Here is a 57671-nt window from a genome sequence, read left to right on the forward strand (position 1 = left end):
GGAAGAAAACTACGGTAAGGACCGTCCAGTATTTGGTGGTCAGAAAATTGAATCGTTGGTACCAGAAGCAAGGAAAGACCAAGCGGCCAAGATCGCTCCTGTATTGAGGGGCTTGGCTTCAGGGTATAATAGAATGGTGGGCCATTTTACCGATGATGAGCGAGTGTTGCAGTTTGCCAACAGTCATGACCTGGAAAAGTTAGCTCCATTGGGAACCAGCTGCCCAGACCACTTCCTTAGAACAAAGATCAGACCTTTGGTATTGGATTTTCCAGCAGATGTTGATCTGAGCAATGCGGAGGAAATCAAAGCCAAACTGGATAAAGATTTTGAAGAGTATAGGGCTTACTATACCAAATATTACGAAGACCACAAGCGTGACAACAGTCCTGCTATCAGAGATGCCAATCCGGTAATTATTTTATGGCCAGGTGTGGGGATGTTCTCCTATGCGAAGAACAAACAGACTGCACGTGTGGCCAGTGAGTTTTATATCAACGCCATCAATGTGATGCGTGGTGCTGAGGCGGTATCTGAATACGTTTCTTTGCCTTTGCAGGAAGCTTTTGATATTGAATATTGGTTGTTGGAAGAGGCAAAGCTTCAAAGAATGCCCAAAGAGCAACCACTTTCCAGAAAGATTGCTTTGGTGACTGGCGGTGCGGGCGGTATCGGAAAGGCTATCGCCGACAAATTGGCCAGTGAAGGCGCCTGTGTATTTATCACCGATATCAATCAGGATCGTCTAGATGAAGCAGTAGCTACTTATTCTAATGATGTAGGAGCAGGAGCCATCATGGATGTGACCAAGGGTGATGATATTGTCAAGGCACTAAAAGCAGCAACGCTGAAGTTTGGCGGAGTGGATATCATTGTGAACTGTGCAGGATTGGCCATTTCCAAACCGATCGAACAGACCACAGAAAAAGACTGGGATTTGCTTCAGGATATTTTGGTGAAAGGCCAGTTTGCCGTTTCCAAAGCTGCCGTGGAAATTATGAGAGAGCAAAAACTGGGTGGAGATATTATCAATATTGCCAGTAAGAATGCCCTGGTGTCAGGCCCTAACAATGTAGGCTATGGAACAGCTAAAGCTGCCCAAGTCCACATGAGCAGGTTGTTGGCAGCGGAATTGGGCAAGGATAAAATCCGAGTAAATGTGGTGAATCCAGATGCGGTGATCGAAGGAAGCAAAATATGGGAAGGCGAATGGGCTGCAGGAAGAGCCAAAGCTTATGGAATCAAAGTAGAAGAATTACCAGCTTTCTATGCCAAGAGAACGATATTGAACGAGATCATTGGTGTGGACGATATTGCTAACGGTGTATTCGCCTTTGTAGGTGGTGACCTAAGCAAATCAACAGGTAACATTCTCAATGTGGACGGTGGTGTAGCTGCTGCCTTTGTAAGATAATTATGCGTTTAGATCAACAAAAAATAAATCAAGTGAATGACCAGACTCTCTCGGAACATCGGGAGAGTTTTGATCATTTGTCCAAAGTACTTGGCCGAAAAGACGTCGATGCGAATAGCATAATCGGTAAATTGAAAGAATTCCAAGTGGCCATTCCTAGCTGGGCCTTAGGGACTGGAGGAACCCGGTTTGGCCGTTTTTCTGGTGGAGGTGAGCCTGGTACCTTGGAGGACAAAATATCAGATGTAGGGTTGCTTCACCAGTTAAGTCAGTCTGCAGGGTCCATATCATTGCATATTCCTTGGGATATTCCAGAAGATGTGGAAGCTATTAAGCAACTGGCTGATAGTTATGGGTTGCTGTTTGATGCGGTTAACTCCAATACCTTTCAGGATCAGCCGGATCAAAAGCTATCCTATAAGTTTGGTTCGCTTTGCCATGTGGACAAAGCCGTTCGTCAACAGGCCATTGACCATAATTTGGAGGTGGTGAAATATGGAGAAGCTTTAGGTTCCAAATCACTGACCGTTTGGTTGGCGGATGGGTCTTCTTTTCCTGGACAGCTGAACTTTAAAAAGGCTTTCCAAAGAACTTTGGAGTCTTTGCAAGCCATCTATGCGGGCATGCCTTCCGATTGGAAAATGTTTGTAGAATACAAGCCTTACGAGCCAAATTTCTATTCTACGGTGATCCAGGATTGGGGATCTTCGCACATGTTGGCAGATAAGTTGGGCGAGAGGGCTTTTAGCTTGGTGGATTTAGGGCACCATTTGCCCAATACCAATATTGAACAGATTGTTGCTACCTTAATGATGGTCGGTAAGTTGGGCGGATTTCATTTCAATGACTCCAAGTATGGGGATGATGATGTGACGGTTGGCTCATTAAAGCCTTATCAGCTGTTTTTGATCTTTAATGAACTGGTGGATGGCATGGAAGACCCCACTTCTAATAATCCATACCCGGCTTGGATGATTGATGCTAGCCATAATTTGAAGGATCCATTGGAGGATTTACTACAATCTTTAGAGGCCATCAAAATTGCTTACGCACAAGCTATGTTGGTGGATCGAGCGGCTTTAGAGGAAGCAAGGGAAAATAATGATCCCACATTGGCACAGGAAATCCTTCAGGCTGCTTACAGAACGGATGTGCGTCCACTATTGGCTCAAGCAAGGTTGCAAGCTGGAGGGGCTTTGGATCCCATTGGAACTTTTAGAAGATTGAATGTCCGTAAGGAACTGATTGCAGCACGGGGTGCTAAAACCGTTTCAACAGGACTTTAAATTATTCTTGAAGGTAGGATTGCTGTACTACACGTCCATTTAAGAACCATTACAACTCAATTACATTTATTTTTGGTACGAAGTCCATTCTTTAGGGTTTAATAAGGAATGGACTTTAGTACTGAATGTTTGTTCTGTGTGGAAAGAACATAAATCCAATTGCCCATGATGCCATTACCGGTAATAGCCATATTTGATATAGGAAAAACAAATAAGAAATTCTTCTTGTTCGATGAAGAGATGAATGAGGTCAAGCAGGAATACTACAAAATTCCTTTGACCAAAGATGAAGATGGTTTCGAATGTGATGATTTGCCTGTATTGACCGAATGGATTAAAGCTACAGTAGATGGAATCTGCAAATCTTCAGCTTATGAACTAAAAGGAGTGAACTTCTCCACCTATGGGGCTTCTTTTGTTCATCTGGATGAAGATGGCCGGCCTTTGACGCCACTTTATAATTATTTGAAAGAAATACCTCAGGTAATTATTGATGAGTTTTACCAAAGTTATCCTGAAGAAACCAATAATCTGGAAACTGCTTCTCCATCCCTGGGAATGCTGAATTCGGGTTTGCAGCTATATTGGTTGAAAAAGACCCGGCCTGCTTTGTTTTCAAAGATCAAATTCTCCCTGCATTTTCCACAATACCTGAGTTACCTCTTTACTGGAATAGCAGTCAGTGAGCCGACATCTATAGGCTGCCATACGCGGCTGTGGAACTTTCGGAAAGGAGAATATCATGATTGGGTAAAGCAAGAAGGGATAGACAGGATCCTGCCTTCAATGGTACCTACAAGCCAGACTTACCCTAGTGAGCTTTGCGGCCATGAAGTTCAAGTTGGTGTAGGAATCCATGACAGCTCTTCTGCTTTGGCTTCTTATTTGGTAAGGATTAAAGAACCTTTTTTGTTGATTTCCACGGGTACATGGAGCATATCTTTGAATCCTTTTACTCAGGATCCATTGACCAAGGAGGAATTGGATAATGACTGCTTGAATTTTTTGAGTATTGATGGTGATCCGGTGAAAGCGTCCCGCTTCTTTATGGGTTATGAGTTTAATTACCAGATTGATAGAATCAACAAGCATTTTAATAAACCGGACAAATATTACAAGAATATCCGGGTGGACAGGTCCATTCTGCAGCCTATTAAAGATGGAGCCGTTATAAATACTTTTTGCCCGAAGCATATTGCAGAAACACCCTTAGTGAAATCACTCTTTGGAGGAAATGAATGGAAGCCTGAGGGGTTTGCCACCTTTGAGGAAGCGTATCACCACTTGATTTGGGGATTGACATTGCTGCAGGTGGCATCTTTGAAATTAGCCAAAGGAAGCTCTAAGATCCATAAAGTTTTTATAGATGGCGGTTTTGTCCACAACGAAGTTTTTATGGAATTGCTGAGGCACTACCTGCATGATTGTGAATTGGAATTCTCTGATTTTCCACTGGGTTCGGCTTATGGAGCAGCTCTGGTGTTGGAGCAGAAAAGTGGGGTTGGCGTTAAATGATAAGAGTTTAATAACTGAGTGAAAAAATCCTACTTTCCGTCAAGTAGTTTGAGACGGTTTTTCAAGTCTGAAGACTTGAAACAATATGAATCATAAGGTCAATAAAAAACCTCTATGCCTTTTATGGTTACAAAGAGGTCGAAGTTTTAAAACTTCGACCTCTTTTTGAATTTAACTTTTTGGTCGCTTTGCCTGCAGTTTGATATCCACCAGGTCCGCCACCCTGATAGGCTTATTGCTTTCAATACTTTTCCGGGCAGCAATGCCAATCAAGATGGACATGGCACCATCTCTGGTTCCAGCGGATTGACGGTAAGGGTCAGCCATATTGGGATCCTTGAAGAGCTTGTCTTTTAGTCTGGTATCACCTCCTCCATGTCCACCACCTGCGTGAGGGATAGTGATAATTTCAGTATCCGCAAAGTTTTTGGTTAAACGGATTTCATCAGCAGGTTTCTCTTCCCATGGTTGGCTTTCTTTGATCCATGCCTCTAGCCTACCTTTGGTACCATTGAAAGCGATTCGATAACCCTCATAGGGTGAATAAGAAGTTAAAGAATAGCTCACTTGTACGTCGTTCATATATTTGATCTGTACGGCCATTTTGTCGTAGATATCGATATCCTCTCGGTATACACAGCCATCTCTTAAATAACCATCGTATTGTTCATTGTCAGTATAGAGACCTGTCAAACGCTCACTTTTGGTGATGTCCCAATAAAAATCACATTTGTTTTTGTGGGGGCAAGGGCGGCAATTGGTATGGCGGAAAGGGCCATTCTTTCCATAGAATTCCAATTTGCCATAGGCGAAAACTTCCTGTGGGTCGGAATCCAGCCACCAGTTAAGCAGGTCAAAGTGGTGTGTAGCTTTGTGCACCAGCAAAGTGCCTCCTTTGTCACGGTAACCATGCCACCGTCTGAAATAGGAAGCCCCATGATCTGTGTTGAGGTACCAGTGAAAGTCCACAGAGGTTACGGTACCAATTTCTCCACTATGCAGTAATTCATAGATTTTTTGGCGGTGTGGGCTGTAGCGGTAGTTAAAGGTTACGATGACCTGTTTGCCAGTTTTCCTTTCTGCGTTTAGGATATTTTGACATTTGATTTCATCGGTGGTCATGGGCTTTTCAGTGATCACATTGGCTCCCGCTTCCAGTCCCTTAATGATAAATTGGTCATGGGTACTGTCCATCGTGGTGACGATCAATACATCTGGTTTAGTTTTGGCCATCATTTCATCGAAATCCACAAAGGTGGGGCAGTCTGCGCCAATGTATTTTTTTCCATACGCCAACCGGCCAGGGTTGATATCGGAAAGCCCTACAAATTCCACCTCATTAGAATAGTCTTCCATCACGCTTTTGCCAAACATGCTGGTGCCGCGAATTCCTGTGCCTACCAATGCTATCCGTAATTTTATGGCAGGATCATCCCTAAGGGATAGTGCTTTGGCGATAGGATGAATAAAAAATGAGCCTGCAGTCATTATGCCGGCCTTGTGCATAAAAGCTCTTCGTTTTTTGTTAATAGATTGATCTGACATTATGTTTTGGGTTATTGTTTTGTACCACATAATATAATTAAAATGAAGACTTTATCTGTACTGAGTTTGGTGAAAATACATAGGCGGTATGCTATTAATCCTAACATGTTTACTGTAATGATTACCTTAGCGGTTCGTTAACTATTAAAACCATCGATTTGGACCAAAATGAGAAAACTAATTTTGTTTGGATTATTGATTTTTATGGGAAAAATGACGTTGGCCCAGCGCATTGAACCAGCTAAGCTTAAAGGAGAGTGGAAGCTGGTTCAGGCGGATATGGTGGATCAAGTCAGGTCTTCCTTAGCCTATAGACAAGCTATGGGAGAACAGAGAGAGGCCATGGAATACAAAATAAAAAGGCTATTGGAAAATACCTTTTACCATTTTCAAGATGGGGACAGCCTTCACTATACAGACCTCAAGGAAGGAGCAATTGTACAACAGCATGCCAATTTTACATTGGATCAGGACACGCTCTTGATCAAGAAAAGCAGCAAGATAAAGAAAGCCAAGATAGTGGAGCTGACAGCAGCTAGGTTGGTGATTGTGCCGATTGTGGAGGGAAAAGAAACGATGGGCAAGATGGTTTTTGAAAAAGTGAGGCCATAAAAAAAGCCATCCGCCTAAGCGGACGGCCTTTCCACATCCAAAACAAACAATTAACCAATTAAATTTCCTTCATCATCCCACTGGGCCAAAGTGGCCCTAGTATCAGGGTTCATATAGATAGGAATATATTTTTCTTCTAACTTAAAGCCATGCTTGGCCATTACTTCATCAGGAATACCATCCCAAACATTTGGTCGATTTCCTTTGTAATCAAGGTCTTTGAAGCCTTCTTGTGAGGTAAAGAAACCGGTGGAAGTCAGGTCTCTCAAGGTATTGAAAAACTTCACACCACGGCTCATGGCTGGTTTGGCCTTGTCCGGGTAAGCGATGTCATCGATAATCTGAATACGCTCTTCTGTACTTGCCTCCATAAAGGTCTTGCCAAAGCGGTCATCAGCTTGATTGTCCAGCCACATTAAACCTCCTCTCATCGGAGTTTGGTAATGGGGCATATCCTTTACAATGAATTCAATGAAATCAGGTACGCCGGCATCAGTAGCACTTCCAGATACATCATCCTTAGGGATGATCACATCTACCAAGTAGTTGAGCTTTTCCATCTCACCTTCGGTGAAGAAAACATCCTCTTTCAAGGCGGCATTGTGAGCCATCTCTTCGGGTGTCCTGCCCCACTTGGTACCTTCACCAATTACCGGTGCATGTGCGATTTCTTTAGGGGCTTCAGGTCCACAACCAGTCATAAAAAGACCAGATGCCAATGAGCCTGTAAACAATAGTTTTAAATTCTCTCTTCTATTCATCGCCCTATTTTTAGATATTTTTCTTTTTCAATTCACTAACAATATGGTCGGAAGTTCTCCAAGCCAATGCCAAGATGGTCCAAGTAGGGTTTTTGTCTGCTTGGGATACAAATGAGCCTCCATCTACCACAAATAGGTTTTTGCACTCATGAGATTGGCAATTGCTGTTCAAAACTGAAGTTTTAGGGTCATTGCCCATACGAGTGGTTCCCACTTCGTGGATGATTCTACCAGGAGCATGAAGACCATATTTGCTTTCAGGTCCTGCTTTTTCTCCAAATAATACTGCTCCTGCATTGGTCAAAACTTCTTCAAAGGTGTCCTGCATGTGCTTGGCTTGGTTGATCTCCTGATCACTCCAGGTATAGTTGAATTTCAATACAGGGATACCGAATTTATCCACCGTGTTGTTATCGATCTCACAGTAATTGTCATACCTAGGGATACACTCTCCTCTACCGGACATGCCAACCATGGAGCCAAAGTAACGACGAATGTCTTTTTTCAAGCCTGCCCCATAGCCTCCAGCTGTACCTGGATTGCCGAATTCATCCTTGATATGCTTTCTGATGGTGTCCATGCCAAAGCCAAAGCCATAGCTTGGCATGCTCATCCCGCCCCAGTATTCTATATGGTAACCTCTGGCAAAATCCAACTTGCTGTTGTCCAACCACCATGGTGTGTACACGTGCATACCTCCAACACCGTCTTCATTGTACTTTTGTCTATCAACCAAATCTGGGATAAAGCCCATTCGGTCAGAGCCTGTGGAGTCATGGAGATACCTACCGATCATTCCGCTTCCATTTCCAAGTCCGTCAGGGTGAACCGAAGATTTGGAATTCAGCATGATTCTAGCAGACTCACAGGCTGAAGCTCCTAGAACTACCACCCTTGACTTTAATTTGTATTCCTTCATGTCCACCTTACTGATGTAGGAAACGCCGGTAGCAAGTCCTTTGGCATCAGTGGTTACTTTTCTAACCATAGCATAGGTGTAAAGGTCCACTTTGCCCTTTTTCATGGCTGGCTTGACTAGACAAGTACCTGCAGAGAAATCTGCATAAGCCTGACATGCACGGTTACATTGGTTACAGAAGAAACAAGCACCACGTTCGTTATTGATAGGCTTGGTTAAGATGGATAACCTGGATGGCATTACCGGAACGCTCATTTTGTCCGCTCCTTTTTTGATATAAAGCTCGTGCAAACGAGGCTTTGGAGGAGGAAGGAAAAAACCATCAGGTTCGTTATAGATGCCTTCTTTAGAGCCAAATACTCCAATCAATTTATCTACTTTATCATAATATGGTTTGAGGTCATCGTAGCCTATTGGCCAGTTGTCACCCATTCCATCAATGTCTTTTCTTTTGAAATCATTTGGGCCAAAGCGTAAGGAAATTCTTCCCCAGTGATTGGTACGTCCACCGACCATTCTTGAACGGAACCAATCGAATTCAGTTCCGTCTGCTTTGGTGTATGGTTCACCTTCAATGTCCCAGCCACCAATAGCGGCATCGAAGTCACCAAAAGGCCTTAGACGGGTACTGGCACCTCTGCGTGGGGATTCCCAAGGAAACCTTAGCTGTGTCCTGTCTTCTTCTTTGGCAGGGTCAAAATCTCCCCCGGCTTCCACAACAGCGACAGAAAATCCCGCTTCAGAGAGGATTTTGGATGCCATTCCCCCACCGGCACCTGAGCCCACAATGATTACGTCATAGGCTTCTCCCGGTGAATTGATTTGAAAACTCATGTTTAATTATTTTATAATTGTCTTTTAAGTTAATTCAAGATTTTAATAAACCAAAGAAGTAAGAATGGATTTTATAAATGCCCCGCTGGCTTATGTTTAGGCTTCTTGTGGAATTTTGAAGCATAAAAATCCAAATTATCTTGGGTCTTTTTTCAAATGGAAATATATAAAAAAATAATTAGCTAAAAGGATTTAGTTTTGCTTGGAGTTATGGATTTTAAGCAATGTTTTTGCTTTTTCAATAAAAAAAAATGATTTGATTATGAAAATGAGAACGAGGGAAATGATTTTTTAATAAAAATGTAAAAAGTATAATTGACTTTAAAAAATTAGCGGAATTTGACGAATGGTTTTTGTGCACTTTAGATGATGGATTCTATCACCAATCAAAGGATTGGTGATAGGTGTTTCCATACAGTTTCAGCAACGATTTTATGACCTTCTATGGTGGGGTGAATACCATCAGGTTGGTTCAGCTCTGGGTTTCCACCCACTCCTTCCAAGAGAAAAGGAATGAGTATCAAATCATTGTTTTGGGCTAGTTCAGGGTAGATTTTTTTAAATTCAGAAGTGTAGTCTTCTCCCATGTTTGGCGGGATTTGCATGCCTGCAAGCATTAGTTGAGTATTGGGGTATTTATTTTTGACCTTGTCCAAAATAGCTTGTAAGTTTTCCTTTGTGGCGCTGAGTTGTATTCCTCGAAGACCATCATTACCTCCCAATTCTAAAATGAAAATGGTCGGTTCGTCTTCCAGAAACCAATCGATCCTGCTCAATCCGCTGGCAGAGGTTTCTCCACTTAAGCCTCCATTGATTACTTTGTAGTCTAGTTCTAAACTGTCTATTTTATCCTGTATCAATGCTGGAAAGGCCTCTTCTTGATCTACACCATAGCCAGCGGACATGCTGTCTCCGAAGAAGAGTATGGTCTTTTCTGATTTTTTCTCATTAGATTGGGTTTCTTCTTTTTTTTGAACTACTTCTTCACGCCGAGAAGTAGCGTTGTTACAGGCAGAAAAGCTGATGATAAAGCCTAAAAACAATGATAATCGAGATATTACGTGTAATTTATACATAAAGTGAAACTTATTCTGGCAGATTTTCGATTTATATAGTTATTAATTAAATGAAGCCTAATCATCAAAAATGATTAATTTTCAGTGAAACCCGTATCTATTTTGAGCAATATTCCAGGACTTACTCAGATAAACCAAAAATAAGGCCTGAATTGTTTCATCTCCAACATAATATTTAGAATTAGCTTTATGACCATACTTTCCGTAGAAAATGTAAGTAAGATTTACCAAAGTGGAGCACGCAAGCTTACCGTTTTGGATGGAGTAAACTTGGCTGTGGAGGCTGGGGACAGCATAGCCATTGTGGGGCCTTCGGGAAGTGGAAAAACGACATTACTGGGCTTATGTGCTGGCTTGGACAGTGCTTCCTCAGGTAGTGTCAAGTTAAATGGCCATCATTTGGAATTATTGTCAGAGGATCAGCGGGCCGCAGTTCGAAGTCAGGAAATTGGATTTATTTTTCAAAATTTCCAATTGCTGCCGACCCTAACTGCTTTGGAAAATGTAATGGTTCCACTGGAGCTCAAAAAAAGAAAAGATGCCAAGGAGAAGGCCATGGAGCTTTTAGAGGAAGTAGGTTTAGGTGATCGATCTACTCACTATCCTACCCAGCTATCTGGTGGTGAGCAGCAGCGGGTTTCTATTGCCCGGGCCTTTGCTAACGAACCCAAAATCTTGTTTGCCGATGAACCTACAGGAAACCTTGATACCGAAACCGGTGAAATGATAGAAGACCTGATTTTTAATCTTAACAAGGCTTCAGGAACTACTCTCATTCTGGTTACCCATGATGCAGAATTGGCAGCCAAAACCAACAGGATCATTCATATTAAAGGAGGGAAAATTCAAGAAAATCAACATGCATAGAATTTCATGGATTTTAAAAATGGCCTTGAGGGATTTCCGGAAAAACAGGGTCAAATTATTATTGTTTGTATCCTCCATTGTGATTGGGATTGCAGCCTTAGTGGCGATCAATTCCTTTGGAGATAATTTGGAACATGATATCGATAGTCAGGCCAAGGAGCTTTTGGGAGCGGATCTGGTCTTGGAGAATAATCAGCCTATAGGTGATCAAGAGTTGGATAGCATGGCCCAGGAATTGGCCGAAGAAGTCAATTTTGCCAGTATGGTGGCTTTTCCGAAAAGTGGAGAAAGTAGATTGGTGCAGGTGAGAGCTTTGGAAGGTGATTATCCTTTTTATGGACAACTGGAGACTGTACCTGAAGCAGCAGCCATAGGATTTAAGGATGGGGCTAAGAAAGCTTTGGTAGAGAAGATCCTGATGGATCAATTTGATGCGAAGGTAGGAGATAGTGTAAGGGTTGGCAAGGTGTATTTTGAAATTGTGGGAGAGTTGCATGAAGCGCCCGGACAAACTGGAATAACGGCTACAGTGGCTCCTGTGGTTTATATACCAATGGCTTATGCGGATGCAACAGGCTTGATCCAATACGGCAGTCGAGTTAACTATCAGCGTTATTTCAAATTTACTGAAAATACCAATGTTGACGATTTGGTTAAGCCTTATCAAGATCAATGGGAAGAAGATCATATAGATGCAGATACTGTAGAAGATAGAAAAAGAAGGACAGGTAGGTCATTCGAAAACCTATCCGATTTTTTGAGCCTTGTGGCTTTTATAGCATTGCTCTTGGGCTGTGTGGGAGTGGCCAGTGCGGTGAATGTTTTTGTGAAGGAAAAGCTGCCCTCAGTAGCAGTGCTGAGGTGTTTGGGTGTATCATCAACGGATACTTTCTTGATTTATCTTACTCAGATAATGATCATGGGCTTAATTGGGTCGATTCTTGGTGCTTTTTTGGGAACCTTGATCCAATATGTCCTGCCTCAAGTATTTAGTGATTTTTTACCCGTTGAAGTGACGGTTCAGATTTCTTGGGCTTCGGTGGGCTTTGGGGTGTTGACAGGTTTGTTCATTTCTTTGCTTTTTGCCCTTTTGCCATTGCTTAAAATCCGTAAGGTTCCTCCCATGATGACCCTTAGGACAGATGCAGAAGTGGCGAAGTTTGTACGGGATCCATGGAGATGGTTGGTGATGATCGGAATAGCTGTTTTCATCTTCGGGTTTAGTCTAATGTTGCTGGATGGCTGGGAACAAGCTTTGGGCTTTACAGTTTTTGTGACTTTTGCATTTGGAGTACTTTGGTTGGTGGGGACGGCCATAATGTGGGCGATTAGAAAGTTTTTGCCTTTGTCCCTTAGTTATCCTATTAGGCAGTCTTTAGCCAACTTGTATAGACCCAATAATCAAACTATCTCATTAATAGCGACGATCGGTTTGGGGACGGCCATGATTTCTACCTTATTCTTTATCCAAAACCAGTTGTTGGATCAGGTGCAGTTTGCGGACAAAGAAGATCAGCCTAATATGCTTTTTTTCGATATACAGACCAATCAGGTAGATAAAGTCAAAGCAGCCGTGAAGAAAGAAGGCTTACCTGTTATGCAGGAAGTGCCGATTGTAACCATGCGCTTGGATGAGATCAATGGCATGGATAAGTCAGAAAACAATGAGCTGCCTGATGATGACCAAAGATCCAGAGGGCTTTATAATAGGGAATTTAGGGTGACCTATAGAGATACTTTGGTGGAGTCAGAGAAATTAGCAGAAGGTAAATTGTATAAGGTGGAAAGTGAAGGAGACAGCATCTTTGTGTCTTTTGATAAAGGTTATGCTGAACGCACTGGGGTGAAGCTTGGTGATGAGCTGGTCTTTAATGTACAAGGCCGGCCAATGACCACTTATGTGGGGTCTTTCAGAGAAGTGAATTTCCGACAGGTTTCTACCAATTTCTTGGTATTGTTTCCTGCCAATGTATTGGAGAAGGCACCAAAATTCCATGTGGTCATTACCAAATCCAAGACGGACGCACAAGCAGCAAAAGTACAAAATGAAATTGTCCGGGCCTTTCCGAATATTTCAGTGATCAATTTGGGAACCATCGTCGATACATTAGAGGAAATACTCAGTAAGATCAGCTTTGTGATTCAGTTTATGGCGCTTTTTAGCATTGTCACCGGTATTTTGGTGCTGATCAGTTCGTTGATAATAAGCAAATACCAGCGGATGAGAGAGAGTATTTTGCTGCGAACTTTAGGGGCAAGCTCCCCTGTGGTAAGAACCATTAATACATTGGAGTATTTCTTTTTAGGAAGTTTGGCATCCTTAAGTGGGATTTTGTTGTCCTTTATGGCCACGGCTTTGCTTAGCATTTTTGTTTTCGATTTTCCGGTTCGCTGGGCATGGGCTGAGGCAGCAGTGATTTATGTGATCATTACAGCAATTACCGTGATTTTGGGATGGCTGAATGGAAGAAATATTATCAACAAACCTCCCATGGAAATATTAAGAGGGTAAATTTTTAAAATTTTTCTTGCTTAGTGAAACCTTTTAGTGTAAATAGATGTATATACATTAAATACAAAGGCAAGTTATAAAATGAAGATAGAGGAAGCCATTAAACAGAAGACCTTTAAGAGTCCATATAACAAAGCAGTGGTGAACTTATTGTACACGCAGAGTTATTTGGTGACCCATCAGAGTAAGCTTTTTAAGCCTTATGAGCTTTCTCCTGAGCAATATAATGTGCTTCGGATTTTACGTGGTCACTATCCTGATCCAATCACAGTTTCTTCTATTCAGGATAGAATGCTTAATAAAATGTCCAACGCTTCTCGTTTAGTAGAAAAACTTAAACTAAAGGGATTTGCGGAAAGAAAAGAGTGTCCAACTGATAGGAGGCAAGTAGACATCACTATTACGCAGAAGGGCTTAGCGCTTTTGGAGCTTTTGGATGAAGAAATTAAAAACTTTAACGATAGAGTAATCAACCTCAGTGAAGAAGAAGTAAATCAGTTAAATGATCTATTGGATAAACTAAGAGGATAAAAAATTTCGTTATATACGTGTATATACATTTATTGTTAAAACTTAAATTATAAAACTATAAAAATCAAATTGTTATGAGTACTACAAAATGGACTATCGACCCAACACACTCTGAAATTAATTTCAAAGCCAAACATTTGGTGATTTCGACTGTAACCGGAAAATTTAAAAAGTTTGCTGGAGAAGCAGAAGTGGAATCTGAGGATTTCAATGGTGCTAAAGTAAGTTTTACTGCCGACATTGATAGTATTGACACCAATCAATCAGATCGTGATGCACACTTAAAATCTGGAGATTTCTTCGATGCAGAGAAATACCCTCAACTGAAGTTTTCCAATGGTGTTTTGGAAAAAGAAGGAGGAGAATATGTTTTGAAAGGTGAGCTGACCATCAAGGAAACAACCAAGCCAATTGAGCTTTCCGTTGATTTTGGTGGGGTAGCAGATGACCCTTACGGAAATACCAAGGCAGGATTTGAGTTAGAAGGAAAAATCAGTCGAAAAGAATATGGGCTAACTTGGAATGCAGTGACTGAAGCAGGTAGTGTGGTAGTGGGCGATCAAATTAAGATTTTGGCCAGTGTCCAATTGGTAAAAGGTTAATCCAACTTAATTTAAACACACATAGGGAAGAAAAGACCATGTCAAAAGTTTGACATGGTCTTTCTTTGGTCTTTACTTTTTGGTCTGTTTGTACTGTTTCCAGAAATAAATGGGAAACACCAGTGCTTTTAGTTTCCATTCATTTTTTTCTTTTTGACCCAATGTTTCGTCTTTATGAACTGTATTGTACATCATGGAGGCCATGATGGCATGTCCAAATAGCAGAATGAACAGGACGGCATATATGATCAATTCGGTCATCTTATATCAATTTATCTCTTCGCAATTCCCAAGAAGGGTGTTTATTAAGCAGATTATCGTATTTTATTTTTATATTATGGAATAGAAACTAGAACAATAAATCTGCAAAATGAGCCATTTTTAAAGGCTTTGCGAATATCCATAAATTAAACTGTTTATGAAAATTGGCTTGATCAAAGAAGGGAAAATTCCCGTGGATAGACGGGTGGCTTTTAGTCCCGAGCAATTGAAAGATCTGAATGAAACTTATGAAGGGCAGGCGGTATTTGTCGTGCAAAAAAGTGATTTGAGGGCATATATCGATGAAGAGTACCTGAATGCAGGAATAGAACTTGTTTCCGACGTCAGTGATTGTGATGTGCTGATGGGCATTAAAGAAGTTCCTATTGATCAATTAATAGCAGATAAAACCTACTTTTTCTTTTCGCATACCATCAAAGCCCAACCCTACAACAGAGGCTTGCTCAGAGCAGTGTTGGAAAAGAATATCAGATTGATTGATTATGAAGTACTCCGTGCAAATAATGAGCGCGTAGTGGCTTTTGGTAGATGGGCGGGGATTGTAGGAGGATATAATGGGTTATGGACTTACGGCAAGAAGGCCAGTTTGTTTGATATGAAAAGGGCTAAAGATTGCTTTGATCTCAAGGAATTGCATGATGAGGTGAGAAATATCCAGCTTCCTCCAATCAAAATGGTAATTACAGGAAATGGTCGGGTTGGGAATGGGGTAAAAGAAATCCTGGAAGTGGCAGGCATCAGGGAAGTGAGTCCTAAGGAATTGCTCAACAATTATTACGATGAGCCGGTTTTTGCCCAATTGGCCATGGAAGATTATAACAGAAGAAAAACTGATGGTGAATATGATAAGGAGGAGTTTTATTCTCAACCGGAAAAGTATGAAAGCCATTTTTTGAAATACACTGAAGTAAGTGACATTCTTTTTGCTGCGGCTTTTTGGGACCCCAGGGCTCCCAAACTTTTTACAGCTAAAGATGTGGCGAAAGATGATTTCAACCTTTCTGTCATTGCGGATATTACCTGTGATATTGATGGATCTGTGCCAACTACCATTAAGCCAAGTACCATTGCCGATCCCGTTTATGATGTGGACAGGGAAACCATGGAGGAGATTCCAGCCTTTGGGGAGCAATTGAGTATTTCTGTGATGGCAATAGATAATTTGCCTTGTGAGCTGCCCAGAGATGCCTCTGCTGATTTTGGCAGTCAGTTGATGAAGGCAGTGATTCCAGCTTTATTGGAGGAAGGAAACCCAATTATAGAAGAAGCAACCATTGCTAAGAATGGTGTTTTAACACCTAAATACAGCTATTTGGAGGATTTTGTAAAGGTGCACCCCAATGATTGATGTGAGAAAATACCTGGAGCACACCTTGCTTAAGCCTGATCTGACCGACCGTGACATCAATGCCTTGATTGAACAGGCGAAGGTTTCTCAGTTTGTAGGTGTTTGTGTCCCGCCTTTTTGGGTGAAAAAGGTAAAAAGGGAATTACAAAAAGAGGATATTCAAGTGGTTACCGTGGTGGGTTTTCCACTAGGTTATCAAATGACAGAAACCAAAGTCTTTGAAACCCAACAAGCCATTAAAAATGGAGCAGATGAAATCGACGTGGTATGGTCATTGTCTGCTTATAAATCTAGAATGAACTGGCCAAAGATCGAGTTGGCGAAGTTATCATCTGTGTGTCATGAGGAAGGAAAAATACTGAAGGTAATTATAGAGACAGCTTTACTTTCTGATGAAGAAAAGGTAGAGGCCTGCAAGCTTTGTAGCGATGCCGGCGTGGATTATGTCAAGACCTCAACTGGATTTTCCACATCTGGCGCCCAATTGGAGGATATTAGATTGATGAGGGAAAATTTGCCCAGCAATGTAGGGATCAAGGCCAGTGGGGGGATCAAAACATTAGACCAAGTGCTTGATTTTATTCAGGCGGGAGCGGATAGAATAGGTACCAGTTCCAGTGTAGACATATTAAAAGAAATGGCAGAAAGAGTGGAAAAGTAAAATGTTATGGCATTTGATTGACAGGTGTTTTTTCTACAACCTCTATTTTTTTACCCGCTTCCAAATCCCTGACATCACCATCCTTATTGAAATATATCAATAGGAATGGAATCACAAAAAAGGCCAGAAGAATATAAGTCACTCCGATGAACTTTTTCTTGGCCGACTCTTTTCCAAAGTAAATGGCCATTTTAACAGGGATATTCCTCAGTGCTGGAAATGGCAAGAAAATCAGTGCCCCGATGAAGTTGAAAAGAAAATGGACAATGGCTATGGCTATGGCAGCTTCTGTTTTATAAATCGCCGCGATGGCAGCAGTGATAGTAGTGCCTATATTGGCTCCAATAATAAAAGGAAAAACCTTATTGAGCGATACTTTTTTGGTAGCCACAGCCGGAACTAGCAGTGAAGTGGTCACGGTACTTGATTGGACAGCTGCAGTGAAAAACACCCCATAGGCGAAAGCACGATAAGAATATTTAAAGATATGCTTACTTACTTGTTTGAAACTAGTGGATACAAATGTCTTGTAAACAGAGGAAGATAGAATTTTGATCGAGAGGAAGAGTAAAATGACACTAATGATCAGCGCCACTATGGGGAAATCTATCCATTCAATCAAAGTTTTACTAATGGACCTGGTAAAGATGATATTATAGGTGTAATCCTGACCTAAACTTCCAGAGGCATTGAAGAGACTGCCAGATACATAAGTGGCTATTCGACTTAAGAAACCAAAGTAATACTCCAGTGGCAATAAGATGATCACTGTGAAAATATTGAAAAGATCATGAAGTACCCCAGCTGAAATGGCTTTTCGGAATTCACTTTTCTTCATGATATAAGTAAAGGAAACCAAGGTGGAAGTAATCGTGGTGCCGATATTTGCACCCATTACCAAAGGGACCGCCTGCATAATGCTTAAACTTCCGGAAGCAACTACCGCTACGATCATTGCTGTCACGGTACTGCTAGATTGGATTAGGGCGGTCATCAGCAGGCCGATAAACAGCCCGACAAAAGGATTGTTAGTGGCCATGAATATTTCATTGGCTACCTCATTGTTCATGTTGAGGAGGGAAACGGTCAAAAGATCTATCGAAGTCATGAAAAGAATAAGCGCAAATACCATTTGCGCAACCATGATCCACCGATTGTAAGATTCTTTTTTCTGTGCTTCTTCCGTCATTTATTCAAATCGTCCTTTATTAATAGAGGCGTAATTTAAGGTAATTCACAAAATAAGCCGAACAACTATAGATAATTTTAAAATTGATGTAAAGCTTATGTTAACATTATGAGCGAATTAAGGGTTTTTGGAAAAAAATGTCAATATTTTATTTGTGAATATTGTCTTTTTTAGCTAATTGATTTTGTATAAAGAATTATTTAAGGCATATTGTGCTTGAAAATCCGGAAGATAGGTGCTTGGCGGTTCTTCTTAACAATTTGATAACACTATGCTCTTAATATCTTATTTAACTTTGTGGCCAAATAAAAATCGCCTAAAACAAATCTATGGCTAAGCTAAAAGATCAAAACATCAACCAGGACGCCCTTTCAAAAGCGGCCTATTCACTTTTTGATTTTACAAAGAAAGAGAAGTCATTTTTACTGGTATTGTGTGTGCTCGTGTCAATTGCCGGCTTTATCACGCAATATACCTATGCTGCAATGTGGTTTGGATTTACCCTGGCAGCTTACTCGGCTATTGGTAATGACAGTATCCAGACCATAGGTACTTTCATCGCTTCCAACCAACGTAAAAAATGGTATTGGTTATGGCTCTTTATGGGAGGCATATTCCTAGCAACGGCCATTTACAGTTGGATTACCTATGGAGGGGATGTGAGTTATCAGCGTCTTTATGTTAAAGGATTGGACAAAGCGCCGGAGCAATTTGTGTTTCTGCAATTGGCTGCACCTATCGTATTGATGGTGATGACCCGCCTAAGAATGCCAGTGTCTACGACTTTCTTGTTGCTGAATGTATTTACTTATAAGGCAGGTACCATCGGTGGAGTGGTTCAGAAGAGTTTGATAGGCTATTTACTGGCTTTTGTGATCGCTATTGTTACTTGGTTTGTATTGGAGAAATTTGTTACCAGTTATCTTAAAGGTAAAGCCAAAAACTACTGGTATATCTTACAGTGGATTACTTCTGGTACTTTATGGTCACTTTGGTTGATGCAGGATGCCGCAAATATTGCAGTGTTTTTGCCAAGAGCTTTGAATATCTATGAATTTATCGCTTATGCCGGATTTATTTTCTTTGGATTAGGCTTCTTATTTTACTTTAAAGGAGATAGGATTCAAGGTATTGTTAATGAGAAATCAAAAGTTACCGATGTTAGGGCTGCTACCATAGTAGACTTTGTATACTGTATCCTTTTGTTTTATTTCAAAATGTACAGCAAGATGCCAATGAGTACCACTTGGGTGTTTATCGGTTTGCTTGGTGGAAGGGAGATTGCCATTGCATTGGCAAAATCAAAGAAACTACAGAAGAGAAAAGCACGTTTGGTCAGGGCATATAGGATGGCTAGCAATGATGTTATGAAAGCGACCATTGGTTTGGTCGTGTCGTTGATCTTGGCACTCGTTATCAATGAAGGCGTCCGGAATGAAGTCTTTGACTTACTGTTTTAATAAAATATTGAAAGCGGCTGAGGCCGCTTTTTTTTTGCCTCATTTTTAAATTATTGTGCTTTTGGAGGAGGTTGAGGTTTTGTCGCTTTACAAATTTAACTTAACTTCAATGGCCAAAATAGGATCAATGGAATTATACTCACCCGAATATTTTATGAATGAGGCCTTAAAGCAGGCCAAGATTGCTTTTGAAGAAGAGGAAATTCCAGTAGGTGCTGTGATGGTTTGTAGGAATAGGATCATCGCCAGGGCCTATAATCAAACCGAGAAACTGACGGATGTAACTGCCCATGCAGAGATTTTGGCGATTACTGCAGCATCAAACTCTCTGGGGGCCAAATACCTCACAGAATGTGAGCTTTATGTTACATTAGAGCCATGTGTGATGTGTGCAGGCGCAAGTTTTTGGGCCCAGCTTGGTGGCATCCATTTTGCAGCATCTGATCCCAGAAGAGGCTATGGGCGATTGAAGGAAGGGGTTTTACATCCCAAGACCAAAATCAGCAGAGGTTTGATGGAAAAAGAATCCAAGGCACTGTTGGATGCTTTTTTTAAAAAATTGAGAAATTAGTATTATGGGCCTTTCGGAGAACCATTTTTAAATTAACTTGGTTTGATTGGTAAGTGATTTAAAAAAGAAATAATTATTTAATGTTTAACTATAAAATTTTATAAACAATGGCTTTTGAGTTACCACAATTACCTTATGACGTAAATGCATTGGAACCAAATATCGATGCAAAGACAATGGAAATCCACCACGGAAAACACCACAATGGTTATGTTACCAAATTGAACGCTGCTATTGAGGGTACTGATCTGGAAGGAAAAAGCCTAGAAGATTTGATGAAAGTGGCCGGCTCTAACGGAGCGGTAAGAAATAATGGCGGTGGACACTATAACCACTCTCTATTCTGGACAATTTTGTCACCAAACGGTGGTGGCGCTCCATCTGGGGATTTAGCTGCGGCGATTGATGCCAAATTTGGCTCGTTTGATAAGCTGAAAGAAGAATTTGACAATGCAGCAGCTACCCGCTTTGGTTCTGGTTGGGCATGGTTAAGTGTAGATGGAAGCGGTGAGCTTTTTGTATCCTCTACTCCTAATCAAGACAATCCTGTAATGGACATAGCTGAAGCTAAAGGTACTCCTATCCTTGGCTTGGACGTGTGGGAGCACGCATACTATTTGAATTACCAAAACAGAAGACCTGACTATATTACTGCTTTCTGGAATGTAGTAAACTGGGAAGAAGTAGGTAAAAGATACGCAGCGGCTAAATAAGCCCTCAAAGATTAAAATTAACTGAGAAAGTCCTCGGTTCACATTGGTGGATCGGGGATTTTTATTTGTGGAACTGTTCATAAACCGTACGATCGGACTGTACGGTTTTGATACAGATGTTTTTTGGTCTATTGCCTAAAAACACTTCCTGTTGAGTGTTTCGGCCTGTTTCTTTTCTTGGCATTAGTTTTTCAAGGTGGTGAGAAGGATTTGCAATTGAAACAGTCACATGAGAACATCTTACCAATTATTCGTTATAATATTTTCTTTCCTTTTGATCTCCAGCCATGCCTTGGCTCAGGATAGCCATGAGCTTTATGGTAAAGTTCAGGATGCCAAAGGTGAAGTGCTCCCTTTTGCCAATGTGGCATTGGTGACAGCGGCAACAGGAGAAATGATCTCTGGAGCTGTTTCGGATGATCGAGGAAACTTTTCCATTAAGACCGAAAAGTCTGGAATGGCAGTTTTGAATGTTTCCACCATTGGTTTTAAAACCTACACTTCTGAGCAAATCAATTTGGAAGGAGTTTCCAAAAAAAATATGGGAACCATCAACCTAGAGGAGGAAGCTACTTCACTTGATGAAGTGGAAGTGAGAAGTAGTCGTCCTGAAGTTACTATTCAAGCCGACAGAACCGTGGTAAACATTGAAGGAACTGTAATGGCAGAGGGTAGTAATGCATTGGAAGTGATCGGAAGGTCTCCAGGGGTCTATGTAGATAGTGATGGGAATATTAATCTCAACGGACGTTCTGGGGTGATAGTATTGTTGGATGACAGGCAGACTTATATGAGTGCCAAAGAACTCGCGGACTTTTTGAGGGCGATGCCGGCTGATAATATCAAGAGCATAGAAGTGATCAGTAACCCTCCAGCCAAATATGATGCGGAAGGAGCTGCAGGAGTGCTCAATATCAAGTTGAAGAAGAATGACTATAATGGAATGAATGGAAGCGTCCAGGCAGGTAATTTTTATAATGGCAGAAACGCACCTTTTGCAGGAGCAAGTTTAAATGTTAAGCGAGGTAAATGGACTACCAATGCTAATCTGAACTATAGCAGTTGGGTTCGAAATATAGACTTGGACATTATCCGTAGATTTCAGCTGGATGAAGGATTGTCAGTGTTCGATCAGAATGCATTATTGAAACTGGGAGGAAAAAGTGTGTACTTCAATGGTGGAGCCGATTACCAAATCAATGATAAGCATTCGGTTGGTATAAACCTCCAAGCTTCAGACTACAGTGGGAAAAACGATGGCAATTCCCAGACAGACATTTCTAACCCTGGAAGTAATGAGCTTAACCACCTTAGGGCCCTGAATGATGGTGATGATGATAATCAGAGGATCTTCGGCAATTTCCATTATGTTGGAAACTTGGATACAATGGGTACCAAACTTACAGCAGATATAGATTACACGGCTGTTGATGGTGGATCCACCAGTTTGTTGACCAATGACTACTGGCTAAATGAAGATTTTGAAGGAGGGGATACTGATAGAATTTTCACAGAAAATAAGATGAATTATACCATCTTCACAGCTAAGACTGACTTCACCAAGTCTTTGGGTGAAAAGGCCAAGCTTGAGTCAGGTCTTAAAGGAAGTTGGGTAGAGTCTGACAATGTCTTGATGATCTCCAGAAGTGTGGAGGAAGAACCTTTCGAACCGGATCCAAATAGCAATCATTTTATCTATAATGAAAATGTATATGCGGCCTATGCTTCTTTGAATACGCCGCTGAGTGAAAAGTTTGAGTTTCAAGCAGGCTTACGTCTGGAATATTCAGATATCACCGGTAACTCTGTCACGCTCAATGAGGTAAATAAGCAGGAATATTTAAATCTTTTCCCGACGGTATTCTTGCAGCATAAGGTCTCTGAAAATTATCAGATCAACTATAATGTCAATAGAAGGATTACACGGCCCAACTACCGATTGCTGAATCCATTTGTGTTTTATGTGGATCCATTGACTACAGAACAGGGGAATCCTAATCTAAAACCTCAATATGCTAACAATATCGAAATGAGCCATGTGATCAAAGGTGCTTACCAGTTTACTTTGGCCTACGCAAAAACGACCAACGCTTTTGGTCAGGTGATGACGCAGGATGAAGCGACACGGAAAACAACCTTGCAGGTCCAGAATTTTGATAAATCTGAAGATTTAAGTTTGAGGATGATGATACCTGTGGAATTAGCTGAATGGTACAGTACAAGTAATATGATCAACTTATACTATAAAGCGTATCAATCTCAATTGGGGGATGAGTTTTTGGATGTTAGTCAGTTTAGCTATATGGCTAGAACCCAACATAATATCACGCTTCCCAAAGGATTTAAAGTGGAATTGGTTGGTATGTATTTGAGCCCATTTTTAGAAGGACAGTTGGAAGCCAAAGGGTTTGGTTGGGTAGATGCAGGGGTCACCAAGACTTTCAAAGATGATAAATTTTCTTTAACCGTCAATGGAAATGATATTTTCCGCATGAGAACATTCAGGGGGAATGTGAATTTTGGGGATATCAATACAGATATACAGCAATACAATAGCCAGCAGGCCGTTAGATTGACATTGCGATGGAAATTCTCAAAAGGTGAGAATTTTAAAGTGTCCAATAGAAGTGGAAGTACAGAAGAAAGAAATCGTCTAGATTAAAAATATTTTATTTTGGTTTAACAACAAAAAAGTAGCCTCTCTTGGAGGCTATTTTTTTTGTATATCCGCAATTTTACCAGTAAAGATTAAAAGCGAGTAGAAACTACCCTTTTGATTAAGGTATCAACTGCTTCGGTCTTCAGATCTACCTGGCAGTTAGACAGGCTTCCGACCACTTGAGTAAAGGATGTATGGTTACTGGCATCATAGCGGATAATCAGATTTTTTCAACGCATGTTAATTAAGTTCTAGGGCCTATTGCTTCTCTATGGCCATTCTGTAGATACGAATAAAGTCTTCCTCTACCTCTTGACTGATTTTTTTTACAGCCCATATTTCGTCATTCCGGGTGGTGAACTCTCTAAGGTTGATGTCAAATGTATTGTCAAGTATAGCCATCATTTTTCCTTCATGGTCCATGATGTAAAAATGTTCAGAAGATTGGGGGCGAATACCATCAGTTTCTTTGTCAAGGTCATGGCCTGACACAAAGCTGGTGATTAGGTATTTTGAGGTGGCCTTGAGGTTTTGTGTGTGTCCAGAAGCACCTGGTCCTTTGATGGCCAAAGGATCAGCTTTGGCTGGCTCCTCGCCTTCACTTTGGAAAAAAGGTGAATATTGGAGTGGAATGCGGGAAAGTAAACGATAAGGTGTTTGGGACTGGTAAATGTTTAAGTGAGGATCCACGCCAACCACAATGAAAATTTTATTGTCGAAGTAAGTGTGAGTGGGCATCATTTCAGTGACATCATAGGCCATTCCGTTTTTGAACAAACTCTCATTTTCTAATCCAAAGACACGTTCATAGGTAGCTTCTTTAGTGTCAAACCAAGCTAATAATTGAAATTCATCATAGAATTCTGGATCAATGATACTGTACTGGCCACGCGCTCGGACGGCTTTCCCCAAATACTTACCATCAATGAGGGTAAACTCTTCAGCCAGCATAGGTCGTGCAGAAAATGAAGGAGGTTCTGCGTTGGTGAATTTTTTGTGATCGAGAAGTTCCCCATTGAAGTCAAACCAAGAAAATCCCTGCATGCCTATAATTTGTATCTGTCCTTCTTTGAAAAACTTGGCTGGACCATATTGGTAGTTGACGCCGCCTTTGCTGTCTTTTTGCTTGCCAAATTGATGGAGGATATCACCTTTCATATTTGTGATGAGAAACAACCTTTGCTGTTGATCATATAGCAAAAGTCGATTGTTTTTGGTGTCCACATCCTGTAGCATTAGTTTGCCCAAATAGGAGATGTCGATGGAGTCTTTTACTACAAGTGAAAGAGATTCAACTTTGGTAATGGATTCAGAAGAATTTTGGCCACAAGAAAAGAGAAAAAAGGCCGCAAGTGAAAAAAGGAGGAATGTTGCTTTGAGCATCGGTTTGTTTTTGATAGAACTACTATAAATATAGTTTATAGTTCCGCAAAAACAAACCTTTTTAGTAATATGCTAGAATTACTTGAAATGATACAAGAAAACCAATTTGCCTGTAAAAGCCGGTTTCCTTTGGTCTTTGATTTCCAGCTTTATTTCCATTTCTGTCTTTACTGTGCCTCTCAAATCGGTGATATTTGCCAGTTTGGCATGGAGCCTTACTTCACTGTCCACTACTACAGGCTGTGCAAAACGCAACGACTCAATGCCATAATTTACCAGCATCTTCAGGTTGTTTACCTGAACAATTTGTTCCCAAAGAAAAGGTACGAGAGAAAGGGTAAGGTACCCATGGGCGATGGTGTTGCCAAAGGCGCCTTCAGCCTTGGCTTTTTCAGGATTGGTGTGGATCCATTGGTGATCCAAGGTGGCATCAGCAAATTTGTTGATTTGCTCTTGGGTGATGGTGTGATATTCAGAAATTCCTAAATCTTTACCGATATATTCTTCGAATTCCTCAAAACTGTTAATAATTAACTGACTCATGAAGTATGGTTATGATAAATTAAAAAGCGAATATACACAAAAGGCCGTACATTATTAAACCTGTTGGTTTTTAGCTTTTTGCTTACATCAAGCGTAATTTCGGAAACGTTTTTTGGTAATACTTATTGTTTTACAGAAATTATTTACTTGATTTAGGTTTGTATTTGTTTTTAATTTTAATAATTCCACACATTTTAAAATGAAACTCCTTTTTAAGTGGGCACTCTTGGGGTCCCTATTTTCACTGTTTTTTTATAAAAGTGAAGTATTTGCCCAAACTGATAAAAAACTGGTACTGTTTAATTCCAGGGTCATCAAGACACTTGATGTTGAACTGACTCCTGATTTTGAAGTACTGGAGACTGTGAAGAAAAAAGTCACCGTGCTCAACAAAGATGGGTTGGAAGATGGTCTGATTACCATTTTTTACAATGATCTGATTTCGATTGAAGATTTTAGTGGAGTGATTACGGATAAGGCATCAGGAAAAACAATCGATAAACTGAAATTAAAAGACCTGAACGATGTCTCTCTCATTTCTGATTATTCGGTTTTTGAAGATAGCAGGTTAAAATATTTTGAATTACATGCCGGTAAATTTCCCTTAGAAATTGAATTTGAATATACCACTAAAAAGAGGGGGAACATGTCATTCCCTACTTGGAGGCCTGAAGGAAATAAAATGCAGTTGGTTGAAAAGGCTGAACTTAATTTAATTTATCCTGAAAATATGGAGGTCAGGTATCTGGTAAAGAATATCGATCAGGAAGCCAAAGTGTCCAACTCTGAAGGTAAGGTCAAGATGCATTGGGAGCTCGAGAATCTCATCAAACTTTCAGATGATAAACCAGATGAGGATAGTATCGCCATGGTGAAAATTGCCCCAAAGGATTTTACTATGGAAGGCTATGCGTCCAATATGGAGACTTGGGGAGGTTTTGGTAATTGGATCTATCAGCTTAATCAAGGCAAGGATGACTTGTCTCCAGATGCGAAAGCCAAAGTCGCTGAACTTACAGAGGGGCTTGAGTCGGAGCTGGAAAAGATTCAAATATTGTATAAATACATGCAGGATAATTATCGCTATGTAAGTATCCAGTTGGGGATCGGAGGCTTCATGCCCATGTATGCCACGGAAGTCTTTGAGGCCAAGTATGGCGATTGTAAAGCTCTAAGCATGTTTATGAATGCCATGCTTAAAGAGGCTGGAATCAATGCGAATTATGTTTTGGTAAAGGCAGGAAGTGATGAAAATGACATTGATGTGGATTTTCCGTCAAACCAGTTCAACCATGCCATATTGCAAGTTCCCATGGAGCAGGATACGGTTTGGCTGGAATGTACCTCCAGTACTTTGCCTGCAGGTTTTTTAGGGGATTTTACGATGGACAGACATGTGCTGGTCATTACTGAAGAAGGAGGAAAGCTCGTCAAAACTCCCGCTTATCAGTCTACTGATTATAACCAGATCAAAAACAATTCAAAGATTGAGCTGCTGGGCCAAGGAATGGCCAGGATCAAGCAAACCAAAGAAATGACAGGGTTTGCAGCACAGACCTATTTGGCAGTGCAGCGTCACTTTAATGAAAAGGAAGTTGAAAAGCATATCTATTATGATTTGGATTTTAGTGGCGCTCATATTGAGAAATTTGATCTCAATGTAGATAATCAGCAAATCGTGCCGAAGGCCATTCTAAATCATGAAACTTTTTTACAGCAGTTTTATCAAAGCACCAGCAAGAGGCTAATTATCAAACCAAAGTACCAGACCATCAAAGCGGATGATATTTTGAATTTTAATATGCATTGGGAGGAGAATATTGAGATTGCCAGCCCCGATGAAATGGAACTGGAAAGTGGAGAGGTAGATTTGGACCTTACTGAGGATTATTTTGATTATAAAAAGCACCAAGTTCTTGAAGATAATTTATTAAAAATTGCCAGAGTCATAAAGTTTCATTTTCCTGAAGATGTGGATGAAGAGACAATCACTAAGACACTCAAGCAAATAGAAAAGCTAGATGATCAACCGATATTTTTAAAGAAATGACACACAATATGTACCACCTACTTAGGGCCTTTGCTATAATGGTCTTTTTAATGCTGTTTTCCTTGTCCTCTTTTGCCCAGGATTATGAGGTAAAGTTGGGGAAATACAGTTCAGAGGAACTAGAGATGACCTCATGTGCTTTTGAGCCTGAAGCTGCTGCTATCGTTTTAGGTGAGCAAGGGATTGGGTTCTTTTCCAATGGCCGATTGGTTACGGAGATAAAGAGAAGACTAAAGATTTTTGATAGCAAGGCCAAGGATTATGCAGATATCACCATTACCTATTATGAAGGTGAAAATAAGGTGGAAGCCATTACGGGCCTAAAAGCGCAAGTGATGAACCTTGAAAATGGCAAAGAAGTAATTACCAAGATGTCCAAGAAGGATTTCTTTGAGACTGACCTTGGAAATGGCTATAAGGAAATCAGGTTTACTTTTCCAAATGTAAAGGAAGGATCAATCATTGAATATGAATATGACCATTACTTTGAAAACATTACTTTTTTGGATGGATGGCAGTTTCAGAATGATATTCCGACAGTTTTTTCCCGTTATAAAATCGATATCCCAGAATACCTGGATTACCGGTTTCTAGGCCAGGGAGAACATTTTGTGGTGGCCAACCAAAATAGAGTCAATAATTTTGGAGAAAATGAATGGACTTTGACCAACCTTAAGTCTGTGCAGTCTGAGCCTTACATGAACAATTTCGTGGACTATCTGGATAAAATAGAATTTCAGTTGGCTGGATATAAGGACTATGGGAACATGGGGCATTATGAATCTGTATTAAGTAATTGGCAAAAATTGGCTGACGAGATATTTGAAATAGACGCATTTAGGTCTTACTTCCGAAATAATGGGACATTTAAAGACCTTGCTGAAGTAGACATCGAAGGAGAGACAGAGGCCGAGAAGGCAGAATATATTTATCAGCTGATTAAAGAAAAATATACGCTCAACGACGAAGGCGGTTTTGTGCCAGATCAAAACATCAAAAAGTTAGTGACCAATAAAGTCGGGAGCAAAACAGAGTTGAATCTTCTAATGATTGCCATGTTACGTGCCAATGGGATTGAAGCAGATCCATTACTTATCAGTAGCAAAGGAAATGGTAGATCCTACTTGGTTCAATTTCCATTTGTGAGGCAGTTCAATAGGCTTATCGTAAAAGCTACTATAGACGGAGAAGTGGTGTTTGCGGATACTTCCCATGAGCATGTTCCGTTCGGTTATTTGCCTCTAGCGTATCATGTCGAAGGCGGTTTTCTGGTGAAAGAAGAGGGAAGTGATTTGATCAGAATGAACTTGGAACATAAGTCAGGAATCAAACAAATGGTCAATATTTCTTTGGAGGCGGATTCAATTCATTTTGGCCACACCGTGCGTTATTTGGATTATGATGCAGTGTCGTTTTTAGAGAGAAATGATGATTTGGATGAAGAGAAATTGGAAAAGATGTTGGACAAGGATGAGGTCAATGTAATGGGCCTTGAAGTGAAGGATCTGGAAAGCAAAAGAAGACAAGTGGAAAGTAGTTTTATGGTCAATATGCCGATGAACACTTCTGCGGAGCTTTTGCTCATCAATCCCATTATGGTAAAAAGGCACAAGGAAAATCCATTTAAGATCGATGACAGGAATTTTCCAGTTGATTTTAACTACGTGTTTTCTGACAATTATATTGCCAATATCAGCATTCCTGAAGGTTACGAATTGGATGATTATCCGGAACAATTAGCCATATCCATGCCTAGTGGATTGGCCAAGTTCATCTATATTCCTCAAGAAGATACCAATAACAACGTGCTTAGAATCAATGTGAAATTTGATTTGAATACAGAGATGGTACAGCCCTCGGACTACCAAGATCTTAAAGCATTTATGGAGTATATGGTCAATAAAATTCAAGAGCCGGTAGTGCTCAAGAAGAAATCCTGAGAAAGTTGAAAGATCACCCTAACAGAGCTGCTTTGTCTATGACAAGCAGCTTTTTTTATGGCTTGGCACGACACACAAAAAAGCTTCCAAAATAGTGATCAAATTGGCAATCTTATTTTGCCAAACTCACTTTGATGGATTTCCTTTTGATTTTATGAGATTTGGAGGCATCAATCGCCTGTTGGTATTTGCCGCGTTTTATGGCCACATAGGAGAAAAAATCCTTCACTTCGATCAGGCCCAAATCCTCTTTATCCATAAAGTCAAATTGAAGGAAAAAGCCCACCAAATCGATTTTGTTTACCTTATGTTTTTTGCCTTTGTTGATGTGCAAAGTAGCAAATGGAGGCTCGATGTTCTTTTCTCCCTCATGGAGAAGAAGAGTTTCAGGTTGATGTGTCAGGTAGGGTGGTAAATAATCTGTTTCTGACATGATCAGCACACTGGTTCCTGAAGCTTTCATTCTGGCTGTTCTCCCATTTCGGTGTAAAAAGGTAGTCTCCTGAGATGGAATTTGAAAATGAACCACATAATCCAAGGCCGGAATATCAATGCCTCGAGAAGCAATGTCCGTAGCAATCAAGACCTGGGCACTGCCATTTCTGAACTTGGTTAGCTGGGATTCTCTTTCATCCTGCTCCAAGCCACCTCTAAAGAGGGAGAAAATGATTTGATGTTGGTCCAGAAATTCTCCTATTCGGTCACAAGCGTCCCTGTGGTTAGCAAATACGATCACATTTTGACCTGCTTTGAGATTTTGAATCAATGAAAGCAAACCTTCTAGCTTTTCGCCTTTTGGAGTAACCAATTTTTTGATTTGTATGCTGGGCTTGCCTTCTCCTTCCGCTTCCACTGTGTAATGATCGTCGAAATCCAAAAAATAGGGTATTTCAATTCCGTCTGTTGCAGAAACCAAAATTTTATCTTTTACATTAAAAAGCTGACTGGTTATATAACGCATCTGCCCTGTGAAACCCAGTTCCAAAGCTTTGTCAAACTCATCAAAAACAAGTTGGGAAATACCTTTGGGGTCAAAGGTTCCTCTTTCGAGATGGTCTTTGATCCTTCCGGGAGTACCCACCAAAATGGTCGGTGGCACAGAGAAGTTTTTTCTTTCTATGCTGAAAAGGTGCCCTCCATAGCAGGCATTGACCTTTACGGGCAGCTTCATTTGCTTTAAGACACTTTCAATCTGCAAGACCAGCTCCCTTGTAGGTGCTAAGATCAGCGCTTGAACACCTTCCTTTTCTTCGAGTTTGGGCAAAATGCTCATCAAATAGGCTACCGTTTTACCACTTCCCGTAGGAGCTAAAAGCTTGATCTTGGAGTGTTTACTGGAGGCCGCTACAGTGGCTTCCTGCATTTCATTGAGTGCGTCGAAGCCAAGGCTTGATAATATTGCTTTTTGATTTATGCTTAAAAGTGTCATGGAACAAAGGTAATTCAAGTATCTTTATAAATCAGTATAATGTGTCTATTCCATGGAAGAACAACCCAATAACCCCATGCACGGGGTAAAACTTGAGCAAATTATTACAGTTTTGGTGAAATACTATGGCTGGGAAAACCTTGGCGACATGGTGCGCATCAATTGTTTTATCAATGACCCAAGTATCAAAAGCAGTCTTAAGTTTCTTAGGAAAACTCCTTGGGCAAGAGATAAGGTAGAAGCACTTTATCTGGATCTTTTGAAAAAGAAGTAAGATAAGTGGTTTTAAAGCAGCCATTTGTTTTTTTGCCTAATTCATCAATGCTGATTTTCAGTTTCCGTAAGATTGGCTTCACTGTGCATTCCCATGAAGCTATAAGATTCCAATGGCATTTCACCTTCTTCGATTACTTCCACTATTTCTTCTAATTTATGGCTTTGTCAGACAATGGGAACAATGATTATTCATGGAACCGTTATTGGCACACGTTTTTATTTTTTATCCTGCTTCTTGTCTCCAAAAGTCAACGATTTCATCATTTTTGATTTTGAATCCATAAACGGCCATTGATTCTGTACACCAATCGGGTTCAACTAGAAAGGTGTTGTAAATATTCAGTCTAAACGAGCAATTCTCAGCGTCAAAACTCACAGCAATTTTGTCTTTACAAATCTCGGAGCCTGTATAATCTTTGGGAGCTATATTAAAATGATACTCTTTTTCGAACTGTTTATTTGCAGTTAGAGAGTCTGAGTTAATGTCAGCGAGAAACTCAATCAAATATTCTGGTGTCAAGTCGACCGTTATTGAAGCTTCTTGATCATTGTTAGGATATTGCACCTTTCTTATTGAATCTAGCTTGTAAAAGAAATCTGCTTGAAGTTCTTTGTCTTTAAGGTTCAAAAAATCCTCAGTTTTCCCCATGTAAGTAGTAGAGGCAGCTTGCTCTGAATTTTTTTCCATTGACTTTTCATGTTCTTCTCTCAGGTCTTTATCAGGTTCAGGAACAAGTTCCATTCTGTCAGAGGTAGTGGTAGTTTCTTTTTTCACCGTATTACCACATCCAAAAAATGTCAAGACAGTCAATATGTAAATTAGATCCTTCATTTTCTTAATGGGGGCCAACGAGCATATACCTGCAGATCCTTTTAACTTATATGTTCGATTTTTTTTATAATGCCTTAAGAAAATGTGTTTGCTGGTAAGCAAGGAGATAATCAACATTCAATATCATAAAATCAAGCTTGAGCAACTGTAGTAAAACTATTTTTTACGGCTGACCATTTCATTGATCCAGATAGGGGCAAAGGGTGAGGTACAGCCTTTAGAAGTAGGGTAATCCCTATAAAGTCCTAGCTTTTCTCCTATTTCAAGGGCTCTTTGCCGATATTCAGGATGATGAATCCCAATATGGGCCAAGCTGAAATTCATGGTCCATTGCGCTTCAGGGGCAGCACTGCCCATTTCCTTTTCCAATCGATCGAGTATAGCATTAAGGTCAAATCCTTCTGCTCCTTTGTTGATCAAGCTACTGGTGAGGTTCCATCCAGCTCGAGCAGCCCAAGGGTTTTTATCGTTCATCCAAGCTTCCCTGAAAGCTGTTTTATTTGGATGTTCTTTGATCACATAGGAATTGAACCAATCTGAAACCTGAGAGAATTTCAGGGATTTGACCATTTCGTCCAATTCCTTGTCAGAAAGCTCCTTTGGTTTCATGATCAGGATGGCCACTAATCTGGCATCGATGTTTTCAGTAGCCCAAAGTTGAAGCGCCAGTGGGTGGTCGCTTTTTATTTTCTTTGCCAAAGCACGGATGTCTCCCATTTTGACACCGTATTGGTTATCATGCGCTCCTCGCTTGGCATTTTGGAGCCGCATTCTTTCACTGCCCAAGGCTTCAAGCTGGCTGAGTACTTCAGAAAGGGTCATTTTAGTATTTCTTAATTTCTAGTGATTTTAACGAATTTATAAAAATCCCGGATAGAAGACGCAACATACCTACCAGGAATAAGCAGTATTTTCAACACGATTAGGATCCTATTGAAATCATCTGAAATTCTAAAGGGATGATCAATGATCCCTCCAAATATTCCAACATTATCATAATCTGGCTTTGGTTTGAAGTAGTAACTCATCAATAAATAGCACAGGATAATAATACTGCTAAAACCAATCTCCTTGATACTTATAGAAGGTTCATTACGGAAGAGGAGATAATAATAGCTCGCTAAAATCAATCCTGAAATGATAAAGTTCAGGATGATAAATACTTTTGATTTTCGGCTGTAAGCAGGTGCTTCATTTGCAATGTTTCCTACCTTTTTGGGGCTTATGGATTCCCCAATCCATTCAATTAGGCTCATGTTTTGAATATAAAAAATGTTAGTTGCTTTCTGCTAAGATAATAGTTTTAAGGAATTGATAGCCATACCGGATGTGCTTTCTATGGCCAAACTAATGGAATCTGATCAAAAGGAAACTTACTTAATTAGCTGTCTGGGTAGCTTTGGGTAACCATTTGGTTTGAGATTTAATGAGCTTACAAAATAAACCTAAATGGAATCTTTGGGTGTAAAATTTGAATTTTATGGTTGAATTAATTGCGTAGATTTAAGTAAATGAAATAGATAATAAAATTATTTGCTATATTTAAGTGTGTTTTGTAAAATTTTTACAAAACTTATTATGTATATCCGCAATTCTACCAGTAAAGATTAAAAGCGAGTAGAAAATACCCTTTTGATTAAAGTATCAACTGCTTCGGTCTTCAGGCTTCAGGCTTCCGACCACTTGAGCAAAGGATGTATGGTTACTGGCATCAAAGCGGATAATCAGAGAACTTATTTACCTATTCAACCTATACAAAACCTATGAAAATTTCTTACCTATTCTTCAAAATCTGTGTACTCACTTTGTGCTGTATTCAGATTGCTGCGGCACAGAATCGCTATGAATTAAACAGTGAATGGTACTGTAATCCCATTGGAGATACTAAGGCCACAGGCTCTGAACTCTCCAGCACTGACTATTCCTTAGAAAAGTGGATGCCGGCCACTGTTCCCGGTACGGTGCTTACCACCCTACTCAATAATGGTAAAGTTCCTGACCCATTCTACGGCATGAACAATGAAAAAATCAAGGACATTTATGAAACAGGCCGTGAACATTATACCTATTGGTTTGCCAAAGATTTCACCGAAAAAGCCAAAGAAGGAGAGCAAGTTTGGTTAAGTTTCCGAGGAATCAACTACAGTGTAGAGGTTTTTCTAAACGGCCAAAAAGTCAATGCGGAACCCTACAAAGGCATGTATTTGCGTAAGCAATTTAACATTACGTCCTTCTTGGCTGAGAATGGAAAAAACAGGTTGGCTGTTCTGGTGCATCCAGCGGATCATGTGGGGAATCCCAATGGAGGGCAAGGGGGCGATGGGACCATTGCCAAAGGAGTGGCCCTGCAGTATACTGCCGGCTGGGATTGGATCCAACCTGTTAGAGATCGAAATACAGGGATCTGGGACAAGGTTTTTATTGAAAAAACCGGGGCCGTCAACTTGAAGAATCCCCACATTGTCACCTTGGTGGAAGGTGTAAGAAAGCCTGGAGAAGAACAAGATCCTGCTACCATCAAAGTGTCAGCAGAACTTCAAAATACTCTTTCTGTTCCCGTGAAGGGAACTTTGCAATATACTTTAGCTGGGCAGACGGTGAGCAAAACAGTGAGTCTTAAAGCTCATAAAACCGTTGAGGTAGATTTGCCGGATTTTATCTTGGAAGCCCCAAAATTATGGTGGCCAAGTGGCTATGGAGAGCAAAACCTTTATGATATGGATATAAAATTCCTGACGGATGGCCAGACTTCTGACAGCGAAAAAGTAACCTTTGGGGTAAGAGAGATTCAGACAGATTGGAATGCCCATACGCTGAGTAAGCAAATTTCCGTAAATGGGCAGAAGATCTTTATCAAAGGAGGGAACTGGATCATCTCGGATGCCATGTTGAGGTTTTCCAAAGAAAGGTATGATGCTGAAATCCGATTCCATAGGGATATGAATCTAAACCTGATCCGAATTTGGGGAGGAGCCTTGCCAGAGCGTCCAGAGTTTTATGAAGCTTGTGACAAATACGGATTGTTGGTCATTCAGGACTTTTGGATGTCAGGAGATTGTAACGGCCGTTGGTTAGACCCCAAAAAGAAGGAAGACCAATGGACCCGCAGACAATACCCGGATGATCATTCCTTGTTTATTGAATCTGCCAAAGATGTCGTGAAAATGCTTCGTAATCATGCCTCTTTGGCCATCTGGTGTGGCGGAAATGAGATTACTCCCCCAGCAGATATCATGCATGCCATCAAAGAGGAGATTTTACCGGAATACGACGGGACCCGTTGGTTTATCGATTATTCCAATTCGGATGAAATGTCTTATAATTTTAAAGGAGGAAACGGTGATGGCCCTTATGGTATTCAGGATATCAGTACTTTCTGGGCAGAGCGCACCTGGCCATTTAACTCAGAAGTAGGCTCTGTGGGAACTGGAGATGCTGTTTCATTAAGACGATTTTTACCGGAAGAAAACCAAGTGATTCCAATTGAAATGGAAGGTACTGAGAAGGTAAAGGATGAAGTCTGGACTTATCACAAATATATTGACTATGGCAATTCCATGGAACCTTATGGTACACCACGTGATATGGAAGATTTTGCGACCAAAGCCCAGTTGGTGAATTACAACCAATACAGGGGCTTGATGGAAGGCTTTACGGCCCACATGTGGGATTGGTATACTGGGGTGATCATTTGGAAAACTCAGAATCCTTGGACGGCGCTTCGTGGACAGATGTATGACTATTACCTGGATCCGAATGCTTGTCTCTATGGGCTTCGCGAAGGAAGTGAGGCTTTGCATGCCATGTATGACCCTGTGAAAGGAAATATCATGATCGCCAACAATACTTTTGAGCAGCAGCATGACCTGATGCTTCGAGTGACAGCTTATGACATGGATGGTAAGAGCAAACGATTGACTCAAGTATTTAACTACATCGAACCGGCCAGTATCCGTTTGATCATGTCCCTTCAGAAGAGCATTCAAGAGTTGAGTAATGAAAAAGGCCTGTTTTTGGCGGTACAGCTCTTGAATGTGGACCAAGAGTTAGTCAGTGATAACTTTTATTGGATACCGGATGCAGAAGGCAACTATTCTGGATTGCAAGAAATGGCCAGCGCTCAGTTGAAAGTGGAGGCTACCAAGATTTCCGATAGCGAAATCAGTGTGACAGTAAGCAATTCAGCGGATAATACCGTGTCTTTCTTTAACCGACTTTCTTTGGTTGATGCAGACACTAGGGAGAGGCTCTTGCCTACTTTCTTTAGTGACAACTATGTTTCATTGGTGCCTGGGGAAGAGAAGACAATTACAGTAAGCTATGACAAACTGAAAAGTACTGATGCATTGATTGAAATTGGTGGCTGGAATACCCCTACTCAAACCATAGAGATAAGATAATCCATGTTGAAATAATTACAAATGACACCGGGCATAAGTTCGGTGTCATTTTTTTATCTTTCGTTAAAATAGATATAGGATATTTTCAGTTCAAACCCTTTGTTATAGAAAAATTCGGCCATTTTTTGATCGGTTAATGCATGGACTTAGTTTTCTGTAGCGTTTAGAATCAATTGATGATAAAAGCGGATAGAATTTTCAAAGTCACTTACTGGAATTCGTTCGTTGAGGCCATGAAATGACTTGATGTTTCCTTTGTTGAGCTTGATGGCTGAGAACCGATAGATATCATCTGAAATTTCATTGAAGTGACGGGAGTCTGTGCCGCCCACTACCAAGTAGGGAGAAACCAAGGTGGAGGGGAAGGTTTCCGTGATGGTCTCTTGGATGGTTTGGAAGCCAAATGAATCTGTTTTGGATACCTTGGAAGGATTGGAAATAAAGGCACTGCGCTGAATGTGAATCCGTTCATCATTGATGGTTTTTTTGACCCTCTCCTCCACCGACTCAATGGTTTCGCCGGGAATTATCCTGAAATTGATAGTGGCCTTGGCAGACTGGGGAATGATATTTTCCTTGACTCCACTGTTAAAGATGGTAGGTGAGGTGGTGGTTCTTACCAAGGCATTACCTGATGCACTTCCTTCATATATTTTGGTGATTACCGAGCTAAAGATAGGTTTGTTGGCGAAAACGAGTTTGTTTACAAAGGGCATCTCTGGTCCCAAATATTGGATAAAGCCATCGATTGGAGCAGAAATCAGGGATGGAAATGGTTTTTGCTTCAGTTTGGCGATAGCACTCGAAAGGATGTCAATCGCTGTTTCTCTCTCTGGCATGGAGGAGTGCCCTCCTTCTACTTTTACTGATAAGGATAAACTGACAAAACCTTTTTCCGCTATGCCTATCAGTGCCACATCTCCTGGGATTCCCGGTACCATGTTTTGGACAATGCTTCCACCCTCATCCAACACAAATTCAGCCTGGACATTTTGTTCTTTAAGGTAGGCCGCTATGGCTTGGGCACCTTTCACTCCACCTATTTCTTCGTCATGACCAAAGGCGAGATAAATGCTTCTCTCAGGCTGATAGCCATTTTGTAACAACCGTTCTGTAGCTTCCAAGATTCCGATAACCCCCACTTTATCATCGATGGTTCCTCGCCCCCAAATGGTGTCTTGGATGATCTCACCTCCAAAAGGGCTTTCCTTCCAATCTGGGATATTTTCTTCAATAACGGGTACCACATCTAAGTGCCCCATAAGAATGATAGGTTTCAAATCGGGTTTGCTGCCTTCCCAATGATATAGAAAACTAAAATCATTAAAGTTTTTTTTGTCGAGCAATGAATCTGCAAGTGGATAAGTGCTGCTGAGAAAATCAGCAAACTGCTGGAATTGAAGGGTGTCAAAGTCTTTGGGGTCTTCCGGTGAAACGGTTTGGATCTGAATGGCCTTGGAAAAGTTGGAAACAGAAGTGGAGCTTATTTGAAGCGGCTCAATAGGCTTTCTGCTGATTTGCTTGGAAGGAAAAGTAAACATATTGAAGAACAGATATGCGACAAAAAACAGAAAAGCTACCAAGAGAAATAAAATACCTTTTTTGAAGAGTTTCATTGGAGAGGAGGTTATGTCAGGAGATACAGGTCAAGAGTTGGTTGTTGTATTAAGGTAAAAATTAAAACTGATGAACTGAATATAAGTGTTGGACTTATTTGTTGGAAGAATTACCGAACAGGGTTTTTGAAAGCGATTGATTATATGTACTAACGGTCATGGAGCCCTTTTCCAGCAAAGATCATGGGGAGGCATTTTTCTATTCTTGCTTCCCGGGTCTTGGATTGCTTGGCCTGTGAAAAGTGCAATAGGTAACCTTTTTGCCTGCCCGGTGTCAAGGCCTCAAAAGCCGCTTTGATGCCGGGGTCTTCATCCAGTTTTTGCTGGAATTCCTCAGGGACATCATAAGCTGAAGTCTCTTTGTATTCTACTGCTAAACCCGCCTGTTCTACTTCAATGGCTTCAAAGAGATAGGCTTTTAGGGTAGCTTGTAATTCCTGTATTTTCTGGACATTGGTGAACTTGATGATCCTTCCTGCTTGGGTATTCTCACCGGGTTTTTCCAAAAGCCCCTCTTCATCTTTCAATAGGGAGCCTTTAAAAAAGCTCAGCGCACAGTGGTTCTTAAAAGCGCTGATGATGGCAACGTTCTTTTGGTTGTGGGTATAGCAAGGAACGCCCCATTTGCTTTCTTCAGCCAGGCCACATTCTCGGACAATTTGCCTGAGCAGCTTCAATTCCTGTGTCCAAAGGTGGACTTTGCAATCCGGCGTACCTCCTAGTGGGCACCTACCGCACCCATCCGTAAAATAATCCTCGACATTGGTATTCATGGTCTTATTGATGGCTTTTAGTCCAATTTGTCCAAAAAGGTTGGTAATGTAAACTACTTCTTTCCTGTAAAATAGAAAATTGTACTAAGAATAGGGATACCGGCCAAATTAATCAAGTAGCCAAAATAGAAAAAAACTGTGGCACCAATAGCACATCTGGTATTTTCATCTGTACCCGGCCCTAGCCTATAGAGAGAGACAAAAGTAGCAAGTCGAGGTACAAGTAAACCAAATAGAAAAAGTAAGGCTCCAGATATCAATATTTTTTGCCTGATATTCTCTTTGATGTTGAACCGGTAGACAAAAAATACCAGTATAGGCGTTAAAATGATGATTGTTGGAAGAATGATGCTAAGTAAAGTCTTCATGATGATGGTTAATGTTTAAAAAGCTTTCAGAATTTAGAAATATTTTAACGATCACCCAAATGAAAAATTATGAATCTAATAAGTTGACAGTGTTTTGGTTATTTGTTTTTTTATGCTGGAAATTATTCCCGATCATACAGAAAGTCACCATTATCCTTTGGGATGTAATCCTCAGAAAGGTATCTTTTGATTCTGCTTACTCTTAAATCATTTGCTTTTCTGTGATAAAGGTAATGAAAAGTGTTGGGAGCTCGGATCATGGCGATCAAAGCGAGGTATTCATCTTCATTCAAATCGGCAAAATTTTTCTTAAAATAAAATTCAGCGGCAGGCTGGAAGCCGTGAATGGCCCTGCCTTCTATATGGCCCATATAAGCATAATTGATAAACAAGGTCAATATGGTGTCTTTTGGTGTCATTGGGTCGAAAGCAAATCGGGCGATCAACGTTTGTTTGATTTTGGCCAAGCCTGGTTTGAAATCATCGAAGTAAAATTGTTTTACCAAACCCTGACTTAGCGTGGTTATTCCGGTACCTGGAGTGCTGATGTCAAAGCCATGATGAGCATAAAAGTTAGGGTCCTGAACTTTCAGAAGTTCAGATAGCTGGCTTTTGCTGAGGTCATGAAGCGATAAATGAATATTATCTGAGTGAAGAGCCTGAAGGACAATGTCTGGCGTTTGGGCCCTGGCCTTGATCACCACCATAATGCAGTAAACAGTTGTGGAGGTCAAAAACAAGACCATCCCAATTAAGACGATTTTCTATTTTTTCATTCATCTTCTACTGTCCAAATAAAGTGTCAACTAAAAAGAGTCCAGGTATTTATTGATCAATTGGCTGATTTCTGACGCTCGGTCTACAATCATAAAGTGCTCCCCTCTTTCAATAAGTTTTACATTTTTATGATTGTTCAATGGAAGTAATTTGTCTTGGGTACCATGTATTTTTAAAGCATTATTGATGCGGTCTTGGTTTTGCCAATTAGTCAAAGCATTGACCGCCCATTTGGCGAAATCTAAATTAGTGTCATCAAGAATATTGTTTAAAAGCTGCTTATTTGATGTTCCAAAAAGAAATTGGGCCATTTTCCTAGGTGGGTCGAAAGCTTGTGCCGGAAGTATTTTTAAGATCCCTGTTTTACCAATTCCCCTGAAAAGTGGGAGCAACTCACTTTTAGTTTCCGCAGAGGAAATCAAGATGGTCAGTTTAGGCTTTAGAACTTTACTGATCTCTACTGCGATAAGTCCTCCAAAACTTACTCCAAGAATTCCAAAATCAGCACCCGTATCTATGGCCTTTGAAAGTCGAAGGGCATATGCCTCGATGGATTCTTTTTTCTGGTGTTGGACCCATTCAATGGGAATTAGTTCAGCATCCAAGGTTAAATACTTGAAGACCCTTTGGTCAGCTCCCAATCCACTTATGCCATAAATTTTCATTTCAATTATTATGAATTTGGCCGAAAACACTAATTGTTTCTAGATAAAATAGTTTTTCTATATCATTAATTGACTCCTTGATTTTATCCTCACTAACAATAATGGTCGTTTCATATAGAATTGTTAAAATTCCATTTTCGTCTTGACTGTAGAATTCGATTTTTCCATAATCAATATCATTTACAGTGTTGGTCTTCTGAAATTGTATATAAATAGTGTCAAACTTTTGTGTTTTTAAATTAGTGTCAAAGAATCCATAGTGGTGTTGGTGACTAATAGACCTGGTACTCACTATTAATCTTTCCTCTCCAAATATATTCCATAATGTGTACCTGCCTAGGCTTAAAAACATTAGTAAATAATATATTGACATACCCAAAATGAACTTTCCTATTTCGCTTTCTTCCACATTGATAATGATAAAAACAGGAGCTGTAAATACAATTAAGCAAAAAGTAATTAGGATCAACTTTAAAACTAATGGAGGATTTGGAGTAAAAGTCAAATAGACATTAACATTATTGGTTTCAATTTTTAAAAAGTTTCTTTTCATATAGTTTAAAAGTTATACAGTTTATCGAAAATTCAATGATCGAACCCTTGAGAAGTAATTTGATTCAAAATGTTTTGGCTTAAAGGTACAGTAGGAGTTGGATGACGAACAGGGGTAAGCACATTAATAATATGCTCAGAAGAGAAGTCCCATAGCTAAAACCTTGGGTAAAAGATATTCCTATAATTAGAAGCCTTAAACATATGAGCCCTATCGAAAATTGGAATATTGGGTTGATGTTTGTCATAGTAGGTTTAATTCCAAAAAGTATTAAAATTAATTGGTAGACGAGTATTAAAATATGAGGAATGATAGAAAATGAAATAATATTAGAAAGGTCTAAAATAGAGGCTTTTCCATTCCATATCTTACCAATAGTACCTAAAATCCATGGTAAAACATATCTAAAACTAATGAATGAAAAACCAATTCCGAAGGCAGAACATAGGAGATAAACAGTGATCTTATAAAATATGGGTAGGTTGTTGTCAAACATAGAAAATACATCAAGAGGTATTTCTAGCCCCAATGTTAACCCATATACTAAGATCGGAATAGGATAAATAGATCCTTTTTCCCCTTTATTAATTAAGTTTTCAATAGTCTCTCTGGGTTTTGTCCAGAGAGTGGTGTAAGGGTTTAAATTAAGTGTCATGAAATTTTACTCGAAAAACGCTATAAATTTTGATGGTCAAAGATATAAACTTCAATCATTTTTAGACGAGATAAAACCTGGCTGTTGTCCTTCAAACTAATTTTCACTTACCCTATGAAGATCCAAATCATGAAAGTCAAAACTAAAGTCAATAGCGGGTGAGATGCCTTTCATTTTGATGCTTTGGGCCTTGCCTTCCTCATCCAATTGGAACATCACAAAGGCATCGGCATCCGGCAGACTGGCGCTTTCCCATTTGGCGACAAAGGTGTTGGCTTTGTAATAATACATGGGACCACTGACTTTAGGAGAGCGGTATGAGCTGAACCATAATTGTTCGCCCTTTTGGGAAATCTCTATTTTCCCAAACCAAGGGTCTTCAAAAATTCCTGTATAATTATTGAGCTTAAGCATGGATTGGTCTGCCGTTTCGACCGTGTTCCATATGGTAGCGACGATTTCATCCGCTTCATGGTTACTTTGGTGCAACCTTTCCGCATAGAATCCATTCCAGTCAAATTCCTCTAGTCCCAAATACTTATCCAAAATGGATTGGGTAACAGACGAGAAAACTCCCGCTCCGTCCAAAACGGTATTGGTCAATACCACAATGCCCAGATCCAAATCTGGAATCAATACCGTTTTGGATAACATCCCAATCAACCCTCCTGTGTGGGAAACCATCATATTGCCTTTGACATCAGTCAAAAACCAACCTAGCCCATAGCCATTAAAGTGAGAATTGTAGCGGGGATTTATATTCACATTTAAAGTGGTATGGATTTTCCACATTTCACGCTGGCTTGCTTCCGAAAAAAGCTGCTGCTCCAAATTTTCTCCATATTTTCCCTCATTAAGCTGCATCAGCATCCAATTGGCCAAGTCGTTTACATTAGAATAAATCCCTCCTGCAGCTCCGTTAAGTTTGCTTGGATCCCATTGCTCGGGTTCTACCAAGGTAATTTGTTTGTCATTGCTGAGATGGGGAGAGGCCACATTGCTTTTGTCTTTGATGAAAGTGTAGGAAGCAAAAGAATGGTCCATCTGGAGTGGTGTAAAAATTCGCTCGCTGATAAACTGTTCCCAGGTTTTGCCGCTTACGCGATGGATGACTTCACCTGCCACAATGTACAGGAGATTGTCATAGTCAAACTTTGTGCGGAAAGCGGATTCTGGCTTGAAATGCTGGAAACTGGAGAGGATATCATCCACTGTGAAATCCGATCCGTCAGGAAAAAACATCAGGTCTCCTATGCCGAGCCCCAGCCCCGACCGGTGTGTGAGCAAATCTTGGATATTAAAATTTTGGGTAACATAATCATTGTACATTTTAAACTCGGGAATATGGTCAATGACCTTATCTGTCCAGGAGAGTTTGCCCTCTTCCACTAATAGGGCCAAAGCCGCTGTGGTAAAAGCTTTTGAGTTAGAAGCAATGCCAAAATTGGTATGTTCATCGACTTTGGCCTTGCCATCGATGGAGGTGAGCCCATATCCTTTTTGATGGACGATTTTGCCGTCTTTCACCACGGCCACAGCGGCACCGGCTACGGTGAAACTTTCCATAGCTTTCTGCACGATAGCATCAATTTCTTCCGAGCTGACTTGAGAAAATGCCCTGTTGCAGGGCAACCCAATTACCAGGATCAATAATAATCTTAAAAAAATATTTTTCATTTTATATATATTTAGGCCAGTTTATCAAGATAGCAAATTCAAAAGAATTGATAAGGGCTTTGGAAGTTCTTCCCTAAAAATAAAGTGCTCTATATGGAATAGTCTAGCTAAAAATTAATAACGAATAATATCTTATCTAGGTCCTTAAGGAACTCCTCAAATATATTGATAGATCCGCCTTGCAGATATTGGGCGTTAAGAAATTAAAGGAGAGGGAAGGCAGGCTTGTTTGACGGAATACTGAACAGAAGGGGCACTGGCAGCCATACAGGAGGAGTTTGCCTGCATGAGGGCAGGCTAATCCCGCTATCGGGATTAGCTCAATAGATGCGCAGCGGCGGTTTTTTTTGGTTACTTTTTTCATCTGTAGGAAAAAAGTAACAAAGGTGATGAGGTGAAAGCCAGACTGAAATTTGGTAAACAATATAAAAAGTTACCCACGGTAAATCATGTAAACCAAATAAAGTCAGTCTTTTACAAGTCATTGATGGGTAAAGCCTGATGAGGGTCAGAGTAAAAAACATCAGAAGTAAAACATAAAACCAAAGCTGATGCGCATGGCATCTCTGGATTGACTACGGTCAACAAAAAGCTGGTTGATGCTGCCCTCACCGTCCAGCCTTTTGACACCATAATCAAGTTCAAGGCCAATGGTCATGCGTTCATAGGGATCATACATCATATTGAATATCCCATAATAATGTTCATGTTTGAGTTGGCCGTTGAGGTAGATATCAGAAACTTCCTGATCTGAAAGTAAGATGTACCTGGAGGCGTCTTTGATATTGAAATTGGTGTAGCCGATGACGGCATTGGCATGTAGCCGAGGTGTGATAAAGTATTCATAACTGGACCAGCCACCAAATACAGGGGTTGCACTAAAAGAGCCATCTATATTGGGATAGCCGTCATAGCCTTGCCCGGCAATACTGGTCATAAAAGCCGTTATGCCTTTACCTCCAATCACCTGAAATTGTAGGTTGTCTTTGGAGTCAGCAGGACGGTATAGGCCAGAAAAGCTAAATCCATAACCCATAAAACTATCTTCCTCACCTTGCAAAGCATAACGGATATGCCTGAGAACAGAGGCAAGTCGGAGGTGTCCCCAAGGCTCTAAATAGCGCACAGCCGCTGTCAGGTCAGGAGTGAATTGATCCGTTTCCTGCACAAAAGGCTCAAGGTCTTTGTAAGGGGTGTAGTCATTGAGCGGTGCTTCGAGGCTTATTTCATAAATGTATCTTTTGTCGTTGAAGGTGTTTTTATATTTGATATGAGGCACCCTTTGCCAAACCCCAGAGGGAGGCCCTTCCCATTCCATAATATTGGGCCAAATCATTTCATCACCGAAGTTGTGCCAGTTTTGGCCGATTTGCCAATGATCTGTTTCCACAAAAGCTTTCCTTAACCTGACGGTTCCATTGCCTCCCCAAAAATCAGATTCCACCACCGCATTGATTTGTTGTCCACTAAGAGTGATCAAGCTGGTTTCAAATTTTAGCTGTGTTTGGTACATGTCGATATGGAGGCTTGCCTGATCATCTGTTCCAAAGACATTGATCAAACCCACATTAAAGGTTTCATTGTCCTGTAAGCCCCCAAAAAGATCCAGGTAGCCGTTCAGCTTCATATTGACTCCAAAGCTGGAGGTAAAGCGAGGTTTTCCGTGAATACTGTCTTTGGCATGTATGACAAAAAAACGATCTTGGGCAATTGATTGGCGATAAAATAAGCTCAAGAAAAGTAGAAAAAGAATGATTTTTTTCATGGTGATTTGCGATGAAATTAAAATCAGTAATGTAGAATATAAGATCATGCCCGAGCGTAGCATTGGCATGAACCAAATAGCTTTCTAATCAAAAGAATAGTCCTTGCGCAAACATGGCAATGTTTGAAAAACATCAACTTTGTTGCGGTAGTAAAAGAGATTCCTCAATACAAAATTTTGAGAAAGTATCTGTAGTCCTGTAGCTTACTGGTATTAAAATAAGAAAAAAATACACAAGAATTGGTGTTTATTAGTTTAAAAATGGAAGGTTAACTATGATGAAAAATGAGTCAGCCAAGAAGAATCCCTTGTCAATATCAAGGGATTCTTTGGTGAGATAGGTTTGCCTATCAATTCAAATCATCATCATCAAAGTCATCGTCAGTTGGAGCTCCCATATCAAACATGCTACTGAAAAGGTCTTTGAACTGCATGCCTGTATCCAACAGCTTTTTGCTGAGCTGACTGTACTCTGCCAAGCCGTGCAGGGCAAATTCCATAAAGAATTCCTTTTCCTTTTCTGGAAGACTCTTTACAAATTCGGTAGTGATTTTTTCCAGTCCCGGCACTTGGTGCAAGGCTTTTTTGTATTCCTTGTCACTTTGTGAAGCCAGGATGTCGATATGGTTGCCTTCTCCAAACCAGGACAAAGGCAGTACATAAGGATTTCCCTCCTTGTCTTTTTTCTTCTGTTCTGGGGTAGGGAAATATTCCGCGAAAAGTGTCCGGATAGCCTTACCAATTAGGTTGTAGGCTACCAAACCAGCGCCTTCCTGCTCACCTTCATAAACCAACTCGACTTTGCCAGTTATGGCTGGGATAATCCCGATCAAGTCTGCGATTCGAGTGACAGTATTGTTTTCATCGTTAAGGTAAATCCTTCGCTCCGCTGCGGAAAGTAAGTTTTCATAAGCCGATATGGTCAAACGTGCAGAAACTCCACTTTTCTCATCCACATATTCACTATCCCTTGCCTCTACGGCCACCTGTTCGATCAGGTCCTTCATCAATTCCGGTACATGGATTTTTTCCATGGGCTTACCATTGACCTTGGCTTCTTGCGCAGTGATCTGCTTACCAATTTCAATACTCTTAGGGTAATGGGTAATAATCTGCGACTCGATACGGTCCTTGAGCGGTGTGACGATACTTCCCCGGTTGGTATAGTCTTCTGGGTTGGCTGTAAACACAAACTGGATATCCAGTGGAAGTCTAAGTTTAAAGCCCCGGATCTGTATGTCGCCTTCTTGTAAAATATTGAAAAGGGCTACCTGAATCCTGGCTTGCAAATCGGGTAGCTCATTGATCACAAAGATGGATCGATGGGATCTTGGCACCAACCCATAATGTATCACCCGCTCGTCATTGTAAGAGAGCTTCATGGTGGCTGCTTTGATCGGGTCCACATCTCCAATCAAGTCGGCAACCGAAACATCCGGGGTGGCCAGCTTTTCGGTATAGCGCTCTTCCCTGTGCCACCAGGAGATGGGTGTATCATCACCTTTCTCAGCAATCAGTTCCTTTGCAAAAGAGGTCAAGGGAAGTAATGGATCATCATTCAGTTCTGAACCAGCCACTATTGGGATATATTCATCCAGCAACAAGGTCATTTGCCTGGCGATCCTTGTCTTTGCCTGTCCCCGGAGACCGAGGAAATTGATGTTGTGACGGGAAAGAATGGCCCGCTCAATGTCAGGGATAACCGTGTCCTCATAGCCCCAAATGCCTTCGAAGACATTCTCTTTGGCTTTGATTTTTTTGATCAGGTTTTGACGAAGTTCTTCTTTTATGGATTGGGTTTGATAGCCTGCGGCTTTCAATTCTCCCAAAGTTTTTATTTTCAATAAATCTTTGCTCTTCAATTGCTGGTATGTCATGCTTAAAAGCGTTTTGTTCTGTTTCTTCTGTAATCTTCAAAAATTAAGTGCCCAAGCCCTTTTAGGCTACTATAGTAAGCATTGCCGTTGTTGACCTTGGTGAACTCCTTTACAAATTCCTTCAGGTAAGGGTCAGAGGCAATCATAAAGGTGGTCACAGGGACTTTTAGTTTCCGGCACTGGGCTGCGAGTTTTAGGGTTTCATTTAGGATTTTGCTGTCTATTCCAAAGCTGTTTTTATAATACCTGATCCCGACTTTTAGACAGGTTGGCTTTCCGTCTGTGATCATAAAGATTTGCTTGTTGGGGTTTTTTCTTTTACGCAAAAGGTCCATGGCCAGTTGCAGCCCGGCCACTGTGTTGGTGTGGTAAGGACCAACCTGCAAGTAGGGAAGGTCTTTGATGTCGATCTGCCAGGCGTCATTTCCAAAGACAATAATATCCAAAGTGTCCTTTGGGTAGCGCGTTTGGATGAGCTCGGCCAATGCCATGGCCACTTTCTTGGCAGGAGTGATGCGGTCCTCTCCATATAGGATCATGGAGTGGGAAATATCAATCATCAACACGGTACTGGTCTGTGTCCGGTACTCGTTTTCTGTTACCTCCAGGTCATCTTCTGTAAGCAGGAAATCGCCGCCAAATCCATGGTTGATCTGGGCATTCCTTAATGAGTCTGTTAGGGCTATTTGTTCCAAATTATCGCCAAACTCAAATGGCCTTCGGTCGGTTCCCTTTTCATCACCTTGCCCGGAATGGGTGGTGCGGTGCTGGCCTCCCTTGCCTCTTTTTAGCTTTCCGAAAATTTCTTCCAAAGCACTTTTTCGGATCTGCTGTTCTGACTTGCCCGTAATCTTGAATTCTCCTTTTTGGTTTTCTTCAGTAAGATAACCTTTGTCTTTAAGGTCTTCTATGAAATCACCAATGCCATACCCAGGGTTGGTCAGGCCGTGTCGGTTGTCCAGGTTGGTTAGCCAGCTCAAAGCTTCCGCGACATCCCCACCAGTCATGGTGACCAGCTGTAGAAAAATCTCCAACAGGTTTTCAAAGGTGTTTTTGGACGGATCCTTTTGAGGGGTGTATTTGGTAAATCTAAATCCTTTCATACAGAACCTATAACAAGAATAGCATGCAGGTAGTTTGGAATATGATCAATTTTTGAAATTTACCTTCGTAAAGGCCACTTGTTTTCGTTTAAGGTACAAAGATTCAATTAAGAATGTAAACAGATGTTTTACAGAAATTGATCTTTCTTAAATTTGTGTACCAAAAGTTTTGAATCATATGAATAAAAAGTATAAAGTCCTCGGTAAAGTTCAAGGGGTATTTTTTAGGAAGAGCACCCAAGACAAAGCCCGTGAGTTAGGGATAAAAGGTTGGGTGAAAAATGATTCTGACGGATCAGTGGTGACTGTTATTCAAGGAAATGAAACTCAGGTAAAGGCCATGGAAGAATGGTTGAAGATAGGCCCGTCCCAAGCAACAGTGCAAAGCTTGATGTTGCTGGATGAAGGCTATGACCGGAAGTTTGATGGTTTTGAGATCGTTTATGAATAGGTTTTGACCATTCTTTTGCATGTTTCAAAGCCTATTTTGACCAAGTTATAATATTGGATTGTAAATCCTTTTGTTATTTTTAGATCGGAATTTTTAATTCCGATCAGCTTTGTTCTGATCAGGTTAATCAGTCCTGTTCCAAACGACTTTTCCCTTTACTAAAACTGAATTTATGCCTTAAGCAATCTTTAGCTTTAGCTCTCCTTTTCTTTTGATGATTTTCAGTTGGAAAAACTCATTGACGAAGCTTTTGCATCGGTTTTCTGCAAACTCTGCCCTGTTTTCGGTATCGTAAAGCACCGTCATCCGAAGCATGGTTTTTACATAGGATTCATGCATGCCCAGTTCTCTCAGCCAAAGAATAAAATGTGCTTTCCAGTCTTCTTGGTACTTGTCCAAGTGACTGCGCCCGTCAAATAGAAATTCCAATTGATTGGATCCAAACTTAAAGCGGTAGATGCCCGAAAGTTGTTCATAGATTACCTTGATCCTCTCTTTGGGGAATTCGGTAGTTTGGATAATCTGTTGGTAGGTATTGTCCACTAGACCCAGTGGATTATAAAGTAAGGTGTAAGATTTTTTTAGTTCGCTGACCATGATTTCCACGAGTTCATCCTCCAAAATGCTTTGGGCCTGTCTAAGGATGTAATTCTTGTCTAGTGGAAATAATTTTTGGATCATTGTCTAAATCTAGAAATATGGCGCAAATTAACTTTTATTGGTCAAAATGAAAAGGGAAAAATTGTGCTTTTTTAGGAGAGCATCCTATTTAAAATGGGTCAAATTAAGCAAGGGAGGAACTTTAAAAGGGCTGCTTAAAAACAAAATCCCCGCCAAAAGCTTGTGACGGGGATTGATGTATGTGAGCAAGTTTTATTTATCTGGCTGAACTACCACTGATAGTCTGGCCAAAGAAGATTCCGTTGAGGAATAACTTGTTGGTGCCAAACCAAAAGGCCCTGAAGTTAGGGTTGTCTACAAAGCCAATCACTTTTCCACGGCCATGAGCAGACACCCGAATCATAGCCGTATTTTTCATTTGCTCCAGATTGAACGGATAGACATAACCACTGGCCAAAGGTTTATCGGTATAGACCAGCGGGTTGGCAAATGGATTCTCTGAAGGTTCCATAAACTGATTACTGTTTCTGAAGGTATAAAGCTCTTGGTGGGAGTAGCCATAGCCCAATGGGTGAGTGAGGTCAAGTTTGACATTGAAAATGGCACCACCGGTTACCTTGGCTCCTTGGTCATTAGAAAGGTCCGCATAGCTTTTTTGGAGGGTGCTATCTTCTTCAGTATTGGTCTTGAAAGTGAACTTCCCGATCTTATTTTGATTGAGCCAATTGAGAGCCCTTCCTCTGGCGATTACCGTTCCGCCGTCTCTCACCCAGTTGGACAGGGCTTCCACGCCTGAAGCACTGATATCGGAATAACTGCCATTTGGAAAGATGATCACATTATACCTTCCTAGGTCCGCATAGTTAAAGTTCTCTGTAGGAAGCAAGGTAATCGGCATTTCAAACCTTTGGTCCAGTAAGTGCCAGATTTCGCCTGCCTCACTACTGGATACTCCATTGTCCACTAAAAGTGCCACTTCAGGGATTTCAAGGACATCAATGCTTGGTGAGCCCATATTGATGCCTCTGGTGTAACCGGTATCCACGCTTTGAATGGTAATGCCCGTTTCCTGTGCGATGGCTTGCAAGTCCTCAAAGAACTCCTGGTTAGAAGCTTTAGTTCTTCCTTTATCCACCAAAATGGTCCCCCTGCTAAACTTTAATTCTGAATTGATCTCAAAAGGCTCATGGCTAACCCTGACATTGTAACCTTTTTTCATCAGCTCGTATGCGGCTTTCGGGGCATAATATTCACTCCATTCGAAAGCGTAACCATAGGCACCAGCGGCTCCATTGACTTTCCCTTTTGGTTTGCTCAATCCTTTTTGGATTTCTTCCACATTGGCGAGGTTAAGGATTTTGCTGTTCAGGGTCATGAACTGCATATCGAAAGCCATAGGCAGCGTCCAGGCAGAAACATCATAGAATAGGCTGTCCTGAAATTCTGTTCTGGTTTCGAACATACCTTTGATAAGCCGGTATTGAGGTTGGTTTAGCGGGACAATAAAAGCTTTGTTGGCTTTGAAGTTTGTTCCATTGATTGTGATATCTTCTTTTAGACCATAAAGTTTGATTTCATGCTGGAGAATCATATCCGCCAAATGATAAGTTCTTCCAATATCTTCATTGACCCCAAAGATATAGGCCTTGTTGATATCGGCATCAGCATCCTTTTTAGCATCCAGATAGAAATCCCTCATGTAATTATTTAGCTCTTGTCTCATGGCCACGGCCGCTTCGAATGAGGATAGAGAGGCAGTGAACTGATTACGGATCGTGAAGGCAAAGCTCAAGGGGCCATTGACACTTTCTTGCAAATGCCCCCTGGAAGATGCTTGCTCAAAAAGGATACCTACTTGGCCTTGTACATCAGGATAAGTAGAGCCTTTACCGTAATAAAAGTCATCATAATTTTCTTGGGTGAAGTACAAAGAACCTATTTCATCCAAGTATTTGGCATGGTACTGAGCAATTTTTTCTGTCAGCTCAAAATTCTTTCTTGGTGTCAACGGGTGGTTTCTACTTGGAATACCCGGTTGGAAGAAGAAAGTACTGTTGGTACCCATTTCATGGAAGTCAAGGACTAGGTTGGGTTTCCATTCCTGGATTTTGGCAATTCTGCTTCTGGATTCAGGGTGCTGAACAGGAAGCCAGTCACGGTTCAGGTCAAACCAATAATGGTTGGTTCTGCCTCGGGGCCAGGCTTCATTCAATTCCCTGTTCATCGGATCGCCATTCATATGGATGCTCCTATTGGAGTTTACCCAAGAGGCAAACCGGTTGATGCCATCCGGGTTGATGCCCGGTTCCATGATGATCACAATGTTTTTGAGGTCATCCTCTACTTCATTGGCAGCGGCAAAATGGTAGGCAGCCAATAGGGAAGCATTTACGCCACTTGGTTCATTTCCATGGACAGAATACCCCATATATACCACAGCAGGCATATTTTCTATAGCTACATTTCTGGACTCTGCGGGGTCTCTAAGCTGAGACCTCTGGAATTTGATCGCATTGAGTTTGGCAAGATTGTCCGGATGGCTAATGGTCAGCATCATCAATGGACGCTGCTCATAAGTTCGGCCGATTACTTCTAGTTTGACACGTTCTGAAGCTTCGGCCAGCTCCTTCATGTACATGTAAATTTGGTCATGGCTCACATGCCACTCTCCAATTTGAAAACCCAATACCGATTCCGGTGTTGGAATATCAGGATTGTAGGAATAGCCAGGTTTGAGGTAATATTCAAGGTCAACATCCACTTGGGCAGTGCTGGTCAATGATACCAGGACGAAGCAAAAGCTTAATATTCTTTTGATCATAGGGTTTGATTTAGTGCGTTCTATCTGTCTCTTCAAATCTCTTTAATAATTCTCATAAAAATTAAGTAAATTCATTTCGAAGGTAAAAAAAACTGATCGGATATCATTTTTTATACATTGAACACTTAAAAATTGTATATGCTTGGATTAGGCTCTATTGGAACCATTATTTATGTTTTGACGATCATAGATGTGGTAAGAAGTAGTTTTCATACGGACACAGACAAGGTGATTTGGGTGTTGATCGTGGTTTTGCTGCCACTATTGGGGACCTTATTATGGTTTTTGATTGGCCGGGGAAGAACCGTATTGTGATTTTTTGATTTTCACTTCGTTCTTTACGGTTTAAATAAATCCTTTAAGGTATGGTCTAAAGTGGTGAAGTCAAACTTGTATCCTCCACTGATGATTTTATCGCAGGAAATTTTACTTCCTCCCAAGATCATGTCGGCCATTTCACCCAACACAATTTTCAATAAAAAGCCAGGTACAGGCAAATTAATAAAAGCTTTACCCTTGTGTTTAGCGGCTTGTTTCGTCAGTTCCCTGTTCGTAACCGGTTTTGGAGCTACAGCATTATAGCCGCCAGTGATGTTGGTGTTTTCCAAGGCAAAGATGTACATGTTCACAAGGTCTTTCCAGTGTATCCAACTCATATACTGATGGCCAGAGCCCAATGGGGCGGCCACCGGTGGCTGTAATAACTGAGGGAGCGCTCCTCCTTTTGTGGAGAGCACCACCCCGGTTCGTAAGCAAACCGTTCTTATGCCCAAGGATTCAAATTGCTGGACTGATTTTTCCCATTTTACCACCACCTGGGAGAGGAAGTCACTGCCTGCCGGACTTTCTTCGTTGATCCATACTTCTCCATTATCCAAGCCATAAAGGTTGGAACCACTGGCAGATATCACTACTGATGGCTTCTTTTCAAGGGTTCTCACCTGCTCAAATAGGAGCTTTGCGGATAAAGTACGACTTTCCAAAATCAACTTTTTTCGCTCTGGAGTCCAGCGCTTTTCAGCCACTCCAGCTCCTGCTAGATGGATGATGGCATCGGCCCAAGGGATGGCTTCAGCATCGATTTCTTGTTTTTTGACGTCCCATCCGAATGATTTTTGAGATTGGTGGGCAGGCTTTCTACTCAGCCAAGCGACTTGATATCCTTTACTTTCAAGGGCTTTGGTCAGCTCCTTTCCTACGAGGCCTGAGCCGCCCGTGATCAATATGTTTTTCATAGTGGTTTTTATTCAATAACTCTTGAGATCAATTTAAGTTAAGAAAAATTAGCATATATTTGCCCAGAGGTGATGGGGTACCACCTTTAACCGCCCTGATTTTTTCAGCGCTGATGACTCCTGCTTCAACTTATGTATCACCATAAAATAGACTGTATTAGCTATGTTGGAGAGGGCACGTGAATTAATACATTTCAAGCGTTTTGTTCAAACTGAATTTTATCCAAGTTTCCTATATACATTAAAATGGTTGGTTTTGGCCATCTTTATTGGCCTGCTAATAGGTTCAGCTTCCGCTTTTTTCCTTTTTGGATTACAATGGGCAACTGATTTTCGTGAGGAACACCTTTATCTGATTGCCCTACTGCCTGTTGGTGGTTTTTTGATCGGCTGGGTGTACTATCGGTTTGGAGAATCTGTTGTCAAAGGCAATAACCAGCTTTTGGAGGAGTTCTATAACCCGCTCAGGACAATTCCCCTTCGGATGGCACCATTGGTGTTGTTTGGTACCATTGCGACACATTTGTTTGGAGGCTCTGCGGGACGAGAGGGGACGGCTGTTCAGATGGGAGGAGCCATAGCAGATCAATTTACCAAATGGTTTAAGTTAAAGCCAATTGATCGGAAGACCGTCATCACCTTGGGAGTGGCGGCAGGTTTTGCTTCTATCTTTGGGACACCTTTGGCCGGGGCCATTTTTGCTTTAGAGTGGCTGATGATTGGACGTGTTCGTTATGAGTCTATTCTGCCGGCCTTTTTGGGTGCTTACGTGGCGGACTACGCTTGCGCGGACTTTTGGCATGCCCATCATACCCATTATCACATTCCTTTTATTCCTGACTTGAGTTTGGCCAATGTCCTTTGGATCATTCCTGCGGGAATATGCTTTGGTTTGGCAGGAAGGCTCTTTGCCAAGGCAACCCATATTTGGTCGGAGCTCTTCAAGCAGGGGATTCAATACCCTCCATTACGACCTGTTGTGGGAGGTGCGATAGTTGCTATTTTGGTTTACTTGGTGGGGACTACAAAATATATAGGATTGGGCGTGCCTACCATTATGGAGGCCTTTGATGCTGAGTTGCCATGGTATGATTTTTTGGCCAAAATAGGTTTCACTTCCTTGACATTGGGCGCAGGGTTCAAGGGCGGGGAAGTGACGCCACTCTTTTATACTGGAGCGACCTTGGGCAATATGTTGTCAGGGGTAATTCCGTTGCCTATGGCATTGCTGGCCGGGATGGGATTTGTAGCGGTTTTCTCTGGGGCAACCAACACACCGCTCTCTTGTACGCTGATGGGAATAGAACTATTTGGTGCCGATTCAGGGGTTTATGTAGGATTGGCCTGTGTGGTAGCCTATTTGTTTAGTGGGCATTCGGGAATTTATGGTTCCCAAGTCATTGGCTCTCCGAAGCATTCTTCACTGGATCATAGCAAAGGAAAGAACCTAGGGGATTTGGACTGATGGGATTTTTCTGGATCTGTCCTCCAATTTCAAAGCAATTTTGGATTGAAGCAATCCAAAAAGCGGAGTCATTAGGTATTTATTTTGCTAGACTGCAAAACGCTAACAACTCCGCAATGGTTTAGGCCTCCCTTGTTGTACTTTACAAAGATCCTCTATCTATAAAACTGAAGATGTTAGGGACAACCTCTTGCTTGTGTTTTTTGATCATATAAGCGGCTGATTCTGCCATCAATTCAAAGTCAGTGGAGATCACCGTGATGTCAAAAAGCTCCTTCAAAGGAGTGTCATTATAAGAAACAACCCCAATGTCTTTGCCAATTTCATAGCGCATATCCCGGGTTTGCTTCACCAAGCTGACCAAGTCATTTTCATCGATGACGATGTAGGCATCTTTTTCCTGTAATTCCATATCAGGGTAAATCTTATCCAATACTTCCGCATCAAATTTATGGGTGTTGCAGAAGTTTAGGAAGCCCTGCTTGATCTCTTTTGGATAGGGATAGATAGGATTATCAGGAAAAGCCAGAATTAATTTTTTATATTTCTTCAGCTGGTCCATTGCCTCTTCCAAGGCATTATAGATATCCATTTTGAAATCTTGATAAATGCAGGCAATGTCTTCTCCCAGTTCCGGAAGGTAGTTGTCCATAATCACCAGCTTATCTTTAGGAAAACGTTGCAGGCATTTCAGTACGTTTTCATCATGATTGGTATGGCGTGATTTATTGTCCTTGAAATGCGGCATTACCACAAAGTGATCATAAGCGCCTATATTTTCTTCAAGGATATTCACCAACAGCTGCGAATCACAATGGTAAATACGCAAATCTATTTGGTTGTCAGACCCCATGCTGTTCACAAAAGTGTTGAAGATTTCAAGTTTGTAATTGCTGAGCTTGTTGAGAATAAATAGGATCCGGCTATTGGAACTGTTGATGGCCTTATTGACATAAAAGCCTTTACTGACTACAGAGGTGATAATTTTCTTTTCACGGAGGAGGTTGTATGCCCGGACGACGGTATCTCTGCTGAGGTAGTATTCCTCACTGATGTCGTTAATGGAAGGTAGTTTTTCTCCTACTTTAAGATAGCCATTTTCAATGTTTTTGATAATGGAATCTACAATTTGCTGGTACTTTGGGATGCGGGACTCACTGTCGATTTGTAAAAAAAGCCCATTTGCTACTAAATTCATAATCTTTGGAGTTGGTTAATACTAAGGGTTTAATTGTAAAATACACCAAATGTTAACATGCCTAGAAGGCTGTCAAAATGGAAATTAGTAAACTGAGCTTAGGGCTAACAACTCTCAGTATGGACATCAAAATGTCTTCTACTTTAAAGATCAAAAACTAATTGCAGTCATTTAATCTAAGAATTATTTTTTGATTGAAAGAAGTACGGAATTGAATATTCAATCGATTTCTCTCGTGTATTGCAATATAATTATCCAGACTAAACAACACAATTAAAATGCATTTTTTTATAAATAAAGTGGTCGGCCATATTTATAAAAGACTGGCAAGAAATTTACATTGTAAAACTACTCTTGGAATAAATCCTGTATCCACGCATCACTTAGTTCCAGCCACTTGGAGGCATTGCCATGATCTTTAGGGTTACCTGCTCCGAAACCATGACCACCCCTTTCAAACAGGTGCAATTCAGTTTTCACGCCGTGTTCATGCAAGGCTTTTGAGTAGCGGATGGAGTTTTCGGCCACCACACCTTTGTCATCCCAAGCGTGGGCCAAGAATGCAGGTGGTGTGTTTTCGTCAACTTGGGTTTCGTTGGAAAAGTAGGTTTCCAGATCGGTATGAAGCTTATCCCCAAGAAGGTTGTGCCTTGATCCTTGATGGGTGATGGTGGTGTCCATGCTGATCACCGGATAAATCAGGATGCTGAAGTCTGGTTTGGAGCTTGGGATTTTTCCTTTTGGGGGATGGTGATGTACCGAGACGGATGATGCCAGATGTCCTCCGGCAGAAAAGCCCAATATGCCTACCTTATTTTTATCATAATGCCATTTATCGGCATTTTTGCGCATAAACCTAATGCCCTCTTCTGCATCCATTAAAGGGACATTCCAAGATTCATTAACTAAATCTTCCTGGGGAAGGCGGTATTTGAGGACACCAGCCGTGTAACCTCTTTCACTGTACCAACGGGCAATTTGATGACCTTCATGTTGAATGGCCAGGATTCCGTACCCACCACCTGGACAAATCAGGATAGCTTTGCCATTATTGTTGTCCTTTTGAGGTTTATAAATGATTATTTGTGGAATGGCCACCTTTTCGACACGGCCACCATTGCCGATTTGATCCTTATCCACAAGCATTTTGGTATGTGGTGCTTCTTTGGGATAAAGCGGAAAAGTCTCTTGTTGGGCTGAAGAAAATAAAGGCAGGGCTAGCAGGGCAGCAGCCACAAAGGCTTTGAGCTTAAACATTGGGGTTTATTTTTGATAAGAATTCCGAAAATATACTGATTTTCCTTGAGTCATTGAAAGGTTTTGGCTCAGGGAAATGCTGGAGGAAGCTTTTGTTTAGGCCTCCTCAGTTTCTCGGTTCATCCATTTAGGGGCAGTGATAAACCATACCACTGTGCCTATAAACATAAGTGTTTTGCAAAGGTCAGCATTGATGACCCCAGAAAATACCAGAAAAGATGGGACAATGGTCAGGGCCAATGCAAGAAATGAGATGAGCTTAATTAGATTGTTCATTTTGGGCTGTTTTAGGAAATGGAAACGGTCTTTTGAGATGATGATTCTGGGGCGGGTGTTACTGCGGACTTGCTATTTTTCTGGACGAGCTTACTGCTTATAAGGTAAACAACTACTGCAACAAACCACCCTGGAAGTCCCAAGAAGAAGATTTCGATATCGCCATAGAAGTTTAACCCTACACAGAAGACCAAAGTGACCAGCCAAGTGATGCCCACCGCAGGGTTGAAGCTGCTTTTGTTGATTTCGGCATAGTTAGATCTCAACCCCATCTTAGGCAAAAGGAAGATGTCAATAAAGACAACAGC

51 protein-coding genes, 1 pseudogene and 1 riboswitch (2 of these 53 running past the window's edge) are annotated in these 57671 nt (G+C 41.0%); of the genes and pseudogenes, 21 read left to right on the top strand and 31 right to left on the bottom strand.

Annotated features, from left to right (window positions below):
* The 3 genes from IFO69_RS12990 to IFO69_RS13000 all read left to right on the top strand — a co-directional run.
* Positions 1-1414 carry the 3' portion of a bifunctional aldolase/short-chain dehydrogenase gene (locus IFO69_RS12990; protein WP_192010551.1) on the top strand. 695 nt of this gene lie to the left of the window's left edge, so 1414 of the gene's 2109 nt are visible here — the last part of the coding sequence; its start codon lies beyond the left edge, outside the window; its stop codon occupies positions 1412-1414.
* Positions 1415-1416: 2 nt separating this feature from the next.
* Entirely contained in the window at positions 1417-2700 is a 1284-nt protein-coding gene (locus IFO69_RS12995; RefSeq protein ID WP_192010552.1) for a TIM barrel protein, read from the top strand.
* A gap of 165 nt (positions 2701-2865) precedes the next feature.
* Positions 2866-4215 carry an FGGY-family carbohydrate kinase gene (locus tag IFO69_RS13000; RefSeq protein ID WP_192010553.1) on the top strand — a complete coding sequence of 450 codons (1350 nt, stop codon included), beginning with the start codon at positions 2866-2868 and terminating at the stop codon, positions 4213-4215.
* Positions 4216-4386: 171 nt separating this feature from the next.
* Here the strand turns inward: IFO69_RS13000 and IFO69_RS13005 are convergent, their stop codons facing one another.
* Positions 4387-5760, bottom strand: a complete 1374-nt coding sequence (locus tag IFO69_RS13005; RefSeq protein ID WP_192010554.1) for a Gfo/Idh/MocA family protein — start codon at positions 5758-5760, stop codon at positions 4387-4389.
* A 168-nt stretch (positions 5761-5928) separates the two neighbouring features.
* Here IFO69_RS13005 and IFO69_RS13010 point away from each other — a divergent pair, with 168 nt between their 5' ends.
* Entirely contained in the window at positions 5929-6372 is a 444-nt protein-coding gene (locus IFO69_RS13010) for a lipocalin family protein (RefSeq protein ID WP_192010555.1), read from the top strand.
* A gap of 50 nt (positions 6373-6422) precedes the next feature.
* Here IFO69_RS13010 and IFO69_RS13015 read toward each other — a convergent pair whose 3' ends face one another.
* The 3 genes from IFO69_RS13015 to IFO69_RS13025 all read right to left on the bottom strand — a co-directional run bounded on the left by IFO69_RS13015 (position 6423) and on the right by IFO69_RS13025 (position 9962).
* Positions 6423-7133, bottom strand: a complete 711-nt coding sequence (locus tag IFO69_RS13015) for a gluconate 2-dehydrogenase subunit 3 family protein (protein WP_192010556.1) — start codon at positions 7131-7133, stop codon at positions 6423-6425.
* Positions 7134-7143: 10 nt separating this feature from the next.
* On the bottom strand, positions 7144-8886 hold the full coding sequence (locus IFO69_RS13020; RefSeq protein ID WP_192010557.1) for a GMC oxidoreductase: 1743 nt from the start codon (positions 8884-8886) through the stop codon (positions 7144-7146).
* A 386-nt stretch (positions 8887-9272) separates the two neighbouring features.
* Complete coding sequence (locus tag IFO69_RS13025) at positions 9273-9962, bottom strand: arylesterase (protein ID WP_192010558.1); 690 nt, start codon at positions 9960-9962, stop codon at positions 9273-9275.
* A 189-nt stretch (positions 9963-10151) separates the two neighbouring features.
* On the opposite strand from IFO69_RS13025, the gene IFO69_RS13030 reads away from it, so the two are divergent.
* From IFO69_RS13030 to IFO69_RS13045, 4 genes are all read left to right on the top strand, one after another.
* On the top strand, positions 10152-10829 hold the full coding sequence (locus IFO69_RS13030) for an ABC transporter ATP-binding protein (protein WP_192010559.1): 678 nt from the start codon (positions 10152-10154) through the stop codon (positions 10827-10829).
* Entirely contained in the window at positions 10822-13341 is a 2520-nt protein-coding gene (locus IFO69_RS13035) for an ABC transporter permease (RefSeq protein WP_192010560.1), read from the top strand. Before IFO69_RS13030 ends, IFO69_RS13035 begins: the two co-directional genes overlap by 8 nt.
* Before the next feature lie 81 nt (positions 13342-13422).
* A complete protein-coding gene (locus tag IFO69_RS13040; protein WP_192010561.1) occupies positions 13423-13872 on the top strand; it encodes a MarR family winged helix-turn-helix transcriptional regulator in 450 nt (149 codons plus the stop codon).
* 74 nt (positions 13873-13946) lie between these two features.
* Positions 13947-14474, top strand: coding sequence for a YceI family protein (locus tag IFO69_RS13045; RefSeq protein WP_192010562.1), 528 nt, complete (start codon positions 13947-13949; stop codon positions 14472-14474).
* 72 nt (positions 14475-14546) lie between these two features.
* Here IFO69_RS13045 and IFO69_RS13050 read toward each other — a convergent pair whose 3' ends face one another.
* Positions 14547-14735 carry a hypothetical protein gene (locus IFO69_RS13050; RefSeq protein WP_192010563.1) on the bottom strand — a complete coding sequence of 63 codons (189 nt, stop codon included), beginning with the start codon at positions 14733-14735 and terminating at the stop codon, positions 14547-14549.
* A gap of 157 nt (positions 14736-14892) precedes the next feature.
* On the opposite strand from IFO69_RS13050, the gene IFO69_RS13055 reads away from it, so the two are divergent.
* Both IFO69_RS13055 and deoC read left to right on the top strand, forming a co-directional pair.
* Positions 14893-16104, top strand: coding sequence for an NAD(P)-dependent oxidoreductase (locus tag IFO69_RS13055; RefSeq protein ID WP_192010564.1), 1212 nt, complete (start codon positions 14893-14895; stop codon positions 16102-16104).
* Positions 16097-16765, top strand: a complete 669-nt coding sequence (gene deoC / locus IFO69_RS13060) for a deoxyribose-phosphate aldolase (RefSeq protein WP_192010565.1) — start codon at positions 16097-16099, stop codon at positions 16763-16765. The genes IFO69_RS13055 and deoC overlap by 8 nt, the downstream gene beginning before the upstream one ends.
* A 4-nt stretch (positions 16766-16769) precedes the next feature.
* Here deoC and IFO69_RS13065 read toward each other — a convergent pair whose 3' ends face one another.
* Positions 16770-17954 (bottom strand): Na/Pi symporter, encoded by a 1185-nt coding sequence (locus IFO69_RS13065; protein WP_192010566.1) that lies wholly within the window; start codon positions 17952-17954, stop codon positions 16770-16772.
* Positions 17955-18283: 329 nt separating this feature from the next.
* On the opposite strand from IFO69_RS13065, the gene IFO69_RS13070 reads away from it, so the two are divergent.
* The 3 genes from IFO69_RS13070 (at position 18284) to IFO69_RS13080 (ending at position 20698) form a co-directional block, all read left to right on the top strand.
* Positions 18284-19414 (top strand): hypothetical protein, encoded by a 1131-nt coding sequence (locus IFO69_RS13070; RefSeq protein ID WP_192010567.1) that lies wholly within the window; start codon positions 18284-18286, stop codon positions 19412-19414.
* Positions 19415-19541: 127 nt separating this feature from the next.
* Complete coding sequence (locus tag IFO69_RS13075; protein WP_192010792.1) at positions 19542-19985, top strand: nucleoside deaminase; 444 nt, start codon at positions 19542-19544, stop codon at positions 19983-19985.
* A 107-nt stretch (positions 19986-20092) separates the two neighbouring features.
* Positions 20093-20698, top strand: a complete 606-nt coding sequence (locus IFO69_RS13080) for a superoxide dismutase (RefSeq protein WP_192010568.1) — start codon at positions 20093-20095, stop codon at positions 20696-20698.
* A 61-nt stretch (positions 20699-20759) separates the two neighbouring features.
* Here the strand turns inward: IFO69_RS13080 and IFO69_RS21740 are convergent, their stop codons facing one another.
* Complete coding sequence (locus tag IFO69_RS21740; RefSeq protein WP_262891629.1) at positions 20760-20882, bottom strand: hypothetical protein; 123 nt, start codon at positions 20880-20882, stop codon at positions 20760-20762.
* Between the two features lie 45 nt (positions 20883-20927).
* Here IFO69_RS21740 and IFO69_RS13085 point away from each other — a divergent pair, with 45 nt between their 5' ends.
* Complete coding sequence (locus tag IFO69_RS13085) at positions 20928-23360, top strand: outer membrane beta-barrel family protein (RefSeq protein WP_192010569.1); 2433 nt, start codon at positions 20928-20930, stop codon at positions 23358-23360.
* Between the two features lie 255 nt (positions 23361-23615).
* On the opposite strand, the gene IFO69_RS13090 is transcribed toward IFO69_RS13085, so the two are convergent.
* Together IFO69_RS13090 and IFO69_RS13095 are read right to left on the bottom strand one after the other, a co-directional pair.
* A complete protein-coding gene (locus IFO69_RS13090; protein WP_192010570.1) occupies positions 23616-24740 on the bottom strand; it encodes a hypothetical protein in 1125 nt (374 codons plus the stop codon).
* A 78-nt stretch (positions 24741-24818) separates the two neighbouring features.
* Positions 24819-25283 carry a MaoC family dehydratase gene (locus tag IFO69_RS13095; RefSeq protein ID WP_192010571.1) on the bottom strand — a complete coding sequence of 155 codons (465 nt, stop codon included), beginning with the start codon at positions 25281-25283 and terminating at the stop codon, positions 24819-24821.
* 199 nt (positions 25284-25482) lie between these two features.
* Here IFO69_RS13095 and IFO69_RS13100 point away from each other — a divergent pair, with 199 nt between their 5' ends.
* Together IFO69_RS13100 and IFO69_RS13105 are read left to right on the top strand one after the other, a co-directional pair.
* Positions 25483-27333, top strand: a complete 1851-nt coding sequence (locus IFO69_RS13100) for a DUF3857 domain-containing protein (protein ID WP_192010572.1) — start codon at positions 25483-25485, stop codon at positions 27331-27333.
* An 8-nt stretch (positions 27334-27341) separates the two neighbouring features.
* Positions 27342-29273 (top strand): DUF3857 and transglutaminase domain-containing protein, encoded by a 1932-nt coding sequence (locus IFO69_RS13105; protein WP_225444132.1) that lies wholly within the window; start codon positions 27342-27344, stop codon positions 29271-29273.
* Positions 29274-29385: 112 nt separating this feature from the next.
* On the opposite strand, the gene IFO69_RS13110 is transcribed toward IFO69_RS13105, so the two are convergent.
* Positions 29386-30702 carry a DEAD/DEAH box helicase gene (locus IFO69_RS13110; protein ID WP_192010574.1) on the bottom strand — a complete coding sequence of 439 codons (1317 nt, stop codon included), beginning with the start codon at positions 30700-30702 and terminating at the stop codon, positions 29386-29388.
* Between the two features lie 52 nt (positions 30703-30754).
* On the opposite strand from IFO69_RS13110, the gene IFO69_RS13115 reads away from it, so the two are divergent.
* Entirely contained in the window at positions 30755-30976 is a 222-nt protein-coding gene (locus IFO69_RS13115) for a VF530 family protein (RefSeq protein WP_192010575.1), read from the top strand.
* Between the two features lie 44 nt (positions 30977-31020).
* Here the strand turns inward: IFO69_RS13115 and IFO69_RS21745 are convergent.
* The 4 genes and pseudogenes from IFO69_RS21745 to IFO69_RS13135 all read right to left on the bottom strand — a co-directional run.
* A pseudogene (locus tag IFO69_RS21745) lies at positions 31021-31131 on the bottom strand (heme-binding domain-containing protein); the annotation flags it as partial.
* Positions 31132-31201: 70 nt separating this feature from the next.
* Positions 31202-31810, bottom strand: coding sequence for a hypothetical protein (locus IFO69_RS13125; RefSeq protein WP_192010576.1), 609 nt, complete (start codon positions 31808-31810; stop codon positions 31202-31204).
* A 156-nt stretch (positions 31811-31966) separates the two neighbouring features.
* Positions 31967-32632 carry a DNA alkylation repair protein gene (locus tag IFO69_RS13130; protein WP_192010577.1) on the bottom strand — a complete coding sequence of 222 codons (666 nt, stop codon included), beginning with the start codon at positions 32630-32632 and terminating at the stop codon, positions 31967-31969.
* Between the two features lie 11 nt (positions 32633-32643).
* The gene (locus IFO69_RS13135) at positions 32644-33066 is read right to left on the bottom strand and encodes a hypothetical protein (protein WP_192010578.1); all 423 of its coding nucleotides are present in this window, start codon (positions 33064-33066) and stop codon (positions 32644-32646) included.
* Between the two features lie 507 nt (positions 33067-33573).
* Between IFO69_RS13135 and IFO69_RS13140 the strand changes: the two genes are divergently transcribed.
* Positions 33574-36210 carry a glycoside hydrolase family 2 protein gene (locus IFO69_RS13140; RefSeq protein WP_192010579.1) on the top strand — a complete coding sequence of 879 codons (2637 nt, stop codon included), beginning with the start codon at positions 33574-33576 and terminating at the stop codon, positions 36208-36210.
* Positions 36211-36356: 146 nt separating this feature from the next.
* Here IFO69_RS13140 and IFO69_RS13145 read toward each other — a convergent pair whose 3' ends face one another.
* From IFO69_RS13145 to IFO69_RS13190, 10 genes are all read right to left on the bottom strand, one after another.
* A complete protein-coding gene (locus tag IFO69_RS13145; protein ID WP_192010580.1) occupies positions 36357-37826 on the bottom strand; it encodes a M20 family peptidase in 1470 nt (489 codons plus the stop codon).
* A gap of 149 nt (positions 37827-37975) precedes the next feature.
* Positions 37976-38599 carry a YdeI/OmpD-associated family protein gene (locus IFO69_RS13150; RefSeq protein ID WP_192010581.1) on the bottom strand — a complete coding sequence of 208 codons (624 nt, stop codon included), beginning with the start codon at positions 38597-38599 and terminating at the stop codon, positions 37976-37978.
* A gap of 53 nt (positions 38600-38652) precedes the next feature.
* Positions 38653-38967, bottom strand: coding sequence for a hypothetical protein (locus IFO69_RS13155; protein WP_192010582.1), 315 nt, complete (start codon positions 38965-38967; stop codon positions 38653-38655).
* Between the two features lie 122 nt (positions 38968-39089).
* Positions 39090-39713 carry a transglycosylase domain-containing protein gene (locus tag IFO69_RS13160; protein ID WP_192010583.1) on the bottom strand — a complete coding sequence of 208 codons (624 nt, stop codon included), beginning with the start codon at positions 39711-39713 and terminating at the stop codon, positions 39090-39092.
* A 60-nt stretch (positions 39714-39773) separates the two neighbouring features.
* Positions 39774-40409 carry an alpha/beta hydrolase gene (locus tag IFO69_RS13165; RefSeq protein WP_192010584.1) on the bottom strand — a complete coding sequence of 212 codons (636 nt, stop codon included), beginning with the start codon at positions 40407-40409 and terminating at the stop codon, positions 39774-39776.
* A 1-nt stretch (position 40410) separates the two neighbouring features.
* Positions 40411-40962, bottom strand: coding sequence for a hypothetical protein (locus IFO69_RS13170; protein WP_192010585.1), 552 nt, complete (start codon positions 40960-40962; stop codon positions 40411-40413).
* Between the two features lie 751 nt (positions 40963-41713).
* Entirely contained in the window at positions 41714-43294 is a 1581-nt protein-coding gene (locus IFO69_RS13175; protein ID WP_192010586.1) for a serine hydrolase, read from the bottom strand.
* A gap of 523 nt (positions 43295-43817) precedes the next feature.
* The gene (locus tag IFO69_RS13180) at positions 43818-45059 is read right to left on the bottom strand and encodes a hypothetical protein (protein ID WP_192010587.1); all 1242 of its coding nucleotides are present in this window, start codon (positions 45057-45059) and stop codon (positions 43818-43820) included.
* 350 nt (positions 45060-45409) lie between these two features.
* On the bottom strand, positions 45410-46936 hold the full coding sequence (locus IFO69_RS13185; RefSeq protein WP_192010588.1) for a P-loop NTPase family protein: 1527 nt from the start codon (positions 46934-46936) through the stop codon (positions 45410-45412).
* Between the two features lie 2 nt (positions 46937-46938).
* Positions 46939-48039, bottom strand: a complete 1101-nt coding sequence (locus IFO69_RS13190) for a vWA domain-containing protein (RefSeq protein ID WP_192010589.1) — start codon at positions 48037-48039, stop codon at positions 46939-46941.
* 178 nt (positions 48040-48217) lie between these two features.
* Here IFO69_RS13190 and IFO69_RS13195 point away from each other — a divergent pair, with 178 nt between their 5' ends.
* Positions 48218-48490, top strand: coding sequence for an acylphosphatase (locus tag IFO69_RS13195; protein ID WP_192010590.1), 273 nt, complete (start codon positions 48218-48220; stop codon positions 48488-48490).
* 177 nt (positions 48491-48667) lie between these two features.
* On the opposite strand, the gene IFO69_RS13200 is transcribed toward IFO69_RS13195, so the two are convergent.
* The gene (locus IFO69_RS13200; RefSeq protein WP_192010591.1) at positions 48668-49171 is read right to left on the bottom strand and encodes a hypothetical protein; all 504 of its coding nucleotides are present in this window, start codon (positions 49169-49171) and stop codon (positions 48668-48670) included.
* A gap of 196 nt (positions 49172-49367) precedes the next feature.
* On the bottom strand, positions 49368-51932 hold the full coding sequence (locus IFO69_RS13205; RefSeq protein WP_192010592.1) for a M14 metallopeptidase family protein: 2565 nt from the start codon (positions 51930-51932) through the stop codon (positions 49368-49370).
* A gap of 138 nt (positions 51933-52070) precedes the next feature.
* Between IFO69_RS13205 and IFO69_RS13210 the strand changes: the two genes are divergently transcribed.
* Entirely contained in the window at positions 52071-52247 is a 177-nt protein-coding gene (locus IFO69_RS13210) for a PLDc N-terminal domain-containing protein (protein ID WP_192010593.1), read from the top strand.
* Between the two features lie 23 nt (positions 52248-52270).
* Here IFO69_RS13210 and IFO69_RS13215 read toward each other — a convergent pair whose 3' ends face one another.
* Positions 52271-53167 (bottom strand): TIGR01777 family oxidoreductase, encoded by an 897-nt coding sequence (locus IFO69_RS13215; protein WP_192010594.1) that lies wholly within the window; start codon positions 53165-53167, stop codon positions 52271-52273.
* Between the two features lie 59 nt (positions 53168-53226).
* Positions 53227-53297, top strand: a riboswitch (Fluoride riboswitch).
* A 33-nt stretch (positions 53298-53330) separates the two neighbouring features.
* On the opposite strand from IFO69_RS13215, the gene IFO69_RS13220 reads away from it, so the two are divergent.
* The gene (locus IFO69_RS13220; RefSeq protein ID WP_192010595.1) at positions 53331-54632 is read left to right on the top strand and encodes a voltage-gated chloride channel family protein; all 1302 of its coding nucleotides are present in this window, start codon (positions 53331-53333) and stop codon (positions 54630-54632) included.
* A gap of 142 nt (positions 54633-54774) precedes the next feature.
* On the opposite strand, the gene IFO69_RS13225 is transcribed toward IFO69_RS13220, so the two are convergent.
* The 4 genes from IFO69_RS13225 to IFO69_RS13240 all read right to left on the bottom strand — a co-directional run.
* Positions 54775-55830, bottom strand: coding sequence for a GntR family transcriptional regulator (locus IFO69_RS13225; RefSeq protein ID WP_192010596.1), 1056 nt, complete (start codon positions 55828-55830; stop codon positions 54775-54777).
* Positions 55831-56178: 348 nt separating this feature from the next.
* Positions 56179-57087: an alpha/beta hydrolase gene (locus IFO69_RS13230; protein WP_192010597.1), complete on the bottom strand. Its 909-nt coding sequence runs from the start codon at positions 57085-57087 to the stop codon at positions 56179-56181.
* Between the two features lie 96 nt (positions 57088-57183).
* The gene (locus tag IFO69_RS13235; protein ID WP_192010598.1) at positions 57184-57363 is read right to left on the bottom strand and encodes a hypothetical protein; all 180 of its coding nucleotides are present in this window, start codon (positions 57361-57363) and stop codon (positions 57184-57186) included.
* 11 nt (positions 57364-57374) lie between these two features.
* A protein-coding gene (locus IFO69_RS13240; RefSeq protein ID WP_192010599.1) for a purine-cytosine permease family protein crosses the window boundary here: on the bottom strand, positions 57375-57671 show its final stretch. 1152 nt of this gene lie beyond the right edge of the window; only the last 297 of its 1449 coding nucleotides appear in the window; its start codon lies off the right edge, out of view; it ends in the stop codon at positions 57375-57377.

Origin of the sequence: Echinicola arenosa (assembly GCF_014841125.1) — a bacterium.
GTDB classification, from domain to species: domain Bacteria; phylum Bacteroidota; class Bacteroidia; order Cytophagales; family Cyclobacteriaceae; genus Echinicola; species Echinicola arenosa.

Coding starts and splice junctions, on each gene's coding strand:
- IFO69_RS12995 (WP_192010552.1), top strand. CDS start 1,417: ATGCGTTTAGATCAACAAAAAATAAATCAAGTGAATGACCAGACTCTC.
- IFO69_RS13000 (WP_192010553.1), top strand. CDS start 2,866: ATGATGCCATTACCGGTAATAGCCATATTTGATATAGGAAAAACAAAT.
- IFO69_RS13005 (WP_192010554.1), bottom strand. CDS start 5,760: ATGTCAGATCAATCTATTAACAAAAAACGAAGAGCTTTTATGCACAAG.
- IFO69_RS13010 (WP_192010555.1), top strand. CDS start 5,929: ATGAGAAAACTAATTTTGTTTGGATTATTGATTTTTATGGGAAAAATG.
- IFO69_RS13015 (WP_192010556.1), bottom strand. CDS start 7,133: ATGAATAGAAGAGAGAATTTAAAACTATTGTTTACAGGCTCATTGGCA.
- IFO69_RS13020 (WP_192010557.1), bottom strand. CDS start 8,886: ATGAGTTTTCAAATCAATTCACCGGGAGAAGCCTATGACGTAATCATT.
- IFO69_RS13025 (WP_192010558.1), bottom strand. CDS start 9,962: ATGTATAAATTACACGTAATATCTCGATTATCATTGTTTTTAGGCTTT.
- IFO69_RS13030 (WP_192010559.1), top strand. CDS start 10,152: ATGACCATACTTTCCGTAGAAAATGTAAGTAAGATTTACCAAAGTGGA.
- IFO69_RS13035 (WP_192010560.1), top strand. CDS start 10,822: ATGCATAGAATTTCATGGATTTTAAAAATGGCCTTGAGGGATTTCCGG.
- IFO69_RS13040 (WP_192010561.1), top strand. CDS start 13,423: ATGAAGATAGAGGAAGCCATTAAACAGAAGACCTTTAAGAGTCCATAT.
- IFO69_RS13045 (WP_192010562.1), top strand. CDS start 13,947: ATGAGTACTACAAAATGGACTATCGACCCAACACACTCTGAAATTAAT.
- IFO69_RS13050 (WP_192010563.1), bottom strand. CDS start 14,735: ATGACCGAATTGATCATATATGCCGTCCTGTTCATTCTGCTATTTGGA.
- IFO69_RS13055 (WP_192010564.1), top strand. CDS start 14,893: ATGAAAATTGGCTTGATCAAAGAAGGGAAAATTCCCGTGGATAGACGG.
- deoC (WP_192010565.1), top strand. CDS start 16,097: ATGATTGATGTGAGAAAATACCTGGAGCACACCTTGCTTAAGCCTGAT.
- IFO69_RS13065 (WP_192010566.1), bottom strand. CDS start 17,954: ATGACGGAAGAAGCACAGAAAAAAGAATCTTACAATCGGTGGATCATG.
- IFO69_RS13070 (WP_192010567.1), top strand. CDS start 18,284: ATGGCTAAGCTAAAAGATCAAAACATCAACCAGGACGCCCTTTCAAAA.
- IFO69_RS13075 (WP_192010792.1), top strand. CDS start 19,542: ATGGAATTATACTCACCCGAATATTTTATGAATGAGGCCTTAAAGCAG.
- IFO69_RS13080 (WP_192010568.1), top strand. CDS start 20,093: ATGGCTTTTGAGTTACCACAATTACCTTATGACGTAAATGCATTGGAA.
- IFO69_RS21740 (WP_262891629.1), bottom strand. CDS start 20,882: ATGCCAAGAAAAGAAACAGGCCGAAACACTCAACAGGAAGTGTTTTTA.
- IFO69_RS13085 (WP_192010569.1), top strand. CDS start 20,928: ATGAGAACATCTTACCAATTATTCGTTATAATATTTTCTTTCCTTTTG.
- IFO69_RS13090 (WP_192010570.1), bottom strand. CDS start 24,740: ATGCTCAAAGCAACATTCCTCCTTTTTTCACTTGCGGCCTTTTTTCTC.
- IFO69_RS13095 (WP_192010571.1), bottom strand. CDS start 25,283: ATGAGTCAGTTAATTATTAACAGTTTTGAGGAATTCGAAGAATATATC.
- IFO69_RS13100 (WP_192010572.1), top strand. CDS start 25,483: ATGAAACTCCTTTTTAAGTGGGCACTCTTGGGGTCCCTATTTTCACTG.
- IFO69_RS13105 (WP_225444132.1), top strand. CDS start 27,342: ATGTACCACCTACTTAGGGCCTTTGCTATAATGGTCTTTTTAATGCTG.
- IFO69_RS13110 (WP_192010574.1), bottom strand. CDS start 30,702: ATGACACTTTTAAGCATAAATCAAAAAGCAATATTATCAAGCCTTGGC.
- IFO69_RS13115 (WP_192010575.1), top strand. CDS start 30,755: ATGGAAGAACAACCCAATAACCCCATGCACGGGGTAAAACTTGAGCAA.
- IFO69_RS13125 (WP_192010576.1), bottom strand. CDS start 31,810: ATGAAGGATCTAATTTACATATTGACTGTCTTGACATTTTTTGGATGT.
- IFO69_RS13130 (WP_192010577.1), bottom strand. CDS start 32,632: ATGACCCTTTCTGAAGTACTCAGCCAGCTTGAAGCCTTGGGCAGTGAA.
- IFO69_RS13135 (WP_192010578.1), bottom strand. CDS start 33,066: ATGAGCCTAATTGAATGGATTGGGGAATCCATAAGCCCCAAAAAGGTA.
- IFO69_RS13140 (WP_192010579.1), top strand. CDS start 33,574: ATGAAAATTTCTTACCTATTCTTCAAAATCTGTGTACTCACTTTGTGC.
- IFO69_RS13145 (WP_192010580.1), bottom strand. CDS start 37,826: ATGAAACTCTTCAAAAAAGGTATTTTATTTCTCTTGGTAGCTTTTCTG.
- IFO69_RS13150 (WP_192010581.1), bottom strand. CDS start 38,599: ATGAATACCAATGTCGAGGATTATTTTACGGATGGGTGCGGTAGGTGC.
- IFO69_RS13155 (WP_192010582.1), bottom strand. CDS start 38,967: ATGAAGACTTTACTTAGCATCATTCTTCCAACAATCATCATTTTAACG.
- IFO69_RS13160 (WP_192010583.1), bottom strand. CDS start 39,713: ATGGTCTTGTTTTTGACCTCCACAACTGTTTACTGCATTATGGTGGTG.
- IFO69_RS13165 (WP_192010584.1), bottom strand. CDS start 40,409: ATGAAAATTTATGGCATAAGTGGATTGGGAGCTGACCAAAGGGTCTTC.
- IFO69_RS13170 (WP_192010585.1), bottom strand. CDS start 40,962: ATGAAAAGAAACTTTTTAAAAATTGAAACCAATAATGTTAATGTCTAT.
- IFO69_RS13175 (WP_192010586.1), bottom strand. CDS start 43,294: ATGAAAAATATTTTTTTAAGATTATTATTGATCCTGGTAATTGGGTTG.
- IFO69_RS13180 (WP_192010587.1), bottom strand. CDS start 45,059: ATGAAAAAAATCATTCTTTTTCTACTTTTCTTGAGCTTATTTTATCGC.
- IFO69_RS13185 (WP_192010588.1), bottom strand. CDS start 46,936: ATGACATACCAGCAATTGAAGAGCAAAGATTTATTGAAAATAAAAACT.
- IFO69_RS13190 (WP_192010589.1), bottom strand. CDS start 48,039: ATGAAAGGATTTAGATTTACCAAATACACCCCTCAAAAGGATCCGTCC.
- IFO69_RS13195 (WP_192010590.1), top strand. CDS start 48,218: ATGAATAAAAAGTATAAAGTCCTCGGTAAAGTTCAAGGGGTATTTTTT.
- IFO69_RS13200 (WP_192010591.1), bottom strand. CDS start 49,171: ATGATCCAAAAATTATTTCCACTAGACAAGAATTACATCCTTAGACAG.
- IFO69_RS13205 (WP_192010592.1), bottom strand. CDS start 51,932: ATGATCAAAAGAATATTAAGCTTTTGCTTCGTCCTGGTATCATTGACC.
- IFO69_RS13210 (WP_192010593.1), top strand. CDS start 52,071: ATGCTTGGATTAGGCTCTATTGGAACCATTATTTATGTTTTGACGATC.
- IFO69_RS13215 (WP_192010594.1), bottom strand. CDS start 53,167: ATGAAAAACATATTGATCACGGGCGGCTCAGGCCTCGTAGGAAAGGAG.
- IFO69_RS13220 (WP_192010595.1), top strand. CDS start 53,331: ATGTTGGAGAGGGCACGTGAATTAATACATTTCAAGCGTTTTGTTCAA.
- IFO69_RS13225 (WP_192010596.1), bottom strand. CDS start 55,830: ATGAATTTAGTAGCAAATGGGCTTTTTTTACAAATCGACAGTGAGTCC.
- IFO69_RS13230 (WP_192010597.1), bottom strand. CDS start 57,087: ATGTTTAAGCTCAAAGCCTTTGTGGCTGCTGCCCTGCTAGCCCTGCCT.
- IFO69_RS13235 (WP_192010598.1), bottom strand. CDS start 57,363: ATGAACAATCTAATTAAGCTCATCTCATTTCTTGCATTGGCCCTGACC.